The sequence below is a fragment of the Serratia sp. J2 genome, from assembly GCF_046269175.1.
GTDB classification, from domain to species: domain Bacteria; phylum Pseudomonadota; class Gammaproteobacteria; order Enterobacterales; family Enterobacteriaceae; genus Chania; species Chania fonticola_C.
The window spans coordinates 115,344-170,959 of sequence record NZ_JBKABN010000007.1 but is presented as its reverse complement, the minus strand read 5'-3'; the positions used below and the strand labels follow the sequence as shown (position 1 = coordinate 170,959).

Annotated in this window: 61 protein-coding genes and 2 tRNA genes (2 of these 63 cut by a window edge); 38 read left to right on the top strand and 25 right to left on the bottom strand. The window is 53.8% G+C overall.

Features of this window, described 5'->3' with window-relative positions; translation table 11 throughout:
* The 5 genes from ACKWMY_RS10080 to rsxC form a co-directional block, all read left to right on the top strand.
* On the top strand, positions 1 to 43 hold the 3' portion of the coding sequence (locus ACKWMY_RS10080; RefSeq protein ID WP_024529934.1) for a glycoside hydrolase family 1 protein. It extends 1,370 nt beyond the left edge of the window; the window shows 43 of its 1,413 coding nt (coding positions 1,371-1,413); its start codon lies off the left edge, out of view; its stop codon occupies positions 41 to 43.
* 190 nt (positions 44 to 233) lie between these two features.
* Complete coding sequence (locus ACKWMY_RS10075; RefSeq protein WP_024529933.1) at positions 234 to 674, top strand: DUF2569 domain-containing protein; 441 nt, start codon at positions 234 to 236, stop codon at positions 672 to 674.
* 144 nt (positions 675 to 818) lie between these two features.
* Positions 819 to 1,400: an electron transport complex subunit RsxA gene (gene rsxA / locus ACKWMY_RS10070; RefSeq protein WP_021178056.1), complete on the top strand. Its 582-nt coding sequence runs from the start codon at positions 819 to 821 to the stop codon at positions 1,398 to 1,400.
* Positions 1,400 to 1,975: an electron transport complex subunit RsxB gene (rsxB, locus tag ACKWMY_RS10065; protein WP_021804523.1), complete on the top strand. Its 576-nt coding sequence runs from the start codon at positions 1,400 to 1,402 to the stop codon at positions 1,973 to 1,975. The genes rsxA and rsxB overlap by 1 nt, the downstream gene beginning before the upstream one ends.
* Positions 1,968 to 4,187, top strand: coding sequence for an electron transport complex subunit RsxC (rsxC, locus tag ACKWMY_RS10060; RefSeq protein WP_409486248.1), 2,220 nt, complete (start codon positions 1,968 to 1,970; stop codon positions 4,185 to 4,187). Before rsxB ends, rsxC begins: the two co-directional genes overlap by 8 nt.
* Before the next feature lie 34 nt (positions 4,188 to 4,221).
* Here rsxC and ACKWMY_RS10055 read toward each other — a convergent pair whose 3' ends face one another.
* Positions 4,222 to 5,115, bottom strand: coding sequence for a helix-turn-helix domain-containing protein (locus ACKWMY_RS10055; protein ID WP_024529929.1), 894 nt, complete (start codon positions 5,113 to 5,115; stop codon positions 4,222 to 4,224).
* Between the two features lie 295 nt (positions 5,116 to 5,410).
* On the opposite strand from ACKWMY_RS10055, the gene rsxD reads away from it, so the two are divergent.
* From rsxD to dtpA, 5 genes are all read left to right on the top strand, one after another.
* Entirely contained in the window at positions 5,411 to 6,496 is a 1,086-nt protein-coding gene (rsxD, locus tag ACKWMY_RS10050) for an electron transport complex subunit RsxD (RefSeq protein WP_024529928.1), read from the top strand.
* Positions 6,497 to 6,505: 9 nt separating this feature from the next.
* A complete protein-coding gene (rsxG, locus tag ACKWMY_RS10045) occupies positions 6,506 to 7,135 on the top strand; it encodes an electron transport complex subunit RsxG (protein WP_065686131.1) in 630 nt (209 codons plus the stop codon).
* Positions 7,132 to 7,833, top strand: a complete 702-nt coding sequence (locus ACKWMY_RS10040; RefSeq protein WP_024529926.1) for an electron transport complex subunit E — start codon at positions 7,132 to 7,134, stop codon at positions 7,831 to 7,833. Before rsxG ends, ACKWMY_RS10040 begins: the two co-directional genes overlap by 4 nt.
* Positions 7,830 to 8,471, top strand: a complete 642-nt coding sequence (gene nth, locus ACKWMY_RS10035; RefSeq protein ID WP_024529925.1) for an endonuclease III — start codon at positions 7,830 to 7,832, stop codon at positions 8,469 to 8,471. Before ACKWMY_RS10040 ends, nth begins: the two co-directional genes overlap by 4 nt.
* A gap of 594 nt (positions 8,472 to 9,065) precedes the next feature.
* On the top strand, positions 9,066 to 10,574 hold the full coding sequence (gene dtpA / locus ACKWMY_RS10030; protein ID WP_024486618.1) for a dipeptide/tripeptide permease DtpA: 1,509 nt from the start codon (positions 9,066 to 9,068) through the stop codon (positions 10,572 to 10,574).
* A 133-nt stretch (positions 10,575 to 10,707) separates the two neighbouring features.
* Here dtpA and ACKWMY_RS10025 read toward each other — a convergent pair whose 3' ends face one another.
* Positions 10,708 to 11,271 carry a helix-turn-helix domain-containing protein gene (locus ACKWMY_RS10025; RefSeq protein ID WP_024529924.1) on the bottom strand — a complete coding sequence of 188 codons (564 nt, stop codon included), beginning with the start codon at positions 11,269 to 11,271 and terminating at the stop codon, positions 10,708 to 10,710.
* 110 nt (positions 11,272 to 11,381) lie between these two features.
* Between ACKWMY_RS10025 and ACKWMY_RS10020 the strand changes: the two genes are divergently transcribed.
* A complete protein-coding gene (locus ACKWMY_RS10020; protein ID WP_024529923.1) occupies positions 11,382 to 12,566 on the top strand; it encodes a benzoate/H(+) symporter BenE family transporter in 1,185 nt (394 codons plus the stop codon).
* A 6-nt stretch (positions 12,567 to 12,572) separates the two neighbouring features.
* Here ACKWMY_RS10020 and ACKWMY_RS10015 read toward each other — a convergent pair whose 3' ends face one another.
* Positions 12,573 to 13,427: an aminoglycoside phosphotransferase family protein gene (locus ACKWMY_RS10015; protein ID WP_261160497.1), complete on the bottom strand. Its 855-nt coding sequence runs from the start codon at positions 13,425 to 13,427 to the stop codon at positions 12,573 to 12,575.
* Positions 13,428 to 13,553: 126 nt separating this feature from the next.
* Here ACKWMY_RS10015 and ACKWMY_RS10010 point away from each other — a divergent pair, with 126 nt between their 5' ends.
* On the top strand, positions 13,554 to 13,931 hold the full coding sequence (locus ACKWMY_RS10010) for a RidA family protein (RefSeq protein WP_409486247.1): 378 nt from the start codon (positions 13,554 to 13,556) through the stop codon (positions 13,929 to 13,931).
* Positions 13,932 to 13,941: 10 nt separating this feature from the next.
* On the opposite strand, the gene ACKWMY_RS10005 is transcribed toward ACKWMY_RS10010, so the two are convergent.
* On the bottom strand, positions 13,942 to 14,322 hold the full coding sequence (locus ACKWMY_RS10005) for a nuclear transport factor 2 family protein (protein ID WP_024529920.1): 381 nt from the start codon (positions 14,320 to 14,322) through the stop codon (positions 13,942 to 13,944).
* A 30-nt stretch (positions 14,323 to 14,352) separates the two neighbouring features.
* Entirely contained in the window at positions 14,353 to 14,664 is a 312-nt protein-coding gene (locus ACKWMY_RS10000) for a hypothetical protein (protein WP_071683635.1), read from the bottom strand.
* A 187-nt stretch (positions 14,665 to 14,851) separates the two neighbouring features.
* Here ACKWMY_RS10000 and ACKWMY_RS09995 point away from each other — a divergent pair, with 187 nt between their 5' ends.
* From ACKWMY_RS09995 to gstA, 5 genes are all read left to right on the top strand, one after another.
* On the top strand, positions 14,852 to 15,121 hold the full coding sequence (locus tag ACKWMY_RS09995; RefSeq protein WP_024529918.1) for a hypothetical protein: 270 nt from the start codon (positions 14,852 to 14,854) through the stop codon (positions 15,119 to 15,121).
* A 38-nt stretch (positions 15,122 to 15,159) separates the two neighbouring features.
* Complete coding sequence (locus ACKWMY_RS09990; RefSeq protein ID WP_409486246.1) at positions 15,160 to 15,825, top strand: HD domain-containing protein; 666 nt, start codon at positions 15,160 to 15,162, stop codon at positions 15,823 to 15,825.
* 83 nt (positions 15,826 to 15,908) lie between these two features.
* Positions 15,909 to 16,172 (top strand): DUF3811 domain-containing protein, encoded by a 264-nt coding sequence (locus ACKWMY_RS09985; RefSeq protein ID WP_024486509.1) that lies wholly within the window; start codon positions 15,909 to 15,911, stop codon positions 16,170 to 16,172.
* Between the two features lie 357 nt (positions 16,173 to 16,529).
* Positions 16,530 to 17,411 carry a 4-hydroxy-tetrahydrodipicolinate synthase gene (dapA, locus tag ACKWMY_RS09980; RefSeq protein ID WP_409486245.1) on the top strand — a complete coding sequence of 294 codons (882 nt, stop codon included), beginning with the start codon at positions 16,530 to 16,532 and terminating at the stop codon, positions 17,409 to 17,411.
* Positions 17,412 to 17,508: 97 nt separating this feature from the next.
* The gene (gstA, locus tag ACKWMY_RS09975) at positions 17,509 to 18,111 is read left to right on the top strand and encodes a glutathione transferase GstA (protein ID WP_021178076.1); all 603 of its coding nucleotides are present in this window, start codon (positions 17,509 to 17,511) and stop codon (positions 18,109 to 18,111) included.
* A 54-nt stretch (positions 18,112 to 18,165) separates the two neighbouring features.
* Here gstA and tyrS read toward each other — a convergent pair whose 3' ends face one another.
* The 4 genes from tyrS to anmK form a co-directional block, all read right to left on the bottom strand.
* Complete coding sequence (gene tyrS / locus ACKWMY_RS09970; RefSeq protein ID WP_024529915.1) at positions 18,166 to 19,440, bottom strand: tyrosine--tRNA ligase; 1,275 nt, start codon at positions 19,438 to 19,440, stop codon at positions 18,166 to 18,168.
* 141 nt (positions 19,441 to 19,581) lie between these two features.
* Positions 19,582 to 20,235, bottom strand: coding sequence for a pyridoxamine 5'-phosphate oxidase (gene pdxH / locus ACKWMY_RS09965; protein WP_024529914.1), 654 nt, complete (start codon positions 20,233 to 20,235; stop codon positions 19,582 to 19,584).
* 233 nt (positions 20,236 to 20,468) lie between these two features.
* On the bottom strand, positions 20,469 to 20,786 hold the full coding sequence (locus ACKWMY_RS09960; protein WP_409486244.1) for an MliC family protein: 318 nt from the start codon (positions 20,784 to 20,786) through the stop codon (positions 20,469 to 20,471).
* Between the two features lie 44 nt (positions 20,787 to 20,830).
* The gene (gene anmK / locus ACKWMY_RS09955) at positions 20,831 to 21,952 is read right to left on the bottom strand and encodes an anhydro-N-acetylmuramic acid kinase (protein WP_261160439.1); all 1,122 of its coding nucleotides are present in this window, start codon (positions 21,950 to 21,952) and stop codon (positions 20,831 to 20,833) included.
* Positions 21,953 to 22,318: 366 nt separating this feature from the next.
* On the opposite strand from anmK, the gene ACKWMY_RS09950 reads away from it, so the two are divergent.
* Positions 22,319 to 22,783, top strand: coding sequence for a glycine zipper 2TM domain-containing protein (locus ACKWMY_RS09950; RefSeq protein WP_021178081.1), 465 nt, complete (start codon positions 22,319 to 22,321; stop codon positions 22,781 to 22,783).
* A gap of 89 nt (positions 22,784 to 22,872) precedes the next feature.
* On the opposite strand, the gene slyA is transcribed toward ACKWMY_RS09950, so the two are convergent.
* On the bottom strand, positions 22,873 to 23,307 hold the full coding sequence (gene slyA / locus ACKWMY_RS09945; RefSeq protein WP_021178082.1) for a transcriptional regulator SlyA: 435 nt from the start codon (positions 23,305 to 23,307) through the stop codon (positions 22,873 to 22,875).
* Positions 23,308 to 23,486: 179 nt separating this feature from the next.
* Here slyA and ACKWMY_RS09940 point away from each other — a divergent pair, with 179 nt between their 5' ends.
* The 3 genes from ACKWMY_RS09940 to ACKWMY_RS09930 are packed head-to-tail and all read left to right on the top strand — an operon-like array spanning position 23,487 to position 26,621.
* Positions 23,487 to 23,723: a DUF1656 domain-containing protein gene (locus ACKWMY_RS09940; RefSeq protein WP_024486868.1), complete on the top strand. Its 237-nt coding sequence runs from the start codon at positions 23,487 to 23,489 to the stop codon at positions 23,721 to 23,723.
* 3 nt (positions 23,724 to 23,726) lie between these two features.
* Complete coding sequence (locus tag ACKWMY_RS09935; RefSeq protein ID WP_024529911.1) at positions 23,727 to 24,590, top strand: HlyD family secretion protein; 864 nt, start codon at positions 23,727 to 23,729, stop codon at positions 24,588 to 24,590.
* A gap of 3 nt (positions 24,591 to 24,593) precedes the next feature.
* The gene (locus ACKWMY_RS09930; RefSeq protein WP_024529910.1) at positions 24,594 to 26,621 is read left to right on the top strand and encodes an FUSC family protein; all 2,028 of its coding nucleotides are present in this window, start codon (positions 24,594 to 24,596) and stop codon (positions 26,619 to 26,621) included.
* 14 nt (positions 26,622 to 26,635) lie between these two features.
* Here the strand turns inward: ACKWMY_RS09930 and sodC are convergent, their stop codons facing one another.
* The 4 genes from sodC to ACKWMY_RS09910 form a co-directional block, all read right to left on the bottom strand.
* A complete protein-coding gene (sodC, locus tag ACKWMY_RS09925) occupies positions 26,636 to 27,160 on the bottom strand; it encodes a superoxide dismutase [Cu-Zn] SodC (protein ID WP_309046392.1) in 525 nt (174 codons plus the stop codon).
* 515 nt (positions 27,161 to 27,675) lie between these two features.
* The gene (locus ACKWMY_RS09920) at positions 27,676 to 28,572 is read right to left on the bottom strand and encodes an aldo/keto reductase family oxidoreductase (protein ID WP_024529907.1); all 897 of its coding nucleotides are present in this window, start codon (positions 28,570 to 28,572) and stop codon (positions 27,676 to 27,678) included.
* A gap of 108 nt (positions 28,573 to 28,680) precedes the next feature.
* Positions 28,681 to 28,920 (bottom strand): DUF1289 domain-containing protein, encoded by a 240-nt coding sequence (locus ACKWMY_RS09915; RefSeq protein WP_021804547.1) that lies wholly within the window; start codon positions 28,918 to 28,920, stop codon positions 28,681 to 28,683.
* Positions 28,921 to 28,941: 21 nt separating this feature from the next.
* Positions 28,942 to 29,871: a LysR substrate-binding domain-containing protein gene (locus ACKWMY_RS09910; protein WP_199062316.1), complete on the bottom strand. Its 930-nt coding sequence runs from the start codon at positions 29,869 to 29,871 to the stop codon at positions 28,942 to 28,944.
* Between the two features lie 138 nt (positions 29,872 to 30,009).
* On the opposite strand from ACKWMY_RS09910, the gene ACKWMY_RS09905 reads away from it, so the two are divergent.
* From ACKWMY_RS09905 to rnt, 6 genes are all read left to right on the top strand, one after another.
* Entirely contained in the window at positions 30,010 to 30,651 is a 642-nt protein-coding gene (locus ACKWMY_RS09905) for an NAD(P)-dependent oxidoreductase (RefSeq protein ID WP_409486243.1), read from the top strand.
* Between the two features lie 111 nt (positions 30,652 to 30,762).
* The gene (eptA, locus tag ACKWMY_RS09900; protein ID WP_409486242.1) at positions 30,763 to 32,397 is read left to right on the top strand and encodes a phosphoethanolamine transferase EptA; all 1,635 of its coding nucleotides are present in this window, start codon (positions 30,763 to 30,765) and stop codon (positions 32,395 to 32,397) included.
* Between the two features lie 227 nt (positions 32,398 to 32,624).
* Positions 32,625 to 33,230 carry a TetR/AcrR family transcriptional regulator gene (locus ACKWMY_RS09895; RefSeq protein WP_029711408.1) on the top strand — a complete coding sequence of 202 codons (606 nt, stop codon included), beginning with the start codon at positions 32,625 to 32,627 and terminating at the stop codon, positions 33,228 to 33,230.
* 81 nt (positions 33,231 to 33,311) lie between these two features.
* On the top strand, positions 33,312 to 34,409 hold the full coding sequence (locus tag ACKWMY_RS09890; protein WP_261160435.1) for an alkene reductase: 1,098 nt from the start codon (positions 33,312 to 33,314) through the stop codon (positions 34,407 to 34,409).
* Positions 34,410 to 34,738: 329 nt separating this feature from the next.
* On the top strand, positions 34,739 to 35,146 hold the full coding sequence (gene gloA / locus ACKWMY_RS09885) for a lactoylglutathione lyase (protein WP_024529901.1): 408 nt from the start codon (positions 34,739 to 34,741) through the stop codon (positions 35,144 to 35,146).
* Between the two features lie 69 nt (positions 35,147 to 35,215).
* Positions 35,216 to 35,896 carry a ribonuclease T gene (rnt, locus tag ACKWMY_RS09880; protein ID WP_021178094.1) on the top strand — a complete coding sequence of 227 codons (681 nt, stop codon included), beginning with the start codon at positions 35,216 to 35,218 and terminating at the stop codon, positions 35,894 to 35,896.
* Positions 35,897 to 35,981: 85 nt separating this feature from the next.
* Here rnt and ACKWMY_RS09875 read toward each other — a convergent pair whose 3' ends face one another.
* The gene (locus tag ACKWMY_RS09875) at positions 35,982 to 36,329 is read right to left on the bottom strand and encodes a Grx4 family monothiol glutaredoxin (RefSeq protein ID WP_172413932.1); all 348 of its coding nucleotides are present in this window, start codon (positions 36,327 to 36,329) and stop codon (positions 35,982 to 35,984) included.
* 409 nt (positions 36,330 to 36,738) lie between these two features.
* On the opposite strand from ACKWMY_RS09875, the gene ACKWMY_RS09870 reads away from it, so the two are divergent.
* On the top strand, positions 36,739 to 37,554 hold the full coding sequence (locus ACKWMY_RS09870; RefSeq protein ID WP_024529900.1) for a C40 family peptidase: 816 nt from the start codon (positions 36,739 to 36,741) through the stop codon (positions 37,552 to 37,554).
* Positions 37,555 to 37,783: 229 nt separating this feature from the next.
* On the top strand, positions 37,784 to 38,362 hold the full coding sequence (gene sodB, locus ACKWMY_RS09865; protein WP_021178097.1) for a superoxide dismutase [Fe]: 579 nt from the start codon (positions 37,784 to 37,786) through the stop codon (positions 38,360 to 38,362).
* Positions 38,363 to 38,427: 65 nt separating this feature from the next.
* On the opposite strand, the gene ACKWMY_RS09860 is transcribed toward sodB, so the two are convergent.
* Positions 38,428 to 38,517, bottom strand: a complete 90-nt coding sequence (locus ACKWMY_RS09860) for a YnhF family membrane protein (protein WP_158006235.1) — start codon at positions 38,515 to 38,517, stop codon at positions 38,428 to 38,430.
* Between the two features lie 324 nt (positions 38,518 to 38,841).
* Between ACKWMY_RS09860 and purR the strand changes: the two genes are divergently transcribed.
* Entirely contained in the window at positions 38,842 to 39,867 is a 1,026-nt protein-coding gene (purR, locus tag ACKWMY_RS09855) for an HTH-type transcriptional repressor PurR (protein WP_024529899.1), read from the top strand.
* Here the strand turns inward: purR and punR are convergent.
* A complete protein-coding gene (gene punR / locus ACKWMY_RS09850) occupies positions 39,864 to 40,808 on the bottom strand; it encodes a DNA-binding transcriptional activator PunR (RefSeq protein ID WP_024529898.1) in 945 nt (314 codons plus the stop codon). The genes purR and punR overlap by 4 nt on opposite strands.
* Before the next feature lie 125 nt (positions 40,809 to 40,933).
* On the opposite strand from punR, the gene punC reads away from it, so the two are divergent.
* Entirely contained in the window at positions 40,934 to 42,139 is a 1,206-nt protein-coding gene (gene punC, locus ACKWMY_RS09845) for a purine nucleoside transporter PunC (protein WP_409486241.1), read from the top strand.
* 339 nt (positions 42,140 to 42,478) lie between these two features.
* Positions 42,479 to 43,630, top strand: a complete 1,152-nt coding sequence (gene cfa, locus ACKWMY_RS09840; protein WP_024529896.1) for a cyclopropane fatty acyl phospholipid synthase — start codon at positions 42,479 to 42,481, stop codon at positions 43,628 to 43,630.
* Positions 43,631 to 43,670: 40 nt separating this feature from the next.
* Here the strand turns inward: cfa and ACKWMY_RS09835 are convergent, their stop codons facing one another.
* Together ACKWMY_RS09835 and ACKWMY_RS09830 are read right to left on the bottom strand one after the other, a co-directional pair.
* A complete protein-coding gene (locus tag ACKWMY_RS09835; RefSeq protein WP_024529895.1) occupies positions 43,671 to 43,964 on the bottom strand; it encodes an I78 family peptidase inhibitor in 294 nt (97 codons plus the stop codon).
* Positions 43,965 to 44,000: 36 nt separating this feature from the next.
* On the bottom strand, positions 44,001 to 44,651 hold the full coding sequence (locus ACKWMY_RS09830) for a riboflavin synthase (protein WP_024529894.1): 651 nt from the start codon (positions 44,649 to 44,651) through the stop codon (positions 44,001 to 44,003).
* A gap of 279 nt (positions 44,652 to 44,930) precedes the next feature.
* On the opposite strand from ACKWMY_RS09830, the gene ACKWMY_RS09825 reads away from it, so the two are divergent.
* From ACKWMY_RS09825 to ACKWMY_RS09800, 6 genes are all read left to right on the top strand, one after another.
* Positions 44,931 to 46,307, top strand: coding sequence for an MATE family efflux transporter (locus ACKWMY_RS09825; RefSeq protein WP_024486164.1), 1,377 nt, complete (start codon positions 44,931 to 44,933; stop codon positions 46,305 to 46,307).
* A gap of 192 nt (positions 46,308 to 46,499) precedes the next feature.
* Positions 46,500 to 46,576, top strand: a tRNA-Val gene (locus ACKWMY_RS09820).
* A 21-nt stretch (positions 46,577 to 46,597) separates the two neighbouring features.
* Positions 46,598 to 46,674 (top strand) — tRNA-Val (locus tag ACKWMY_RS09815).
* Between the two features lie 122 nt (positions 46,675 to 46,796).
* On the top strand, positions 46,797 to 47,102 hold the full coding sequence (locus ACKWMY_RS09810) for a hypothetical protein (protein ID WP_024529893.1): 306 nt from the start codon (positions 46,797 to 46,799) through the stop codon (positions 47,100 to 47,102).
* 427 nt (positions 47,103 to 47,529) lie between these two features.
* Positions 47,530 to 48,942 carry a pyruvate kinase PykF gene (gene pykF / locus ACKWMY_RS09805; RefSeq protein WP_024529892.1) on the top strand — a complete coding sequence of 471 codons (1,413 nt, stop codon included), beginning with the start codon at positions 47,530 to 47,532 and terminating at the stop codon, positions 48,940 to 48,942.
* 307 nt (positions 48,943 to 49,249) lie between these two features.
* Positions 49,250 to 49,486, top strand: a complete 237-nt coding sequence (locus ACKWMY_RS09800; protein ID WP_005165631.1) for a major outer membrane lipoprotein — start codon at positions 49,250 to 49,252, stop codon at positions 49,484 to 49,486.
* A 153-nt stretch (positions 49,487 to 49,639) separates the two neighbouring features.
* Here ACKWMY_RS09800 and ACKWMY_RS09795 read toward each other — a convergent pair whose 3' ends face one another.
* From ACKWMY_RS09795 to sufB, 6 genes are all read right to left on the bottom strand, one after another.
* The gene (locus ACKWMY_RS09795; protein ID WP_261160764.1) at positions 49,640 to 50,659 is read right to left on the bottom strand and encodes a L,D-transpeptidase family protein; all 1,020 of its coding nucleotides are present in this window, start codon (positions 50,657 to 50,659) and stop codon (positions 49,640 to 49,642) included.
* Between the two features lie 280 nt (positions 50,660 to 50,939).
* Positions 50,940 to 51,356, bottom strand: a complete 417-nt coding sequence (gene sufE, locus ACKWMY_RS09790; protein ID WP_199062312.1) for a cysteine desulfuration protein SufE — start codon at positions 51,354 to 51,356, stop codon at positions 50,940 to 50,942.
* Positions 51,357 to 51,373: 17 nt separating this feature from the next.
* Complete coding sequence (gene sufS / locus ACKWMY_RS09785; protein WP_409486240.1) at positions 51,374 to 52,594, bottom strand: cysteine desulfurase SufS; 1,221 nt, start codon at positions 52,592 to 52,594, stop codon at positions 51,374 to 51,376.
* The gene (gene sufD / locus ACKWMY_RS09780; RefSeq protein ID WP_024529888.1) at positions 52,591 to 53,877 is read right to left on the bottom strand and encodes a Fe-S cluster assembly protein SufD; all 1,287 of its coding nucleotides are present in this window, start codon (positions 53,875 to 53,877) and stop codon (positions 52,591 to 52,593) included. Before sufD ends, sufS begins: the two co-directional genes overlap by 4 nt.
* Positions 53,852 to 54,598, bottom strand: coding sequence for a Fe-S cluster assembly ATPase SufC (sufC, locus tag ACKWMY_RS09775; RefSeq protein WP_021804565.1), 747 nt, complete (start codon positions 54,596 to 54,598; stop codon positions 53,852 to 53,854). The genes sufD and sufC overlap by 26 nt, the downstream gene beginning before the upstream one ends.
* Before the next feature lie 43 nt (positions 54,599 to 54,641).
* Positions 54,642 to 55,616 carry the 3' portion of a Fe-S cluster assembly protein SufB gene (sufB, locus tag ACKWMY_RS09770; protein WP_024529887.1) on the bottom strand. It continues 525 nt past the right edge of the window, so only the last 975 of its 1,500 coding nucleotides appear in the window; its start codon lies off the right edge, out of view — the gene reads right to left on this strand; it ends in the stop codon at positions 54,642 to 54,644.

The window sequence follows — 55,616 nt, the reverse complement described above, 5'->3', positions numbered from 1 at the left end:
CTGGTACCAGAAACTGATCGCCAGCAACGGTGCGGAACGTTAACTGCCGCTAAGTGCGGCGCAGCATGCAGCGCCCCGACAATGAGAACCGGCTGAGGTTTGTAAGCCATGTCATGCCAGTCAGCGCAATCTGACTGGCATTTTGTCGTTGGTGCCGCCTTCTCCTCGCGCATTAGCACATATTTGAGTAAGCTATGCGGCTTACTTCGTTGGAATACCACTCAGGATCTCGTATGACCCAAGCTGAATATTCGCGCATTGGCGGTTGGCTGCTAGCCCCGATGGCCTATCTGATCGTTACCCTGCTCAGCGCCAGCCTGATGTTGGCCCTGTACGGTATGGCCATTTTTATGCCGGAATCACGCGAGTATCTGAGCACCAATGCTCAGGCCTTCTCCACGCAGTGGTATCTATCGGTGATCACTACGCTGGTAATGTGGTGCTTTACGCTGTACCTGCTGTGGCTGTTCTGCCAACGTTCACAACGTTTTCCAAAGCTGTTTCTGGTCTGGCTGCTGATCACCGTGCTATTGGCGATCAAGGCGTTCGCCTTTGCCCCCGTGCCCGATGAACTGGCCGTGCGTAGCCTGCTATGGCCGTTGGTGATGGCCGCCCTGCTGGTGCCCTATTTTAAGCGTTCCCAGCGCGTGAAAGGCACCTTCACCGAGAAGTAACCACGGCAAGGCACGATTTGATCGCCCTGCTGTGTAAATTTTCAACAAAACGAGCAAAAAAGCGCAATACCCTTGCGATTAGTATGTTGTCGTTACGCCGCCGATTACCGATAATAGGCGGCTTTTATTTTTTTAGGCATTGCAATGACCGAATACCTGCTCTTGTTTGTTGGCACCGTACTGGTGAACAACTTTGTCCTGGTGAAATTCCTGGGCCTGTGCCCCTTTATGGGCGTTTCCAAGAAACTGGAAAGTGCCATCGGCATGGGCATGGCCACCACATTCGTGATGACGCTGGCCTCGGTCTGCGCCTGGCTAATCAACAGCTTTATCCTGATCCCGTTAGATCTGGTTTATCTGCGCACCCTGTCCTTTATTCTGGTGATCGCCGTCGTAGTGCAATTCACCGAAATGGTGGTGCGTAAAACCAGCCCGGCGCTCTATCGCCTGCTGGGGATTTTCCTCCCGCTGATCACCACCAACTGCGCAGTGTTAGGCGTGGCGTTGCTCAACGTCAACCTTGGCTACAACTTCCTGCAGTCTGCGGTTTATGGCTTTAGCGCCGCCGCAGGCTTCTCATTGGTGATGGTACTGTTTGCTGCCATCCGTGAGCGCCTGGCGGTAGCCGATGTGCCCGCGCCGTTTCGCGGTTCCTCCATCGCCTTGATCACCGCTGGCCTGATGTCTCTGGCCTTTATGGGCTTTACCGGGCTGGTGAGATTCTAATGACTGCGTTGTGGATTGCGGTGGCGGCATTAAGCGCTCTGGGGCTGCTGTTTGGCCTGGTGCTGGGCTTTGCCGCGCGCCGCTTTGAAGTGGAAGAAGATCCGGTTGCCGAACAGATCGACGAAATTTTGCCGCAGAGCCAATGTGGCCAATGCGGTTATCCTGGCTGTCGCCCCTATGCCGAAGCGGTTGCCAATGGCGAGATGATCAACAAATGCGCCCCGGGTGGCGAGCAGGTGATGCTCAAGCTGGCCGAATTACTGAACGTTGAGCCACAACCGCTAGACGGCGGTGCTGCCGTGGCCGAACCGGTACGTAAGGTCGCCTTTATTGACGAAGCCAACTGCATCGGCTGCACCAAGTGCATTCAGGCCTGCCCGGTGGATGCCATCGTGGGCGCCACCCGCGCCATGCACACGGTCATTACCGATCTCTGTACCGGCTGTGATCTGTGCGTTGCACCCTGTCCAACCGACTGTATTGAAATGAAACCGGTCGCCACTACGACCGCCAGCTGGAAATGGGATATGCAAACCATTCCAGTGCAAGTGATCCCCGTGGAGCAACATGTTTAATCTGTTCGCCGCTTTGAAAAAAGATCGGATTTGGGATTTTGACGGTGGCATTCATCCACCTGAAATGAAGACCCAGTCCAGCGGTGTGCCACTGCGCGTGGCTCCCCTGCCAGACATTTTTATCGTCCCCTTGCAACAGCATCTGGGGCCAGAAGGCGAGCTGTGTGTCAAAGCCGGTGACCGCGTACTGAAAGGCCAACCGCTGACCTTTGGCCGTGGCCGCACCTTGCCGGTACATGCGCCAACCTCCGGCACCATCCGCGCCATTGAGCCTCACGTTACCGCCCACCCTTCAGGGCTGGCGGAACTGTGCGTGATTATCGATCCAGACGGTGAAGATCGCTGGTGCGAACTGACGCCGGTCGCCGATTACCGCCAACTGGATGCGGTAGAGCTGATCCAACGTATTCATCAGGCCGGGATTGCCGGTCTGGGGGGCGCAGGTTTCCCAACGGCCAGTAAGCTGCAAGGCGGCCGCGAAGAGGTGGAAACCCTGATCCTCAACGCTGCGGAATGCGAACCCTACATCACCGCCGACGATCGGCTGATGCAGGAACAGGCCGCTCAGATTATCGAAGGCACCCAGATCCTGCGCCACCTGCTACAACCCAAGGTGACGCTGATCGGTATCGAAGATAACAAGCCGGAAGCCATCGCCGCTCTGAAAGCCGCTTTACGCGGGCAGGATGGGATCGCCCTGCGGGTGATCCCCACCAAATACCCTTCCGGCGGTGCCAAGCAGTTAACCAAAATTCTGACGGGCAAAGAAGTGCCTCACGGCAAGCGTTCGTCCACCATCGGCGTGCTGATGCAGAACGTGGGCACCGCCTTTGCCATCAAGCGGGCGATTGTCGATGGCGAACCGTTGATTGAGCGCGTCGTCACCTTAACCGGTGAGGCCATGAGCCGACCTGGCAACGTCTGGGCGCGCCTCGGCACGCCAGTGCAACACCTGCTGGCCTTTGGCGGCTATCGTCCGCAATCCCAGCAGATGGTGGTGATGGGCGGCCCGCTGATGGGCTTTACGCTGCCAACGTTAGACGTGCCGATCGTCAAAATCAGCAACTGCTTGCTGGCCCCAACGGTTGACGAAATGGCCGTACAAGAACCAGAGCAGTCCTGTATCCGCTGTGGGTTATGCGTTGATGCCTGCCCTGCCGGGCTGTTGCCGCAGCAGCTTTACTGGTTCAGCCGTGGCGAAGAACACGAGAAGGCGCGTAAGCACAACCTGTTCGACTGTATCGAATGTGGTGCCTGTGCCTACGTTTGCCCCAGCAATATTCCGCTGGTGCAATATTATCGCCAAGAAAAAGCTGAAATTAACGCGTTGGATCAGGAAGCGGCACGTACCGCCGAGGCCAAAGCACGTTATGAAGCTAAGCTGGCCCGCTTGGAGCGTGAGAAACTGGCGCGCGAAGAGCGTCATAAAAAGGCCGCGGTGAAACTGACCGACAGCGATCAGGATGCCGTTCAGGCGGCGCTGGCTCGCGTGCGCAGTAAAAACAGTGAGGCTGCTGGCATTGCTATCACCGGCCAGGAGCCGGATAACAGCGCTGCCATTGCTGCACGCGAAGCACGTAAGGCCCAGGCCAGAGAACGTAAGCTCGAGCAAGCAAGCGAAATGCCTGCAGCAGCGGTACAAGACGACGATCCACGTAAAGCGGCCGTGGCTGCGGCGTTGGCACGAGTCAAAGCCAAGAAAGCGGCGCAGGCGCAAGACGCAGAGAGCGTGGCGGAAACGGTAACTTCAGAGGATCCGCGTAAGGCTGCGGTAGCGGCAGCATTAGCCCGCGTGAAGGCGAAAAAGGCGGCACAGCAGGCCGAGCTTTCACAACCGCAAGTGGACGAAGAACCCATCTCTACGGCTGAACCGGAGGATCCGCGCAAGGCTGCTGTTGCCGCCGCGCTGGCCCGAGTCAAAGCCAAAAAGGCAGCGCAGCAGGCCGAGCTTTCACAACCGCAAGTGGACGAGGAGCCTATCCCTACGGCTGAACCGGAGGATCCGCGCAAGGCTGCCGTTGCCGCCGCGCTAGCCCGAGTCAAGGCCAAAAAGGCGGCGCAGCAGGCCGAGCTTTCACAACCGCAAGTGGACGAGGAGCCTATCCCTACGGCTGAACCGGAGGATCCGCGCAAGGCTGCCGTTGCCGCCGCGCTGGCCCGAGTCAAGGCCAAAAAAGCCGCACAGCAGCTAGCGATGGTAGATAAAGAGTAAACGCCATGGGGTCCTGCCGAACACAAGGCCCCACTTAATCAATAGAAATCAGGTAGGTGTAATTGACATCGATCTGCCGCAGTTTGGCATCCTGGTTCCACGCCTTAGCTTCGATCACCTCCATCTCTACGCTTCCGCGTACTTCATTACGCAGCCCCGGCATCACATGCGAGATCAGGTAAGAGATAAATTTCACGCACTCTTTGGCCGTCCCCTGATGGGTAATCGCGATGTACTCACGCGCTGGCAAGCGAATATCTTCAATCTTGTGACCAGAAAGGATGTCCTTCTTGAATTCCGGCTCCACCGCCATGGTATGCGTGACCGAACACTCGCCTTCGCCGCGCTCATTGTCAGAATGGATGCTGTAAACCTTGTGGCACTCCATATTCAGCCCTTTGAAGAAGTCATTAAAGATTTCCCCCTTCATGGCGATACAGGACGAAATTGCCATCTCTTGGGCTGTATCAAATTCCATCTCACGCGTAAAACCGACCAGGTGCGTATCCGGCAACGTCAGCCGTTGTATCTCAGGATAAAAACCTGCCTCATACACGGCTTCGAAGTCGAAGCGCGGCATCAGGCTCTTCACGTCCCATTTCTCCATGGTACGGTAGCGGTTTGGCGTAATGCCAAAACGTTGCTTAAACATCCGGGTAAAGGTCTGCTGTGAATCAAAGCCCAATTCATCGGAGATATCGATAATCGTACGGTTGCTAATGCGCAGCGCGACCGCCGCACGGGTAAGAATGCGTGAGCGAATATAGGTGGCGAGCTGGATACCGGTGATACGCTTGAACTTACGCTGCAGGTGCCACTTGGAGTAACCGGAGATACGCGCAACTTCGTCCAGATTTGGCCGAGTCTCCAGATGAATTTCGACCCATTCAATCAGCTCTTCAATAAATAAAATATCTTCATTAGTCATTATTAGTTGTTCGCTACTTCAAAAATGCTCAGGATAGTAACCTACGTTAATTATATGAAAGTTGTTATTCCGTGCGCAAAGCAGTCCAAAAATAGCAGCTCGATCATCAGTATGACAACTCATACTGCACGTTTTACATCCAGCCTGGCTTTTCCTTACCGCAAAAGCTGAATATCCTTATGATTAGCACGTATTACCCAGCATATGATTGAGGTAGAATGCAGCGCTGTAATTTCCCCCGGTGCCCGCACCGTGAATGCACTGATTAACATGGCAAAGAAATGGTAGTTATTCTATGAAGTTCAGGCCGGTACAACAGGCAGCCCCCAAGGGCTTACACATCGCCAGCTCTCCGTTTACCCATAACCAGCAAAGCACCAGCCGCATCATGCTTTGGGTTATGCTGGCCTGCATTCCTGGCATGGCCGCACAGGTGTGGTTCTTTGGCTATGGCAACCTTATTCAGACCGCGCTGGCCATGGTGACCGCCCTCGGGGCCGAGGCCGCCATTCTTGCGCTACGTAAACAGCCAGTCAAGGCACGGCTGGCAGATAATTCCGCCCTGCTCACTGCGCTGTTGCTGGGCATTAGCCTGCCACCGCTGGCTCCCTGGTGGATGATCGTTATCGGCACCTTTTTTGCCATTGTGATCGCTAAACAGCTATACGGTGGACTGGGGCAAAACCCTTTCAACCCGGCCATGGTGGGTTACGTGGTGCTGTTAATCTCCTTCCCGGTACAGATGACCAGTTGGCTCCCCCCGGAAGAACTGCGTGCTACCGCCCTGACCCTGCCCGATACCTTGCTGGCTATTTTCAGCGGCCACACCGCCCAGGGAGCCACTCTGCACGAATTGCAGATGGGCGTTGATGGCATCAGCCAGGCCACGCCATTAGACGGCTTTAAAACCGGCCTACGCAGCGGCCACTCGGTGGAACAGGTACTCCAGCAACCACTGTTCGGCGGCACCCTGGCCGGCATCGGCTGGCAGTGGATTAACCTGGGCTTCCTGCTCGGCGGCCTGTTTATGCTGGGCCGTAAGCTGATCCACTGGCAAATCCCGTTCAGCATGTTGGCCGTCATTGCCCTGTGCTCAGGAGTAGCCTGGACGTTAGATCCCGCCCATCAGGCTTCCCCGCTGATCCACCTGTTTTCCGGGGCCACTATGCTCGGGGCTTTCTTTATTGCCACCGACCCGGTCAGTGCCTCTACCACGCCCAAAGGGCGGCTGATATACGGCGGCCTGGTTGGCTTGCTGGTCTGGCTGATCCGCGTATATGGCGGTTATCCCGACGGGGTAGCCTTTGCCGTACTGCTAGCCAACATTACCGTACCGTTGATCGATCACTACACGCAGCCACGCGTGTATGGCCACCGTTGAGGAGTCAATATGCTTAATTCCATGAGAAAGCATGGCACCACACTGGCCGTGTTTGCCGCGGTCACCACAGGCCTGACCGCCGTGGTGTACCAGTTAACCAAAACGACCATTGCCCACCAGGCCGCGTTGCAACAAAAAGCGCTGCTGGACCAGGTCGTCCCGCCGGAACATTATGACAACGATATGCAGAGCGAATGCCTGCTGGTCAGCGATCCGGCGTTAGGCAACGGCGCGCCGCACCCTCTGTATCTGGCCCGCAAGAATGGTCAACTGGTGGCAGCCGCGTTGGAAACGACCGCGCCAGACGGTTATTCTGGGGCGATCCAACTGCTGGTCGGGGCCGATTTTAACGGCACGGTATTGGGAACCCGCGTGATAGAACATCACGAAACGCCCGGGCTAGGCGACAAAATCGAATTACGTATTACCGACTGGATCACCTTCTTCAGCGGTAAAAAGATCGACGGCCCGGATGACAAACGTTGGGCAGTGAAGAAAGACGGCGGGATGTTTGATCAGTTCACTGGGGCCACCATTACCCCGCGAGCCGTGGTCAACGCCGTGCGTCGTACAGCGTTGTTTATGGAGACGCTGCCGCCTAAACTGGATACCTTGCCTGCCTGCGGAGCCAGCGAATGAGTGAAGCCAAAGAGTTAATCGTACAGGGGTTGTGGAAAAACAACTCTGCGTTAGTCCAATTATTGGGGCTGTGTCCGCTGCTGGCGGTAACGTCAACTGCCACCAACGCCTTGGGGCTTGGGCTAGCCACCACGCTGGTGCTGACCATTACCAACGGTTCCATTTCCGCCCTGCGCCGTTGGATCCCGAGCGAGGTCCGCATTCCCATTTATGTGATGATCATTGCTGCCGCGGTGAGTATCGTGCAAATGCTGATCAACGCCTACGCTTTTGGCCTGTATCAATCGTTGGGGATATTTATCCCGCTGATCGTCACCAACTGCATCGTGGTGGGCCGGGCTGAAGCAGTAGCGGCGCGAAAACCGGTAGGACTGGCCTTGATCGACGGTATGGCCATCGGCCTTGGTGCCACCAGCGCCATGTTTGTGCTGGGCTCACTACGCGAGCTGATTGGTAACGGTACGCTATTTGATGGCGCTGACCTGCTGCTGGGCAGTTGGGCCAAGGTGCTGCGCATTGAGATTGTCCATTTCGACACCCCTTTCCTGCTGGCCATGCTGCCACCGGGTGCCTTTATCGGTCTGGGGTTGATGCTGGCAACCAAATATCTGATTGACGAAAAAATGAAGGCGCGTAAAGCCAAGGCTTTGACAGTTGAACCTAACATGGAACAGGGACACGTAGAGAAAGCGCTATGAATAAAGAGAAACGCCTGGAGATCCTGACCCGCTTGCGGGATAACGACCCGCATCCGACCACCGAGCTGGTGTATACCACCCCTTTTGAGCTGTTGATTTCCGTGCTGCTCTCCGCTCAGGCAACCGACGTTAGCGTTAACAAGGCCACGGCCAAGCTCTATCCGGTTGCCAACACGCCAGCGGCCATGCTGGCGTTAGGGGTAGACGGCGTCAAAGAGTACATCAAAACCATCGGCCTGTTTAACAGCAAAGCCGAGAACGTGATTAAAACCTGCCGTATCCTGCTGGAAAAGCATGACGGTGAAGTACCGGAAGATCGCGCGGCACTCGAAGCCCTGCCCGGCGTGGGGCGCAAAACGGCCAATGTGGTGTTGAACACGGCCTTCGGTTGGCCAACCATTGCTGTTGATACCCATATCTTCCGCGTCTGTAACCGCACCCACTTCGCCCCAGGGAAAAACGTGGAGCAGGTAGAGGAAAAGCTGCTGAAAGTGGTTCCCGCCGAGTTTAAAGTCGACTGCCATCACTGGTTTATCCTGCATGGTCGCTATACCTGTATCGCCCGTAAACCGCGCTGTGGTTCATGCATTATCGAAGACCTGTGCGAGTTTAAAGAGAAGGTCTATCCGCTAAACTGAGCCTGCCGGGCACGGCGCTCCGTGTCCGCGACTCTTCCCTCCGGTTTTTTATCAAAAATGTGACTTCAAGCAGCATTAACCTTGGTGGAACCCGAGATTACCCTACAAACTCGCTGTTTCAGATAATTTCAACCGTAAAATTAGTCAAAAATTGTGGTTAACCTCACGTCTTGACGATCACATCTCATTTACAAACCTCACTACCGATCCGTTCATTTTCAGATATTTTGCATAACCCAATTTATGCACAACAAACCAAGGCCTAATGAATCATGTGCATTGGTATGGACTGGATATGGATTAAATAGCAGAAGATATAACTAAATTAATACAGGATAGCTTTTAATCAAAACAAAAACTCGGCAAATTTAATAATCGCAAACGTTAATACTGCATAACATTTGCAACATAGTTGCATAGCGTTGTCTATGTTATATGTAACAGAACATGTCAAAAAGCTTGCCACGTTGACAAAGATAGTGAACATTAACCGCCGGCATTCATCCTATAACAATGCAGAAGTGTGCAGCCCTGCATCACATTCTGCTATTTCCCGTCCTGACAATACGGGTAGTGAAAAAACCAGAGGTACCAGTGTCAACTGCAAACAACAATTCTTCGGAAAACATTAGCCTTAACGCGTTTAAGCAACCTAAGGCCTTCTACCTGATCTTCTCGATTGAACTCTGGGAACGTTTCGGCTACTACGGTCTGCAAGGCATCATGGCGGTCTATCTGGTCAAGATGCTTGGCCTGAGTGAAGCCGACTCGATTACGCTGTTCTCCTCATTCAGCGCGCTGGTGTACGGTTTCGTGGCCATTGGTGGCTGGTTGGGTGATAAAGTTCTTGGCTCCAAGCGGGTGATCGTCTTGGGGGCCATCGTGCTGGCCGCCGGTTACGCCATGGTGGCCTATTCTGGTCATGATATCTTCTGGGTTTACCTGGGGATGGCCACCATCGCCGTGGGTAGCGGTCTGTTTAAAGCCAACCCTTCTTCCCTGCTGTCTACCTGCTATGAGAAAGACGATCCGCGTTTGGACGGTGCATTTACCATGTACTATATGTCCGTCAACATCGGCTCATTCTTCTCTATGCTGGCAACCCCATGGCTAGCGGCCAAATATGGCTGGAGCGTCGCCTTCTCACTGAGCGTGGTGGGGATGCTGATCACCCTGGTCAACTTTATGATGTGCCACGGCTGGGTTAAGCAATACGGTTCAAAACCTGACTTTAAGCCCCTGCAGGTCAAAAAACTGCTGATGGTGATCGTTGGTGTAGTGGCGTTGATCGCCATTTCCAGCTGGTTGCTGCACAACCAGATTATCGCGCGCTGGGCACTGGCTATCATCTCTGTGGGTATCGTCATCGTGTTCGCCAAGGAAACCTTCGCCTTACACGGCGCCGCACGTCGTAAAATGATCGTGGCCTTCCTGCTGATGCTCGAAGCAGTAGTGTTCTTCGTGTTGTACAGCCAAATGCCAACCTCACTGAACTTCTTTGCTATCCACAACGTTGAGCACAATATTCTAGGGATCGCTTTTGAGCCAGAGCAGTATCAGGCACTGAACCCGTTCTGGATCATGATGGCCAGCCCTATTCTCGCCGCGCTGTATAACAAGATGGGCGATCGTCTGCCAATGCCGCACAAGTTTGCCTTCGGCATGATCCTGTGTTCCGGGGCGTTCCTGGTGCTGCCGTGGGGCGCAAGCTTCGCCAACGACCAGGGCATCGTGTCCGTTAACTGGCTAATCTTGAGCTATGCGCTGCAGAGTATCGGTGAGTTGATGATCTCTGGTCTGGGCTTGGCCATGGTCGCCCAGTTGGTACCACAGCGCCTGATGGGCTTTATCATGGGTTCCTGGTTCCTAACCACCGCCGCCGCCGCGCTGATCGCCGGTAAGGTCGCGGGTCTGACCGCCGTCCCAAGCGACATCAACGATGCGCATGCTTCTTTGGCTATCTATAGCCACGTGTTTATGCAGATTGGTATCGCTACGGCGGTGATCGCCGTACTGATGATGCTGACCGCACCGAAGCTGTACCGCATGACGCTGGATACCGCAGAAGATACGGCAGCAAAAGCGAAAGCTGCTGCACTGTAATCTCTGCTGTAACCTGATCTCAAAAACGCCGGAGCCTAGCTTCGGCGTTTTTTTATGATGTGACCCGTCCTGAATAGCGTTGACACGTTTTCGACTTAGCACGTCAAAATTCACTGCTGCGATTAAATCCGGTTTAAACCAGTGGGTAATGGATCAAGTCGTGAATACGTACCGGCTCCGCGCTGGCATTATGATACGCATGTGGGCAATCCGCCCGGAAACGCATGGCTTCGCCGCTGGCAAGGCTATGCCACTCGCCGTTAATCGCCAGTTCAAGTTGGCCACTGATGACAATGACATGTTCAATCACGCCCGGCTCATGAGCCGAGGATTCACTGAGCGCGCCAGGAGCCAAGTCGATCACAAACATATCAAAACCCAGTTGGCGGTCGAATGGGAAAAGCGGCACCACACGCAGATCGGCATTGTCTTGATGGAAGATGGGCAACTCACCATGTCGATGCAGCATAGCCGCCGGCTGCAGCGGCGCCGTTTCCAGAAAGGCAGAGAAAGCCACGTTAAACCCGGTAGCAATTTTCCATAAGGTCGCCACCGTTGGGCTGGATTCACCCCGTTCGATCTGCCCCAGCATCGCCTTGCTGACGCCCGTATTTTCGGCAGCCTGATTAAGGCTCCAACCGCGTTGCGTACGTAATGACTTCAGCGTTTGCGCCAAATGGCTGGCAAGATCCTGCATAACTATTCTCCTGAAAAACCTGCGGTGATTATAGCCCCTTGTGCGCTATAACGCACGATGCTATGCTCCGTCAATTCGACCGTTATAACGCACACTACTCGGGAGCGGTTATGCGTCTAGCACTCTCATTACGTGATATCTCCTTTTCTGCCATCGTTGCCGGTTTTGTCGCCGTGCTGGTAGGCTACACCAGTTCTGCAGCGATTATCTTTCAGGCCGCTGCAGCTGCGGGTGCCAGCCCGATACAAATTGGCGGCTGGCTGAGCATGCTTGGTCTAGGTATGGGTATCACTTCGTTGGGGCTCTCGCTCTATTACCGTACGCCAATCCTCACCGCCTGGTCGACGCCCGGTGCCGCGTTGCTGGTCACCAGTTTGCCTGGAACCCCGCTCAATGAGGCCATCGGGGTATTTATTTTTGCCAGCGGGCTGATCCTGCTGTGTGGTGTCACCGGCCTGTTTGCCAGGTTGATGAACCATATCCCGCAGGCCATATCGGCAGCGATGCTGGCCGGAATATTGCTCCGCTTCGGGTTGGATGCCTTTGCTTCCTTGCAGATCAATTTTTCACTCAGCGCCGGTATGTGCCTGGTGTATCTGTTCACCCGCCGCTATCTGCCGCGTTACGGGATCGTTCTAACGTTGCTTGCTGGGCTGATCATCGCAGCGTTACAGGGTAACATCCATTTCACCCAACAAACGCTGTCCTTCGCCAAGCCGGAATTTATCGCTCCGCACTTCACGCTGTCGACATTGCTGGGCATAGGTATTCCTTTCTTTGTCGTGACGATGGCCTCGCAGAACGCGCCTGGCATCGCCACTCTCAAGGCTGGCGGGTATGACGTCCCCACTTCACCATTAATCAGTTGGACCGCCCTGACGGCTCTGGTGCTGGCGCCCTTCGGCGGCTTCACGGTGTGTATTGCGGCCATTACCGCCGCCATCTGTATGGGGCCGGACGTTCATCCCGATCCCAAGCGCCGTTATATGGCTGCCGTGGCCGCCGGTGGCTTTTATCTGTTAGCGGGGGTGTTCGGCGGTACCATCGGCATGCTGTTCAGCGCGCTGCCGGTAACCTTGATCCATACCATCGCAGGGCTGGCGTTATTAGGCACCATTGCCGGTAGTTTGCAACGCGCACTCCAGGATGATAAACAGCGGGATGCTGCGGTGATCACCTTTCTGATCACCGCTTCCGGGCTGACGTTGTTAAACGTGGGGGCTGCGTTCTGGGGGCTGATTGGCGGCGTGCTGGCTTACGCTATTTTCTCATTACCACGGCGCAAAATGCCTTGAATCTCGCTATTGGCTCTCGACGGTTGGCAGGATAAATCCGTTATCGCCCTGCGGCAGCGCGATACCCAGGGCACGCGCCGCCAGTTCTGCCACGCGGAAATCGATATCCGCTTGCTCACCATCCTCCAAAAACCAGGCTGCGGAAAGCCCCGCCCAGGCGAGGATCCACTGCAGCAGGCGGCAACGTTCCAATCCAGCCAGCGAGCAAACCTGTTCAACACGACGATGGAAGATATCGGGGTCGGTGGCGACACCGTAATTGGGATTGCAGAAGATATTGGCGTAATCAAATCCACGCTCGCCATACAGACGCTTGGGATCGATCACTAACCAGCCGCGTTCGGCAAAATCCAGCACGTTGTCATGGTGAATATCTCCATGTAACACTCCCTGATCCCGTGGGCTGGTCAGCAGTTCTGCTGCCGCGGTGGCACTCAAGCGCAGCATGCCTCCATGGGCCTGCGCTGCAGGCCATAAGGCATTAAACCACTGATGCAAGGGGATCAATTCGGGGTAAGGTTCATCTCGTGGTGCATGCAATCGGGCAATGACCTGACACAGAATAGCGGTTGCCCGTTGGTCTTCACCGTTGCGTACCAGCTGTGACAATGACAACGGCCCCATGGCCCTTTCCAGCAAAATGCCGTCATCATGCCAGGCCAATACCCGCGCAGCACCTTCCCCACGCCACCAGCACATCAGCAACCCGCCAAATTTTTCTTCCTGTTCGCGGGCAATTTTCAGCATTGCGGGCATCATTTGATAGCGTACCGGCATCAACAGGCTGCTGTGGGTTTCAAACGCTGGACCGTCTGGCTCAAGTTGCCAACGTTGCAGATAAGGAATAAATGCCTGGTTGATCACCCTTATGCACCCTTATTGCGGAAATGACTGCCTGAGATGATAGTATTACCAGGCAGCATCCTGCAAAAATTTCGGCTGCACGCGCTGATGAGTGCGTGCTCTTGGTCATCTCCTGGGGTCATCATGTCATTACTCAAACGTACCAACTATACAAAATTACCTAAGCCGGGTGGGCCCTATGTGCACGCGGTACGCCACGCCGATACGCTGTACGTCTCTGGCCTGACCGCCTTTGCCACCGAAGCCCAAGGGCAAACGGTACAAGACCAGGCTCGCGCCATACTGGAACAGCTTGCGGCCGTTGCTGCCAGCGAGGGCACCAATCTTAAATCACTGATCAAGATCACCGTTTTTCTGACCGATATAACCGACCTGGCGGCCATCCGTGACGTTCTGTTCGACTATCTGGACGGTGCGCTTCCTGCCAGTTCTCTGGTTGCCGTCAGCTCCCTGTTTTCGCCAGATCTCAACGTCGAGATCGAAGCCATTTTGGCACTGTAAATCAGGGGCGCTATAATGCGCCCTCATCCAGTTCACAAGGCCCAATCTTAAACCAGGCCTTGGCGATCTTACCCTGCTCAATCTCATAGATGGCAATGACGTCCATCTTCCCGCGTCCCTGTGGAAAATTGCGCGTGACCACCTCTTGATCGATCACCAAATTCTCTACCACCATACGTTTGATACGCTCACCGTAAAGGCTAGGCTCTTGGAAGCGGGCAATATGACGCTCACGAATTTCTCCTTTACCACGGGCAAGCAACGTATCCGGATGCTGATAATACAGCGCATCGTCGGCCCAGCAGGCCATAAAAGCGTCGATATCACGGGCATTGTAGGCATCAAGCTGCTGTTGCACGATCTCTTCTGGGCGTACTGTTTTGCTGTTCATCATAATCCCCTGCATAACGTTGAATCGAGGTTAAAGCTCGACGATTTCATCCACCTGATGGTGAAACACGTAAGGATCGGAGATCAGCGCGAAGGCTTCATCATCCGGATAAGTTACCGCTACCTGATAGGCTTCACCGGCGAAACACTTGATGGCCTCCAGTGAGGTCCAATAGGTTGCCAGAAAGAAATGTGCATAGTCTCCCTGCACCTCTTGCCTGACAAAAGCCCCACGGTTGCCCGCAATCTCTTTAGCATGCTTGACGCCTGTGACATGCAAATGATCGGCAAATCCTTGCCGATGTTGTAGCGGCACGCAGCCGTGCCAGGTTCTGACAATCATCGCCACCCACTGAATATAAAACCGGAAATAGTGAATAAATAACCTATCATGTTTTTGGCCGATTTCAATCCGTCAGCGCATGATTTTTAAACCGATGCAGAAAGTGACATAACAGCCCTTATCCGCTATGACGCTGTCGGGAATAATCTGCTAATTTAGCAACTGGACTGATTGATGATGAGTGACTATGCAGCAAAAGCCGGTTTTGCATGAAGCCAGACAGTTGAAACGCCTTAACGCCGAAACGCGGCGGCAGTCGCACATGTATAAGTGGATTGCTTTGGTGGCGGCACTGGATGCAGTGTTGGTGTTTTATTATGACCGGGATATGCGTAATGTTTCATTTTCCACCCTGGTGGCACTGGTTTGCGGCTATCTATGGATCCGCGATCGCAATAAGGCGCGCGGCTATCGGCGCGAGTACGACAACAAATACGGCAACTCTCGCAACGAGTAATCTCTCTTCACTTCCAGCCTATTGATAAGGATCGATTTGTGCATTCTTCAACCGTCTCCCCAGAGCTGTTACACCCCTTCTCCCCATTTCAGGCATTAGCCCAAGCGTTACTGCCGCTGACGCTAGAGGGGGATGATGGTTCGCATGATGTGGCCCACCTGCACCGCGTTTGGAAAAATATTTGCCAAATCAGTCAGGATGAAGGAGGAGACCAGCAAATTCTGTGTGCCGCCGTATTGCTGCATGACTGCGTTGCGGTAGAGAAAAACTCCCCTCAGCGTCATCTGGCCTCCCGCATGGCGGCAGAAAAAGCCAGCATCGCGCTGGCAACCCTTGGTTGGTCTAATGAGGATATCAACAAGGCTGCGCACGCGATCGAGGCACACAGTTTTTCAGCCGCTATTCCCCCACAAACGCTGGAGGCCAAAATCCTGCAGGATGCCGACAGGCTGGATGCGATTGGCATGATCGGCGTTGCCCGCTGCTTCTACATCGGTGGCCGCATGCGTAGCGCCCTCTATGATGCCGCCGACCCGCTGGCGCAACAGCGCCAGTATGATGACAAGCGATTCACTCTGGATCACTTCGAAACCAAGCTGTTCAAACTACAGGAAGGGTTTCAGACTGCGGCAGGCCGAAGGATGGCGGCATTACGCACCGAACGCATGCGCCGCTTTCTCAGCGAGCTGCTGGAAGAAGTTTGATCAGCACATTGATAACTACAGAGCAATATCTTTGCCATAAATGCTGTACACTGAAAGTCAACTTCACAACACAGGTTGCCAAAATGAAGAGACTAACGCTGAAAGAGATGACAGAAAGCGAACAACGTGAAGTAAAGACCGATCTGGACAGAGCAAGCAAAAACCTCGAGCGCCAGTTGACCAACTCCGAACATAATAGAATTAAAGACGAAGCCATCGATCGCATTATGGCCGCACGTGAAAAGATTGCCAAAGCGACCCGCGCAGAACGCAAAGCCAACCGGGCACAGCCAACAGGTGCTACCTTCAGTTGGACTGCCTCCATCAGCACGCGCCCACATCGTTGATCACAGACCCCGCTTTAGCGGGGTCTCTGTTTGATAAGCCAGATTCATCTGCACCCAACTATTATTAATATCCCTATTATCATCTGGTTATCCATTGACAGCCAACCGTGACCTGTCCACTATCGGGTGACATTCACAGGTTATGAGATCGCCATGTCCCCTTTCATCCAACAGGCCACACCGCAGCAAACCGCGTTGACCGTGGGTGAAGCTTCGGCGCTTACTTCGAAGAAACAGCCGCTCATTTGACCGGGGCGCGCTGTCCCGTCAGATGAGCTGACTGGATGGTGTGCAACGCGATACTCCTTTCTGGTTTTTTCATCTGACTCCTTGTCGGTCACGTAGCAGGAGTTTTACATGGCTTCATTTTCCGGTATTTGGGTAGCACTGGTTACCCCATTCAATCATGACGACGTTGATTTCCCAGCAGTCAAAAAGCTGGCTCAGTATCTGATCGCCAAAGGCGTCGCTGGCGTGGTGGTCTGCGGTTCGACCGGCGAAGCCGCGGCCCTGAGCAAAGAAGAACAGTTGGCGGTGCTGGATGCCGTGCTCGAGGTGGTGCCAGCCCACCAGGTGGTCATGGGCCTTTCCGGGAATAACATGGCTAGCACCTTGCAGATGCAGCAGGCCATCAACCTGCGCGATATCGCCGGTGTGCTGATCCCCGCCCCATATTATATTCGCCCTTCGCAGACGGGCCTGGTGGAGTATTTTACCCGCCTTGCCGATGCCTCTCGCGTGCCAGTGATTTTATATAACGTGCCTTATCGCACCGGAGCAACTTTTGAGTTGGCAACGCTGAGGCAACTCGCCCGCCACCCGCAAATCAAGGCGATCAAAGATTGTGGCGGCTGCCCCGAGGCCACCATGGCGCTGATCCATGACGGCGAGATCGACGTGCTGACCGGCGAAGACAATCTGATCCTGACCACGCTGTGCCTGGGTGGCAGTGGCGCAATTTCCGCTGCGGCACACCTGCACCCGGAACGCTTTGTTGCTCTGGTGGAACAAGTCGCGCAAGGCGATCTGGCTGCCGCACGCAGCAATTTCTATACCCTGCTGCCAATGATCCAACAGATGTTCAGCTACCCGAACCCGGGCCCGGTTAAAGCGGCGCTATCTCAGTTGGGACTGATAAAAAACGAGCTTCGCTCCCCAATGCAAACCGCGCCACAGGCATTGCAGCAGCAGATCGCCGATTTACTGGCGCAGTTGCAACCACTCACTCTGGCGGAGTAATAAAATATTGTTGGCAAAACCGCTGTAATTTTTCCGGCCTAGGACTAGGATGGGAAGTTAAACCTGCCTGTCCTTCATCACCATCAAGGAGTTTTCGATGAAATTGTTCTATAAAGCTGGCGCCTGTTCCCTGTCCCCTCACATCGTATTACGTGAGGCCGGGCTGGATTTCACCGCAGAGAAAGTCGATTTAGCACACAAGAAAACCGAAAGTGGTGCCGACTATCTGGCGATCAACCCAAAGGGGCAAGTCCCGGCGTTGGTACTTGACGATGGCAGCCTGCTGACCGAAGGCGTGGCGATTGTGCAATACCTGGCAGATCGCGTACCGGATCGTAACCTGATCCCGGCCGCTGGCACGCTTTCTCGCTATCATGCGATCGAATGGCTGAACTATGTGGCCACCGAGTTGCACAAAGGCTTCAGCCCGCTGTTTAACCCGAAGACGCCGGACGAATACAAAGCGATTGCCCGCGATAAGCTGGCTAGCCAGTTCAGCTACCTGGACTCTGTGCTGGAAAAACAGCATTACCTGTTGGGCCAGCGTTTCAGCGTGGCGGATGCGTATCTGTTCACCGTGTTGCGTTGGGCGAAGGCGTTACAGTTTGATCTCACTAAGCACGCGCACCTGACGGCTTATTTCGATCGCGTAGCGGCTCGCCCAGCGGTGGCAGCGACGTTGAGTGCCGAAGGTCTTTAAAGCCTGAATAAAAGAAAGGGGCCACATTGGGCCCCTTGTCAGTATCAAAACAGATTATTTCCAGTCAACCAGGCAGTAATGCTTTTTGCCGCGACGCAGCAGCGTGTAACGGCCAAACAGGCGATCGCTGTCGGTAAACAGATATTCCGGGTTGGATTGCTTCTCACCGTTGATGGTCACCGCATTGGAACCGATCATGGTGCGAGCCTGCCCGCGAGAAGGGACCAGTTCTGCATTTACCAGCGCCTGTTGCAGATCTGCATCGTTCTCCAGCTTGATGGTTGGCATGCCATCCTGAGCCAACTGCGCAAAGTCCGCCTCGGTCATTTCGTGCAGTGCGCCAGAGAACAGGCTCTGGGTGATACGTTTCGCCGCGGCCAAACCCTCAGCACCATGCACCATACCGGTCACTTCTTCTGCCAGCACATACTGAGCGCGCGGCGCTTTACCGCTGTTCTTGTCTTCTTCTTCCAGCGCATTAATCTCTTCAATGCTCAGGAAGGTGAAGAACTTCAGGAAGCGATAAACGTCCGCATCCGCGGTGTTGATCCAGAACTGGTAGAATTTGTACGGGCTGGTTTTTTCCGGAGCCAGCCATACCGCGCCACCTTCGGTTTTACCAAACTTGGTACCGTCTGACTTGGTGATCAACGGCACCGTCAGGCCGAACACCTGTTTCTGGTGCATGCGGCGAGTCAGGTCGATACCCGAGGTGATGTTGCCCCACTGGTCGGAGCCACCGATCTGCAACTCCACCTGATGGCGGTTATACAGCTCGGAGAAGTCGAACCCTTGCAGCAGGTTGTAGGAAAACTCGGTGAAGGAGATCCCGGAATCATCACGGTTCAGGCGCTGCTTGACCGCTTCCTTATTGATCATCTGGTTAACCGAGAAGTGTTTACCGATGTCACGCAGGAAGGTCAGCACGTTCATGCCGCCAAACCAATCGTAGTTGTTGGCCGCAATGGCGCTATTGCTGCCACAGTCGAAATCGAGGAACGGAGAAACCTGCTTGCGGATTTTCTCGACCCATTCGTTGACCGTTTCCGTGGTGTTGAGTTTGCGTTCGGCGGCTTTAAAGCTTGGGTCGCCGATCATACCGGTCGCGCCACCTACCAACGCTACCGGCGTATGGCCGGCCAGTTGGAAACGCTTCAGGCACAGCAGAGGCACCAGATGGCCCAAATGCAAGCTGTCAGCGGTCGGATCGAAGCCGCAATACAGTGCAATTGGCCCTTGCGCCAGTCGCTCTGCTAACGCTTCCTCGTCCGTCACTTGAGCCACCAGGCCCCGCTCTTGCAGTTGTTGAATCAGGTTGATGCTAGCCATCAATTTCTCCATGTATAAACGAATGCACCTTTGCCGGTACACGGCCTTCGCCCATTGGCGAAAATCACAAAATTCGGGGTAGCGCATAGAATAAAGCGCCAGCGGCATCAGTGCCAGCGCTTAAGGGGGATTTTCCGTCTATCAAGGTGCCAGTCGGTCAATTTTCCAGTCATTTCCCTCGCGTTGATACAGGAAACGGTCGTGCAACCGGTGTGCGCCCCCTTGCCAGAACTCAACGGAGTCAAATTTCACGCGGAAACCACCCCAAAAACTGGGCAATGGCACCTCGCCTTGCTGGAATTTTTGCTTCAGTTCGAGGAATTTGCTTTCCAGGATGCCACGAGCGGAGATGCGCGTTGACTGCTGCGACACCCAAGCGCCGATCTGGCTGTCTTTGGGCCGACTGTTGAAATACTTCATCACTTCCAGCGTCGATAGCCGCTCGGCCTGGCCGAGGAAGATCACCTGGCGATCCAGCATATGCCACGGGAACAGCAGGCTGATATGCGGGTTTTGCGCCAGCTGTTGCGCTTTGCGGCTGCCCAGGTTGGTATAAAACACCAGGCCCTGATCATCGAAGTGCTTTAGCAGCACGATGCGTTGGAAAGGCTGCCCCTGCTCGTCCACGGTAGCGACACACATGGCGGTAGGATCGGCCAGACGCGCCTCACAAGCCTGTTTGAGCCAGCGTTCGAACAAATCCAGGGGGTTGGCGGTCAGATCGTTACGGCGTAGCCCGCCACGGGTATATTCACGGCGCAGATCCGCCACATCAAACTCATTATTATCAGTCATCTGGATTAGCAACCAAGCGGTAAATTCGTTGTCATATTCTGCGCCTGTAGCAGCAGGATCTCAATCATTCTGCTAGCAAATTGCTGCGCCCCGATAGTGCAACAAGTGAGAGTCGTGCAGAACACCGACACGCCGTCAACCCATACATGGGGGGTTCGTATCGCGCATCTCTGCGCTCGACGGTCGGTTAACCTGCACAACTCCCACCTGCCTCAGGCTTCAATGGCGCGGTATTAAGCGTGGTTAGCGTCTTGAACCAGCACGCAGTCGCTCATGATCACTTTATCATTGCGCTCGACAAAGGCGTTTGGCCCTTTCGACCAGAAGGTGTATTTACCGTCGCTGTATTTGGCACCGGACGCCGCCAGCACCTGTTTCAGCTTCAGTTGTTCGCCGTCCATCAGGAAGCTGACCGTGCTCTCTTCACCATTGAGTTCCACGGTAAGCGGCGTCGTTCCACATTGATAGTGCAACGTTTCGCTTTTTTGTGGGACCACGTAGCTGCAACCCGCCAACACGAGAACTCCGGCAACCATCGCTATTTTTTTCATCAGGTGCTCCTTAAGATATGTACCCTTTCCTTATCCTAACAGAGCTAGCGGCGGCCCAACGGCAAAACCGGATAAATCCCACCTAGCAGCGTTTCACAACTGGCACCGGTAACTGAAGGCAGATTTCCCGGCAGACCGGAAATGGTCCGGAATGCTAGCCAGGCAAAAGCCAACGCCTCCATGTCATCTCCACTGACGCCAAAGTGATCGGTGGTTGCCACCTCGGTACCCGGCAGCAAGGCGGACATTCTCGCCATCAACAGTGGATTACGGGCACCACCACCGCAGACCAGCAGCCGCTCACAGCCCCCAGCCAGCATCACCTGCTCGCTAATGGTGGTGGCGGTCAGTTCCACCAGCGTGCTCATCACATCCACCGGCGTTAACCCCGGCAACGTCGCCAGCTGTTTTTCCAGCCAACTGATATTGAAATATTCTCGGCCGGTACTTTTCGGTGCCGGTAAGGCGAAATAAGGGTCGGCCAACATCTGCTGCAATAGCGGTAAGCAAACGCGCCCTTCCATCGCCCAAAGGCCATCTTTATCGAAAGGTTTCGAGCGATGGCGCCATACCCACGCATCCAGCAGCATATTCCCCGGCCCGGTATCAAAACCGCGCACCGGTGCGCCGGGCAGTAACAATGACAGGTTGGCGATGCCGCCAATATTCAGCACCATACGGCGCTCGGTCGGGTGAGCCAACAAAGCCTGATGAAACGCGGGAACCAAAGGCGCCCCTTGGCCACCATAGGCCATATCACGGCGGCGAAAATCCCCCACGGTAGTGATATTGGTCAATGCCGCCACCCGGTTATTGTCCCCAAGCTGCATCGAAAAACGTGTCTCGCCCTCCGGCTCATGCCATACCGTTTGGCCATGACAGCCAATGGCGGTGATTTCATGGGCCGGAATACCGGTCTGCTTTAACAGCCCCTGCACCGCTTCACCGAACAGCGTGCCCAACTGCGCATCCAACCGTCCTACGGCAGAAAGCGTGGTCTGCTGCCCTTGGCACATCCCCAGAATATCTTTTTTCAGTTGGATCGGCATTGGGTGGCTATAGCTTGCCTGTTGCGCCACCATACGTTCATCGATCGCGGCAAGCACCACGTCGATCCCATCCAGACTGGTGCCAGACATAACACCAATATAGCGGCCTGACTTCATCAGCACTATCCTTTACCCTTTCCAGGTTGCAACCGTTTTCACCCTTTAAATAGACCAGAATTGTGCGATTAACGCCATGAATTATGATGTCTTTTTTACGGCCTGTGAGCGAAGTTGTTTATTTTATGTCGAGAATTGGTTATATATTCAACAATCCGCGGGGTTAAAGCGCCGATTATTTGTTTTCAGTTCTGTCATAAAGCTAAACCACCGTTTATTATTGGTTGAACAGAGGAAAGCTAAGCTGTATTACAGAGGCAGCTCATGGATGATTTCAAACCGATTCAACCATAATTGCTGTAATATTTATAGAACTTGGTTTGGGCCTATCTCCCAGATCTGGATTACCAACTGCAGGAGCTTTATATGATCAAGCGTCTTCTTGTTGTCGCTCTCGCCTCAGTCACACTGGCGGGCTGTGCAAACCAAACCGCGTCCGGTGATGTCTATTCCGCCTCTCAGGCCAAACAGGTACAAACCGTGACCTTTGGGACCTTGGTGTCCGTACGCCCGGTGCAAATTCAGGGCGGTGAAGGCTCAAGCATGCTTGGCACCATCGGCGGCGCAGTCCTGGGTGGATTCCTGGGGAATACCATTGGTGGCGGCACTGGCCGTAGCCTGGCAACCGCAGCGGGCGCCGTAGCCGGTGGTGTGGTAGGCGACAGCGTCGGTAGCGCAGCTAGCCGTAGCAACGCCTGGGAGCTGGAAATCAAAACCGATAATAAAGAAAATATCGTGGTGGTACAGAAAGCCGGGTCGACTAAATTCAGCCCAGGCCAGCGCGTTCGTATGGCGCAAAATGGCAGTACCGTTACCGTTTCTCCACTGTAACGTCCTTGCCTGAATGCAAAACCGGAGGCCCCTGGGCCTCCGGTTTCTGTTTGTTGCTGTGACTAAGCATAATAAAAAAGGCGCTGGATTTATTGTTTTTCTTGCAGTTCGATGATGTTCTGTTCCAGCTTGCTAATCAGACCAACTAAAAGTCTTACTTCTTCTGCCGAGATACCGCTGAGAATTTCGCCTCTGGTTGACGTGATCACACTATCCACTTCACGAATAATCGGCTCTGCCGCCTCGGTCAATTTGATGCGCTTGGCACGTCGATCGTTAGCGCAGGTGTGACGGGTGATCAACCCTTTTTCTTCCAGTTGATCCAAGGTACGGACCAATGAAGGTTGCTCAATACCGATCGCTTTTGCCAATTGGATTTGCGACTGTTCAGGCGGTAATCGGTTGATATTGTGCAATGTCACCCAATGCGTTTGTGTAAGCTCCAACGGCTTTAGCCGATGATCGATCAGCGCACGCCAAACACGAACTAATCGTGCTAAATCTGAACCTAACGTTGATTCCACTTCCCCCTCCTTATAGTTAGCATGCTAACATTACTCCCCAAAGTGTAGCCCATTTTGGTTAATTAACATTAAAAACACAAATGTATATAATCCAAATCGCAAAAATAGACACATTTTTATCGGTAATTGGTTATCCTCTATGCAAACATCCTTCATATTCACTCATCGGGATTGCTAACGTGAATACGACTTGGCTCCATACTGCGTCACCACTGCCCGATCTGGTGCTAGGTGCATCGCTTTATTTCCCACCTCTATTTAAAGCTTTCTTACTGGGTTTAGTCTTCTGGTTGCTGGTGCATCACTTGCTACGCGACTGGATGTACTCCGGTGATATTTGGCACCCAATGCTGATGGATCTGTCCATCTTCGTCATTACCGTCAGCGGTTCCCTGTGGCTCCTAGCGAGTTGGTAACTCATGAAGCATAAGACATTAAAGTATTTTTCGACGGTTATTGTTTTCGCCATCGCGATCTGTGCTGGCTGGTGGTTATGGAATTACTACATGCAATCCCCTTGGACACGCGACGGTAAGGTTCGAGCTGAACTCGTCAATATTACCCCGGAAGTCTCTGGCAGATTAGAGAAGATACTCGTTCATGATAATCAGTTCGTTACTGCGGGAAGCCTGATTTTCAGCATTGATCCCGTGCCTTACCAAATTGCGTTGGACAATGCCGAGGCGGCGCTGGCCAAAGCGCAGGCAGATATGGCCAAGGCCGATCATGAAGCAGCCCGCCGCCGCAGCCTGCCCCGTAACGTCATCTCCTCGGAAGATCTGGATGAGTCCAACCTGGCCGCCGCCTCCATGAAAGCCTCGTATAAGGCGGCGCAGGCCAATCTGGAACAGGCCAAATGGAACCTCAGCAAAACGCGGATCTATGCCCCTACCGACGGTTACATCACCAACTTACAGGCCCGCGTCGGCAACTACGCCACCGCAGGAACGCCGTTGGTGGCGCTGGTAGACACCCATTCGTTCTATGTGCTCGGTTATTTCGAAGAGACCAAGCTCAGACATATCAGAGAGGGACGCAAGGCGGATATCGTGTTGTATAACGGCAATATTCGGCTGCAAGGGGTGGTCGAAAGCATTGGCCGGGCCATTTACGACCAAAGCGCCGACAGCAGCAGTGATTTGCTGATGGATGTGAAACCCAACGTGCCTTGGGTACGCCTGGCACAACGGGTGCCGGTACGCATCAAGCTGATCGATATTCCAGCCGACCTGACTCTGGTAGCCGGTACCACCTGCACCATTTCAATTCATCAGCAGGATTAATGTGTGAACCTGCCCTTTCTTGAATGGAAGCGCTCGCCCTGGGGTAAAGCCACCGCAGGGCAATGGCGCTATGCGCTACGCAACACCCTGGCTATGTGCCTGGCGTTGTGGGTCGCCTTCGTTTTACAGCTGGACGAGCCCTATTGGGCACTGACCTCCGCCGCCGTCGTCAGTTTTCCGACGGTTGGCGGCGTGATCAGCAAGAGCATTGGCCGCATTTTTGGCAGTCTGCTTGGTGCCATGGCTTCACTGCTGATTGCCGGTTGCCTGAACGATCCCTGGTTGTTCACCTTGTCGATTGCCAGTTGGTTGGGGCTATGCACCTACATTTCCAACCACTACCAGAACAATGTCTCCTACGCCTTTGCCCTGGCGGGCTATACCGCCGCGATCATCGTGTTTGGCACGGTGAATATTACCGACACCCAGCAAATTTTTGATATCACCCAGGCACGCGTATGTGAGGTGATCACCGGTATCCTGTGCGGTGGCCTGATGATGATGATCCTGCCAAGCACTTCGGATGGTGAGACTTTGCTGGTATCGCTACGCCGCATGCACTTACGCCTGCTGGAACACGCCGCCATGCTGTGGCAACCGGAAATCAGCCTGCGGATGCGTACCTCCCACGAGGGCGTTATCGGCCAGATCCTGACCATGAACCTGCTGAGAATTCAGGCCTTCTGGAGCCATTACCGGCTGCGCCGACAAAACAATATCCTCAACTACATGCTGCATCAGCAATTGCGCATCACCAGCGTCATCTCCAGCCTGCGCCGCATGTTGTTAAACTGGCCAGATTGCCCGGAGAATCTGGCGGCAGTGTTGGAGCAATTGTTGAATGAATTACGCGACCCCACCACGGATAAATACCGGCTGGCTCATATTCTGGTCGCCATCGCCCCTCAGGATCCGGCCGATTATCGCCATCGGGCCTTCTTCCTGCGCCTGCGCCACTTTTGCTGGCTCTATCTGCGCTGTTCCCGTTGGCTGCAACGGCTGGAAAGCGCTACCCAGGTCAGCGATATCGAACCACCGCGAGTTACCTCACTAGCGCGCCATACCGACAGTGTTGAGGCCGCTTACAACGGGCTACGCACTTTCTTATGCATCCTGATCGGTTGCGCTTATTGGATCACTACCCAGTGGGACTCCGGTAGCTCTGCGCTGACGCTGATCGCCATCAGTTGCGTGCTCTATTCTTCTACGCCTTCGCCGATCAAATCCATCACCACCTTACTGAAGGCTGTTTCCCTGCTGTTTGCCTTCTGCTTTGTGATGAAGTTTGGCCTGATGATCCAGATTGACGATTTCTGGGTGTTCTGCGCCTTCCTGTTCCCGACCCTGGTCACGATGCAGATGATGAAACTGCAAAATCCACCCTACGCCCCACTATGGGGTCAGTTGATCGTGTTTATGGGATCGTTTCTCGCCGTGACCAACCCACCGAGCTACGATTATCAGGGCTATATCAATGACAGTCTCGCCAAGATTGCCGGCGTGCTGTTGGCCGGATTGGCGTTCCAAATCCTACGGCCCAGTTCGGACAAACTCAAAAGCCGACGGATTATCCGCGCGTTACGCCGTGATTTTATCGATCAATTGAGTAAGAAACCGCAGCAAAGCGAAAGTCAGTTTGAGTCGCGTATTTATCACCGCATCAGTCAACTGAATCAAAGCCGGGATCAGGAGGCTCGCACTTGGCTATTGCGCTGGGGAGTAGTACTACTGAACTGCAGCCACGTGGTTTGGCAACTGCGTGATTGGCAAACCCGTTCAGACCCGCTGGCCGCCGTGCGCGACGTCTGTATTCATTGTTTGAAGGGAGTCATGACTGAGAAAGGGGTGCAGCATGCGTCGTTGGACGCCACCTTGCAGGAGTTGCAGCGTATGAGTAACGCGCTTGCCCAGCATCCAGAACAGGCTGCGCGTGATTTGGCGGGCTTGATTTGGCGACTGTACTGCTCACTGCAGCAGTTACAGCAGGCGATCATTCCACCGGAAGCGGTAACAGCGCCCACGCCAGGCTGACGCGGGCGGCTGATTTATTTGATTACGCCACAGGCGAAGCGATCGCCACCACCACCCAGAGGTTTGGGTTGATCGGAGTGGTTATCCCCCCCGGCGTGTACCATCAGCGCCTTGCCTTCGATTTCGCTGATTTTCTTCAAGCGCGGAGCCAGGACCTGGGTGTCGGCCATACCGTCCGCCGTGACATAGATTGCTGGCAAATCGCCTAAATGCCCGTTGGCATCATAAGGCCCGAGATGCTTGCCAGTTTTTGCAGGATCAAAGTGGCCACCCGCAGCCAATGCGGCAACCGCCTTGCCTTCTTTCATACCCGGCTCACAGCTGCCTTTCTCATGAACGTGAAAACCGTGCACACCAGCAGGCAAAGCTTTCAACTGCGGGGTGAACAACAGGCCGTAAGGCGTTTCGCTAATTGTGATTTTACCAATGTCCTGACCAATTCCCTGGCCGGTCACCAGATTCATTTCGACATCAACCGTTGCCGCCTGGGCAACGCCGCAGGCCATCAACCCCAATGCCGCACACCAATAACGTTTCATCACTCAATCTCCATGCGATAGTTATAGTCCTTAGGGAGTATATACCGAATTGATTTTGTCACAGTTGCAATTAGCCATTAATCAGAACCACCAGTGAGCTGGTTATAATATTTTGTGACCTTCCTCCCGTTACAGCAATTACACCGCACACTACAATCCACCCGATTTATCGCGGCTTATAGCAGCGAGTTGGGGCGAGGAACCTGTTCTCGGCCAATAACCTGATCCGCTTTGTTGCTCCAGATGAAGGCGAAAATGGCGAAATCGCCGCCTATCGTTTGGATAAGTTCTTGTCCGCTATCGGTCAAAAATATGAATTTAGCCAGGGCAAAGTGTTCGTCTTCACCCACCCTTTAATACTGAATGCATTCTTTAACAAACGGTTGCCAGATTCCTCATGGCAGCCAAACCAAGGGATGCAAGTTGTCGCCTTAGCGTATAAAAACGAAACCTTCGGCGTTATGCAGATGAAGTAGTGGCAAAGGCTGGCACAATGCCAGCCTTACCAACTCAACTTATGGTACGTCGTAACCCAGTGCCGCTTTACGAATGCGGAACCACTGCTGGCGGCTCAAGGTCAGCTCTTGCGCCTTCAGGGCCGAACGTACGCGCTCGATCTTGCCGGAGCCGATGATTGGCAGCGGTGCCGAAGGCAGACGCATAACCCAGGCATACACCACCTGCTCAATGGTTTCGGCACCAATTTCTTGTGCCACCGTTTGCAGTTCATCACGTAGCGGCTGGAACTCAGCGTCGCTGAATAGCCGCCCGCCTCCCAGACAAGACCAGGCCATCGGTTTGATACGCAGTTGCTGGCATTGGTCCAAGGTGCCGTCGAGGATCGCTGGCTGATAGATCGGGGAAATTTCGATCTGGTTGGTCACCAGAGAGAACGGCAGACGTGATTGCAATAAGGAAAACTGTGCTGGCGTAAAGTTCGAAACGCCGAAATGGCGCACCTTACCGCTTTTATGCAGCGCCACAAAGGCCTCTGCTACCTCGTCGGCTTCCATCAACGGATCGGGACGATGGATCAACAATAAATCCAGGTAGTCCGTATGCAGGTGCGATAATGACTGCTCTGCGCTGTGCACAATATGTTCGCGATCGGTGATGTAATGCCCAATTGGGTTACCCGGCTTGGCGGTGGTGGCGATGCCGCACTTCGACACCAGTTCCATCCCCTGACGCACCGAAGGCTGTAGCTTGATAGCCTCGCCAAAAGCCTGCTCGCAGGCATAACCACCATAAATATCCGCGTGGTCCGCCGTGGTCACCCCCAACTCAACGTGTTGCTTGATAAACGTCAGCAACTGCTGCGGTGACATGCCCCACTCCATCAAACGCCAGTAGCCGCAAATCATGCGTGAGAACTCGGGCCCAAGTGGTGCCAGCTTAATACGATTCAGCATTGTTAAACCTCATGACAATAGTTAACGCCAGCATACACAAGCGCCCAAGCCGTAGGAAACGCAAAAGTGGCCTTAACGTGCGGCGGATCGAAAAAATGAGCAATAAAGTTAAAACAGCGAGGGCTGCTCTGGCGGGATCTCTTCTGGCTGCTTGCCGGTTCGCAGTGAGCGCAGGTAACGCTGGCGACACAGGCGCAGAACGTCCTTTTTCTGGACATCGTTCATTTGCATCCAGCCAAAGCGCTCCTCGCGGCTGCGCAGGCAACCACGACAATAGCCGCGCTCATCGGCCTGGCAAATACCACGGCACGGGCTTGGGATGTCAAAGAACTCGAGTTGCTGCGCCACACGTCCTCCTGCGTTGTCATGCTAATTGAAGACGTCATCGGGGCCATTGGCAAGTGGCTTTTCCCCATGACGGCGAAAATATTCTCGCAAATAGTGCAGCGCCTGGCGCGTTTTCTCCGGCAGAACCCGCTCCAGAGTCAACGCATGCAGCCGATATGGCGCTGGCCGCCACTGCGGTAACAGGGCGATTAATTCCCCCCGGCGCAGTTCATCACCAATTTCATACAGCGGTTGGCCGGAAATCCCCAAGCCATTGCGGGTAAAGGCCCGGATCACGTTCATGCTACCGCTGACAACCTGCCCCGCCGCCAGGCGTAGTTTGAATGTTTCGCCCGTATGGTGATGCAAATCGAGATGTAACCCGTGACCACTGCCGGTGATCCAGCGGTGTTGCACCAGCTCCTGAGGCGTTTCTGGTACGCCATGCTGGCTAAGATAGCGCGGCGCGGCACAGAGCACCATGGGCCAGGCGGTCAGCGGGTGAGCAATCAGGTTGGTATCTGCCAGTTGCAGATTTACGCGCAGCGAGATATCTACCCGCTGCTCGATCATATCCACCACCTGGTCATCGGCCAGAATACGCAGCGTCAGCTTTGGGTGTGCCAGCAGCAAGGGAGCCAAGGCCTCCGCCAAGGGGCCGCTACCGATCCCGACGGTGGTGGCAATGCGTAGTTCGCCCACCAGCGTATCCCGCAGCTCCGCCAACCGCTGCTCCGCGCGCTGTGCTTCCTGCAACATGGCTTCGCAACCTGGGTAGAAGGCTTCCCCCGCATCGGTTAGTGCCAGCCGGCGAGTGGAGCGATGCAATAACGCCACGCCCAACGACTTTTCTAACGACCTCATATGCTGGCTGACCGCAGAGGGCGTCATCTCTAGTCGACGGGCCGCCGCAACAAAAGACCCCTCGGCCACCACGGTGGCGAATACCGCCATTCGATTCAGTTTATCCATGATTATGAAGTTTTACTTAATCAAGAAAGCATAAATATGGCACTAATCAGCCGCATTGTTAAGGCTTATAGTATTTCTACTGCGCCGCCACTGAGTGGTACGGCAACCCGCTAAAAAACATTTCACAGGAGAGACCTCATGAAAGTCGCCATTATTGGAGCAACCGGTTTTGTTGGCCGTCGCGTAGTGGATGAAGCTTTGGCCCGCGGCCTGCAAGTAACCGCCATCGCCCGTCAGAAAAAAGATCTGCCGGATAATGCCAATCTCACCGTCGCCCTGGGTGACGTGGCCGATGGCCCGTGGTTGGCACAACAGTTAGCTGGACATGATGTCGTGATCAGCGCCTACAACCCTGGTTGGGCTGAGGCGGATCTGTATGAGAAAACCGCTAAAGGTGCCCAACAAATCCTGGCAGCGGTAAAACAATCCGCGGTTAAATGCCTGCTGTACGTTGGCGGTGCCGGTAGCCTGGAAGTGGCTCCGGGAGTTGAGCTGGTTGATACCCCGCAGTTCCCGGAAAATATTCGTCCAGGGGCCCAAGCGGTACGGGATTTACGTAATGCGTTGAAAAAAGAAACCCAGCTGGATTGGACCTACCTTTCCCCTGCCGCGTTGCTGGAACCCGGCAAGCGTACCGGCCAGTTCCGTTTGGGCACGACGCAATTGCTGATGAAGGGTGAAGCTCCGGCCAATATTTCGGTAGAAGACCTCGCGGTTGCCATTATCGATGAGGTTGAAAAACCGCAGTTCATCAAGGCACAGTTTACCGCGGCCTATTAATTATCCGCCAGCGGCTGTAATCGTTGCAGCCGCTCACTACGTCTAAGGTTATCTTAAGTTTCCTCTGGTAAATTTCAGCGCATTACCTAATAGCAGGATCCAGATTTGGCAATGCGCTTACGTCAATCATTACAATGCAACAGCTTGGGTTTTATCCTGGCTTGCGCCCTATTTTTCACAGTTTTCCAGAACCTGCTATTTATTCACCAGGCCTGGTCATATATCAATTTTGATAGCGTACATAGCGTCATTTTTGCGGCGACTATGCCGGTGGTTATTTTCTGTGCCCTGAATATTATCTTCAGCGTATTAACCATTCCGTTCCTGCGTAAACCCCTGGTTATTCTGTTGCTGCTCGGCAGCGCGGCGGCCAACTATTTTATGTTCAGCTATGGTGTGGTGATTGACGGCAATATGATGCAGAACGCCTTCGAGACCAACGCGCAGGAAGCAACGGCGTTGCTCACCCCTCGTATGGGGTTATGGCTGCTATTGCTGGGCATCTTGCCTGCCGTTTTCGTGTGCTTGGTGCGCATCAATAAAACCCGCCCTTGGTGGTACATGATTGGCCTGCGCGCGGCCAACGTGATGCTTTCCGTGGTGGTGATCCTGTTGGTTGCGGCGTTATTCTACAAAGATTACGCCTCGCTGATCCGCAACAATAAAAGCGTGGTGAAAATGCTCACCCCAAGCAATTTTGTGGCTGGCACCATCAAGTACGCTCAACACCGCTATTTCCACCAAAATCTGCCGTTGGTCAAGATTGGTGAAGATGCCCATTTAGGCCCGGTGATCAACAGCCAGGCCAAAAAGACCCTGGTGATCCTGGTGGTCGGCGAAACCGCGCGGGCAGAGAATTTTTCGCTAGGTGGTTACGCACGCGAGACCAATCCCCGCTTGAAGCAGGACGATGTGGTTTATTTCAAAAATGCCAGTTCCTGCGGTACCGAAACGGCTATCTCCGTGCCCTGCATGTTCTCGAACATGCGACGCAGCGATTACGACGCCACCTTGGCCGCTCATCAGGAAGGCATGCTGGACGTGATGGCACATGCCGGAGTCAACCTGCTGTGGCGCGAAAATGACGGCGGTTGTAAGGGGGCCTGCGATCGCATCCCACATATCGACATGACCAGGCTGAAACTTTCACAGTATTGCGATGGCGATGTCTGCATGGATAACGTGCTGCTGCACAAGCTGGACGATTATATCAACGGCCTGAAAGGGGACGGAGTGATCGTACTGCATCAGATGGGGAGCCACGGCCCGGCCTACTATCGCCGCAGTACGCCAGAATTACGTCAGTTCTCACCGACCTGTGACAGCAACCAAATCCAGGACTGTACCCACGAGCAACTGGTGAATACCTACGACAATTCACTACTGTACACCGACGCCATGCTGGACAGCACCATCAAGCTGTTGCAGCAATACAGCAGCAAATTCAATACGGCAATGGTCTATCTTTCCGATCACGGTGAATCGCTCGGGGAGAATGGCATGTACCTGCACGGTACGCCTTATATGTTCGCGCCTTCTCAGCAGACCCAGGTGCCTTTCCTGATGTGGATGTCGGCCGATTATGAACGCAATTTCGGCATCAACCGTCAATGTCTGCAATCTCTGGCGGATACCGAAAAAGTTTCACAGGATAATCTGTTCCACACCCTGTTGGGGATGGTAAACGTGCAGACACGGCAGTATCAGCCTGACCTGGATATTCTGCAGCGCTGTCGCAAGGCTTAACCTTAGCCGCTCCCTCTGGCACAATAGTTATAAACGGACACCGCATGCAGCTAGACGAGCGCTTTTCGGGCGCAGCATGCGGCGCCCCTTAGGTGTGATGGCGTGAGCAGGTCCGCTACAGAGGGCTAAGCAGGCTGCAATGTTTGCCGTATGGGCCGAAATTTTTATCCGTTTTTTTTATCTGCGACTTGACCTAGACCAATCGGTCTATTATTCTCATTTCCATTATGACAAAACAGACGAATTGCAACGGGGATACCCGAGAACATCTGCTCGCTACCGGCGAAACGCTCAGCCTGCGCCTTGGTTTTACCGGCATGGGCCTCAGTGAGTTGCTCGCTACCGCTGGCGTGCCCAAAGGATCGTTCTATCACTATTTTCGCTCGAAGGAAGCTTTTGGCGAAGCGATGTTGCAACGCTATTTTGCCCATTATGACGCTCAAATGCAGGCGCTGTTTGCCGACTCCCGTAGCGATGCGCGTAATCAGTTATTAAGTTATTACGCCCAGGCCATCAGCTTCCACTGCCGTAGTGAGTGCCATAATGCTTGCCTGGCAGTGAAACTCTCCGCAGAGGTCAGCGATCTTTCTGAACCTATGCGCCATGCGTTGGAAGCGGGCACCAGCCGCGTGATCGGTCATCTGCAAGACGCGATCGAACGCGGCATCCGTGAAGGTTCACTGTCTATCACCATGAGCCCGGCGGCCACGGCGGAAACGCTGTACTCGCTGTGGTTGGGCGCATCGTTGCGGGCTAAAATCCGCCACTCGGTCGCCCCACTGACCTGTGCGCTGGAAAGTATCGAATTACTGTTGCGTCCAGCGCAACCATAACCCCCATTTTTTACCCGAAAAACATGTTAGCGAAATTGTTCACCATCACTAGTCGACTGGTCTAATACTATAGGATGCACTATGAAGATTGAAAAATTGTTCTCTCCGCTCAAAGTTGGCCACACCACCCTGCCCAACCGTGTGTTCATGGCTCCGCTGACTCGTCTGCGCAGCATCGAGCCAGGTGACATCCCAACGCCGTTGATGGCGGAATATTATGCGCAGCGTGCCAGCGCTGGCCTGCTGATCACCGAAGCCACCCAGATTTCTTTCCAGGCGAAAGGTTATGCCGGAGCACCCGGTCTGCATACCCCAGAACAAATCGCCGCGTGGAAAAAAATCACCCAGGCAGTACATGACAAACAGGGTCATATCGCTGTGCAGCTTTGGCACGTAGGGCGTATCTCACACTCCAGCTTGCAGCCGGGCCAGCAGGCTCCCGTCGCGCCTTCAGCGATCAATGCCGAAACCCGCACCACGGTACGTGATGAAACCGGTGCCTGGGTTCGTGTGCCAACCTCTACCCCGCGCGCGTTGGAAACCAACGAAATTCCGGGGATCGTCAGCGATTTCCGTCAGGCAGCGGCCAACTCGCGTGAAGCCGGTTTTGACTATATTGAACTGCACGCCGCACATGGTTACCTGCTGCACCAGTTTATGTCTCCGGCATCCAACCAGCGTACCGACCAATACGGTGGCAGCATTGAAAACCGTACCCGTCTGACGCTGGAAGTGGTCGATGCCAGCATTGCCGAAATCGGTGCCGATCGCGTTGGTATCCGTATCTCGCCGTTAGGCCCGTTCAATGGCTTGGACAACGGCGAAGATCAGGAAGACGCGGCGTTGTATCTGATCGAAGAGTTGAACAAGCGCGGTATCGCCTACCTGCATATTTCCGAGCCGGATTGGGCCGGTGGCAAGCCTTACTCAACCGCGTTCCGCGATGCAGTAAGAGCACACTTCCAAGGCGTGATTATTGGCGCGGGTGCCTATACGGCGGAGAAAGCGGAAGAGCTGATCGCCCAAGGCTTTATTGATGCCGTCGCCTTTGGCCGCAGCTATATCGCCAACCCAGATCTGGTGGAGCGCTTTAAACAACAGGCTCCGCTCAACGAGCAGCGTGCCGATTTCTTCTACGGCGGTGGTGCCGAGGGTTATACCGACTACCCGACCCTGTAAGTGAATTAAATTGACTTTGCACTCAGCTAATTAGGTGCGCTAAATACCGCGACACCTCAGGTTGAGGTGGGTGGGAGCCATACAGGTTAGCCGACCGTTGAGCGCATGGACGCGCGATACGAGCCTCCATGGATGGATCCACGGCGTGTCGGCGTTCTGTCTGGCCCCCGCCTGCCGTACTATTATCCGCAGCCATATTTATTTGTGACAACGTCACCTATACCATCACCTACCACATGCGTTGAATTGCCTTATGCGACAAGGCTATACTGTCTGACGCTGTTCAAGTCACCTGCCGTCAGCCGCGGCATATCCAATCAGAGGAAATTATGCGCTTACTCCATACCATGCTCCGTGTCGGCGATCTGCAACGCTCCATCGACTTCTATACCAAGGTATTAGGCATGCGCTTACTGCGTACCAGCGAAAACACCGAGTACAAATACTCGCTGGCCTTCGTGGGTTATAGCGATGAAAGCGAAGGCTCGGTCATCGAACTGACCTATAACTGGGGCGTCGACAGCTACGAGATGGGCTCCGCTTTTGGTCATCTGGCGCTGGGCGTCGATGATGTAGCCGCTACCTGCGACAACATCCGTCAGGCCGGTGGCAAAGTCACCCGCGAAGCCGGCCCAGTCAAGGGCGGTACCACCGTGATTGCCTTCGTCGAAGATCCGGACGGCTACAAGATCGAACTGATCGAGAACAAGCACGCAGGTCACGGCCTCGGTAACTGAGGTTTCTCCAGGGCGCTCCATGCGCCCTGCTTTCTATCTCCGCTGCACCAAGACAAGAAATTTGTCATAATGCGCGCTGAATTCGCTAAAGATAAGAAACTGATGGCCGAAAAAAGTGATCTTAACGCCCTGAGTGGCCGTTTCCGTGGGTTTTATCCCGTTGTTATTGATGTGGAAACCGCCGGGTTTCATGCTCAGACCGATGCGCTGCTAGAGATTGCCGCCGTCACGCTGAAAATGGATGAAAATGGCTGGTTACAGCAAGATGAAACGCTGCATTTTCATGTAGAGCCGTTTGAAGGGGCAAACCTGCAACCGGAAGCGCTGGCCTTCAACGGTATCGATCCACATAATCCACTGCGTGGCGCAGTGAGTGAATATGATGCGCTGCATGCGATTTTCAAAGCCGTGCGTAAAGGCATTAAGGATCAGGGCTGTAACCGGGCAATCATCGTGGCGCATAATGCCAACTTTGATCACAGTTTCCTGATGGCCGCCGCCGAGCGTGCCAGCCTGAAGCGCAACCCGTTCCACCCGTTCGCCACCTTTGATACCGCAGCGCTTAGCGGGCTGGTATTGGGGCAGACGGTGCTGGCTAAAGCCTGTATTGCCGCCGGCATGCCGTTTGATAGCAGCCAGGCGCACTCAGCACTTTATGATACTCAGCAAACCGCCCAGCTATTCTGTGAACTGGTCAATCGCTGGAAACGTCTCGGTGGCTGGCCGATTGCCAACGTTGAATCGCAATAGCTTGCTGGCAAACTGACAGACATAAAAAAATCGGGCGGCACTGATAAAGGTGCCGCCCGATTTTATCTGGTAAACCCCTAGGCCATTAAGGCTGTTGGTCTTCCTGATCTTTATATTTCTCGGCCGTTTCTTTGATCAACGGCTGCAGTTCACCACGCTGGTACATCTCGATGATGATATCGCAGCCGCCAACCAGTTCACCATCGACCCACAGCTGTGGGAAGGTTGGCCAGTTGGCGTATTTTGGCAGCTCGGCGCGAATATCCGGGTTTTGCAGAATATCAACATAGGCAAAGCGTTCGCCACAGGCAGAAAGCGCCTGCACGGCCTGAGCAGAGAAACCGCAGCTTGGCAATTTCGGTGAGCCCTTCATATACAGCAGGATCGGGTTAGCAGAAATTTGCTGCTGAATTTTTTCAATCGTCGTCATTATTGCTTCCTCAAGCCACATCATGGCTACAACATGCATCACATTGTCTATTGTAGCGGCAGGACCGGTGCCAAGAAAACGCCATCTTTTGCAGGGACATTCTCTGATTGCCTCAGCAAACGCTGCGGTCACACCGAGCTGGTTAAAACATGGCCCCAGAATAACATTTTTAACCCGGACGTTTCACTATTATATTTGTGCAGCCCAATGCCGCGAGCAATAAGCCAACCGCATGATCCATGTCGCTTTTTTAGCCACTAGACGCTTGATTTTGCAACAATAAAAATGCCATTAACGTTTTCTCACAATATGAATTAGTATTTATGAGATCCACGCTGTTTTATAGGGTGAATTTCGGGAATACTGTGACTCATTCGATTTCTGTTTCGGAGCCAAGGTTGGTAACGTCGATATGCGGTTAATTATTACACTTTTTGTGCTGCTATTTACGCAGCTCTTCTTCAATTTGGCGCACGCTGCGCCACAGGCACGTGTTTCTGCCGAGCAGCGCAAGAGTCACGTTAATGAAGCCCGGCCAGACGACCGCAAAAAAAAGAAAGCGGAGAAAGCCAATAAAAAAGTGAAGGCAGCCACCCCTCCGAAAACGCTAAAAAACAAACAAGCAACCTTAAAGAACGCAAAAAAAACCACCAGCGTTAAAACCAAAAACCAGGTAACCAAAACGGCCAAGGTCAAAGTCACCCCGCCTAAGAAAGGCTATAAAAAAGGTTATGGTCGCCATCGTGAGGAAGGCAAGGCCACAGCAAAATTGGCTGGCCACGAAAAGCCTCTGAAACTTTCTGCCGCCCACAAAAAACGCTATCAGCACGCCAAGCAGACCGCAATGGCCAAGCTGATGGGGCAAATGGGTAAACCCTACCGTTGGGGTGGATCTTCACCCGGTACGGGCTTCGACTGTAGTGGGCTGATTTATTACGCGTACAAAGACGTTGTCAAAATCAAAATGCCGCGTACCGCCAACGAAATGTACCACCTCCGAGATGCTGCGCCGATCAAGCGCAATGAGCTTGAGATGGGCGATCTGGTGTTCTTCCGTATCAATAACCGTGGCACAGCCGATCACGTTGGTGTCTATCTTGGTAACGGCAAGTTCATCCAGTCACCGCGTACCGGTGAAGAAATTCGTATCAGTCAGTTGGATAATGACTATTGGCAGAACCATTATATTGGCGCCCGCCGCGTAGTGACCCCAACCACCATTCGTTGACTTGGCACGGCTGAGCCTAATGCTCAGCCGCGCACTCCTCTCCCAAAAAAACAAAAAGCCGCTGCGACTTCAATCAATCAGTCACTTGGCACACTTTGGATGTTCTTTTCGCTCGGAAAGTTGTTAAGATTAATAACCATAACAAAAGTGGTGCAATCGCGTTTTTTCGCCCTCGGCCACCAAGGCCCACAGTGTCGGAGAGACGTATTGTCTATAAAAGGAGAAAGCAATGTCGTTTGAATTACCTGCATTACCATATGAGAAAAACGCTCTCGAACCGCACATTTCCGCAGAAACGCTGGAATACCACTATGGCAAGCACCATAACACCTACGTGGTTAACCTGAACAACCTGGTGAAAGGCAGCGAGTTCGAAGGCAAATCCCTGGTCGAGATCGTCAAGACCTCCACCGGTGGGGTGTTCAACAACGCCGCTCAAGTCTGGAACCACACCTTCTATTGGCACTGCTTGTCACCGCAAGGTGGTGGCGAACCAACAGGCGCAGTGGCGGAGGCCATCAATAAGTCATTCGGCTCTTTCGCCGCCTTCAAAGAGCAGTTCACCGATGCCGCCGTGAAAAACTTCGGCGCTGGCTGGACCTGGCTGGTGAAAAAAGCGGACGGCAGTCTGGCAATCGTCAGCACCTCGAACGCGGCAACCCCGCTGACTGGCGCAGACGTTCCGCTATTGACCGTTGACGTGTGGGAACATGCTTACTATATCGACTACCGCAATGCGCGGCCAAAGTACCTGGAAAACTTCTGGGCGTTGGTGAACTGGGCGTTCGTGGCAGAAAACCTGGCTTAACGGCAGGTGGCTAGCTAATAAATAAGGCGCAGCATCAAGCTGCGCCTTTGTTTTTCTGCTGCGGCTCAGTTCAATGCGGCAATAAAACTGAAAGCAATAATCATTGCCAAAGCACCCACGGTGGTGAGTAATGACATCTTCAAATTGGTATCCATATACAACTCCCTCTCAGATTGGCTTTTCCAGAGCATAAGCCACACAGTTTATACGTCAAATCATTTTCCCACAGTCCGTGATTAAAATCTTGTTTTGATTTCCCCACTGATAATTACCGATTAGCTCTTCCACTTTTCTTCAATATGCGACAAAATCCGCAGTTCACAACTGCGTACCGATAAACTGCCCCTCCCTGTTCAAGCGATTTACGACTTCAGCACTAAAAACTCAGTTTTCGCTTATCTGGGGAAGGATCTACGCAGGCAAACGATTAACATCATACTTACATGCTGTAACATGTGGGTTTAGGAGTCATTTTTTACATGGCAACGATTAAAGATGTGGCCAAACGCGCTGGCGTTTCTACCACTACCGTTTCGCACGTTATCAATAAAACGCGTTTCGTCGCCGAAGATACCAAAACGGCCGTTTGGGCCGCTATCAAAGAGCTGCACTATTCACCCAGCGCCGTGGCCCGCAGCCTCAAGGTCAACCATACTAAATCGATCGGTTTGCTCGCCACCTCGAGCGAGGCCCCCTATTTTGCCGAAGTGATCGAAGCGGTAGAAAACAGCTGCTACAGCAAAGGCTATACCCTGATCTTGTGTAACTCGCACAATAATCTGGATAAACAGCAAGCCTATCTGGCGATGTTGGCGCAAAAACGTGTCGATGGCCTGCTGGTGATGTGCTCAGAGTATCCAGATCAGCTACTGGGCATGCTGGAAGATTACCGTAATATTCCCATGGTGGTGATGGATTGGGGTACCGCGCGCGGAGACTTCACCGATACCATTATCGACAATGCCTTCGAGGGCGGCTACCTGGCAGGCCGCTACCTGATCGAGCGTGGCCACCGGGACATCGGTGCCATTCCGGGTCAACTGGCACGTAATACTGGTGGGGGTCGCCATCAGGGCTTTCTGAAGGCCATGAAGGAAGCCAACATCGAAGTGCGCGAAGAATGGGTCGTGCAGGGGGATTTCGAGCCCGAATCTGGCTACAAAGCCATGCATCAGATCCTGTCGCAAAAGCATCGCCCCACCGCCGTTTTCTGTGGCGGTGATATTATGGCCATGGGGGCGATCTGCGCCGCCGATGAGCTGGGGTTGCGTGTACCACAGGATATCTCAGTCATTGGCTACGACAACGTGCGTAATGCCCGCTACTTCACCCCAGCGCTGACCACCATTCACCAGCCGAAAGAGCGCCTGGGTGAGATGGCCTTTACCATGCTGTTGGATCGCATCATCAGCAAGCGTGAAGAGTCGCAGGTGATTGAAGTACATCCAAAACTTATCGAGCGCCGCTCAGTTGCCGATGGTCCTTTTGTCGATTACCGCCGTTAACTCATGTTGGGGCGCATGTGAACTGCCCCCGGATCCTCTTCACTGAGCCATTCCTGATTGAGCGTTTCGCTATCGCCCAGATAATCCAACAGCCAGGCCATGGCCGGCGACTGGGCGTTTTGCTGCCAGGTCAGGCAGCAGGCGCTGGGTGGGAAAGGCTCATGCAGTGGCAACACCACCAGTTCGCCACTTTGTACCAACGGCAATACCCGATGCGCGGGCACCATGCCCACACACAGCCCGGCACGCAAACAATCTACCGCCGAAACCCAGTCCGGCACGGTCAGCCGCCGCTGGTTGTCCAGCGACCAGGTCACCCGCTTGGGTAAATTGCGCGAAGTATCCTCCAACAGCAACGAGGGATAAGGCCGTAGCTGATCGTCGCGCAGTTTTCCTTGCATGGCAGCCAGCGGATGCTTGGCATGGACTACGCAGAGCCAATTCATAAAGCCCATATCGCGAAAGGCAAAACCACCGCCCACTGGCACCGCCCGCGTTGCGCCGATGGCCATCTCAGCGCGACCATCGACCAGCGCATCCCATACGCCGTTAAATACTTCAGGCTGCACCATCAGTTCCACATCGGGGAAATGGCGATAAAAATCCAGCACCAATTGGCGGCTGCGCTGGGGTTTGACGATCAGATCGACCGCAATCCGCAATTGCCCGCGCCAACCGTTGGCCACTTGCTGACACTGTCGTCGGGTATCAAGCATTTTTTTGATAACAACCCGCGCTTCTTTAATAAACAGCGCCCCCGCAGGCGTCAGTTCCACATCCCGGTGACGGCGTTCAAACAGTGGCACCGCCAGCCATTGCTCCAATTGGCGCACCGTATAGCTCACCGCAGAAGGAACACGGTGCAGCTCCTGTGCCGCCGCGCTGAAACTGCCGGTCCGTGCTACCGCATCTACCACATCGAGTGAATATTCAGACCACATAAGCTTGCCTTCAAATTTTTTAACAGCACCTTGCAAATATTACCGTTTCACAAGCAGAGATCCAGCCGTATACACTTGCCGGCGCTTCAAAACCTGCGACAGCATAATTTTAACGAGAAATAGCAATGCGAAATTTTGGATTTATGTTCTACCTGGCTGGCCTGAGTATGTTGGGCTATCTGGCTACCGATATGTACCTGCCCGCCTTTGGGGCAATGCAGCAGGATCTGCAAATCTCCGCTGGGGCGATCAGCGCCAGCCTGAGCATCTTCCTGGCGGGCTTTGCCTTCGCCCAGTTGCTGTGGGGGCCGCTGTCTGACCGTATTGGCCGTAAGCCCGTGTTATTGATTGGCCTTGCGCTGTTCGCCTTCGGCTGTCTCGGTATGCTGTGGGTCGAGAACGTGGCACAACTGTGGTCACTGCGCTTTATTCAAGCCATTGGCGTGTGTTCCGCCGCCGTCACCTGGCAGGCGATCGTGGTCGATCGCTACCGCGATGGCAAAGCCAACCGCGTTTTCGCTTCCATTATGCCACTGGTCGCCCTCTCTCCAGCGTTGGCCCCGCTGCTGGGTGCCTGGTTGCTCAACCATATGGGCTGGCGGGCCATCTTCGCCGTGCTGCTGGGGATTACCGCCCTGCTGCTGATCCCCACTTTACTGCTGAAAGACCGCAGCAGACTGGTACCTTCCGCCGATAAGAAGCCAAGACTTGGCTTTATGCAGATTTTGAAATCCCCGGCATTCAGCGGCAACGTGATGGTTTTTGCCGCCTGTTCTGCCGGCTTCTTCGCCTGGCTGACGGGTTCACCCTTTATCCTCGGCGATATGGGGTATAGCCCAAACGATATTGGTTTGAGCTATGTGCCGCAAACACTGGCTTTCTTATTAGGGGGTTACAGCTGCCGTAGCGCGTTAAATCGCATTTCTGGCAAAACCTTGCTGCCGTGGTTGCTGTTAGCTTATGGCGTTAGCATGGTGGCGTTGTATCTGATTGCCACGTTGAGCGAACCAACGTTGACCACGCTGTTGATACCGTTCTGCTTTATGGCGTTAGTAAACGGTGCCAGCTATCCTATTCTAGTGGCCAATGCATTGATGCCCTTCCCCAACAACAGTGGCAAAGCCGCTGCGCTGCAAAATACGTTGCAGTTGGGGTTATGCTTTATCGCCAGCCTGTTGGTTTCGGCATTTATCGCCCAACCGCTGTTAGCCACGGCTAGCGTAATGGTTGCTACCGTATTTTTAGCAGCCTTGGGCTATCTGATCCAACGTGGGAAAGGAACGGATGATACGCAGGTAACACGGCAGGAGCATGCCGACTCCGTCTCATAATTCTCCTTGTAAATAGTCACTTAATGAAAATTCTTGCCGAGCGCGATTTGCAGTTGAGTCTACGCCTCGGCAAGCCTATACTCAAAACGACCTTTTAGAATAACAGTTATACTAAGCTCTTATTGCAGCAACTGCTGCGTACGTGGATGGCATCACACTTTATTTAAGGTAGCATTTACCCGCGTTCTTTGACGCAGGGAGTCTCTTAAATTTCCTCTGTTCCAGTCGGATATCAGACACCACGGTGAAATTTTACCGTAGGTATACGTATGCCCCTGTAGAAATTGTCTACGCTAAATTCTGCAGGATCATAAGTCAGAAGAAGGTGATGGAGAAGCTATGAGTTCATCGTGTATAGAAGATCTGAGCATCCAGGATAACCATTGGTATCGTATCGCTCATGAAATGCTTAGCATGGCCGGTATTGAAATCAATGGTTCACGCCCTTTCGATATTCAGATCAATAATCCCAATTTCTTTAAACGCGTACTGCAAGACGGCTCCCTGGGGCTGGGTGAAAGCTATATGGACGGTTGGTGGGAGTGCGAACGGCTGGACATATTTTTTCAGCGGGTTGTCGCAGCTGGCCTGGAAAAGAAACTGCCACACCACCTGAAGGATATCTTGCGTATTGCCGCCGCTCGCCTGACCAATTTGCAATCCCAAAAACGTGCCTGGATCGTTGGTAAAGAGCATTACGATCTGGGTAACGATTTGTTTACCCAGATGCTGGATCCCTACATGCAATATTCCTGTGGCTATTGGCAACAGGCCACTACGTTGGAAGAAGCACAAGAAGCCAAACTTCGGTTGATTTGCGAAAAACTGCACCTGCAGCCCGGCATGCGGGTATTGGACATCGGTTGTGGTTGGGGCGGCCTGTCTGCTTATGCGGCCAGGCACTACGGCGTTTCCATGGTGGGGGTCACCATCTCCGCCGAACAGCAGAAAATGGCGCAAGAACGCTGTGCCGGGCTGGACGTAGAAATTCTGCTGCAGGATTACCGCGATCTCTACCAGCAGTTTGACCGCATCGTCTCGGTTGGCATGTTCGAACACGTTGGGCCGAAGAACTACCGCACCTATTTCGAGGTGGTGGAACGTAATTTAAAACCCGATGGCATTTTCCTGTTGCATACCATTGGCTCTAACGAAACCGATATGAACGTTGATCCGTGGATCAATAAATATATCTTCCCCAACGGTTGCCTGCCGTCAGTGAAGCATATTGCCCAGGCCAGCGAAGGCCGTTTCGTCATGGAAGATTGGCATAATATCGGCGCAGATTACGATCGTACTCTGATGGCCTGGTATGAACGCTTCAAACAGAGCTGGCCACAGCTGGCATCGCGCTATTCCGAACGTTTCGAAAGGATGTTCAGTTATTACCTTAATGCCTGTGCCGGGGCGTTCCGCGCTCGCGATATTCAACTTTGGCAGGTGGTATTCAGCCCTAAAGGCGTCGAAGGTGGCCTGCGAGTTCCCCGCTAAAATCCTTTACCCCAACCCACAGGGTTGGGGTAAAGGATAATCAACCGCAATAAACGCGAATGATTTTGTCTTCACTGTCACCCAGGAAGTTCAAGCGCTTTAGATTGAAGTCCATGGTTACCATAGAGTTATAAGGAATAGTCCGTACCTGCTGAGGAATATTGACCCCATCCAACGCAGACAGCGGTTTACCCACATAATTCTGATACTGCGCCGCACCACAGGTATCGTCTTCAGCCTCGGCAGACTGTGAGTTCGCCTGTTCCGGGGAGCTTGAACAGGCGGTCAGCGCCAACAGCGCCGCTAACATCATCGTTTTTCTATAAAACTTCACGTTTGGCTCCTATATAGGGTTATCGGTACAGGGTTCTCAGGCTTTGGGTACTGGCGGCTTGGTAACAGCTAACGCAGCCTCACGATTAGCCAACACGCGCTCGACGGTATCCACCACCGCCTGAGTTTGCGGATCGATTTCTATATTGACCTTATCGCCCAGGCGCTTTTTACCTAGCGTGGTGCGCTCAAGGGTTTCCGGGATCAAATGCACACAGAAACGGTTATTGACCACCTCACCTATGGTCAGGCTAATGCCGTCGATGCCGATAAAACCCTTATGCAGCACATATTTCATCAAATCGATATTCGGCATACGCAGCCAGATCTGGCGATTATTTTCCGAGGTATAGATCTTGGTGACTTCCGCAGTACAGATAATATGCCCGGACATCAGGTGCCCGCCGATTTCATCGTTAAACTTGGCTGCTCTTTCCAGATTGACTACATCACCCAGTTTAAGATCGCCAAGATTGGTCAACCGCAGGGTCTCTTTGATCAGGTCAAAGCTGACGCGATTGCCTGCAATCTCCGTGACGGTCAGGCAGCAGCCGTTGTGGGCTACCGAGGCCCCCAGCTCCAGCCCTGGTAACAACTCATCAGGCATTTCAACAACGTGGGTACGGAAGTTGGGTTTTTCATCAACGGCAACCAGCGGGGCGGTGCCTTGTACGATACCGGTAAACATGTTGGCCTCTTCTTTATGACTATGTTCAACGCGCTGTAAGCAGTTTGCCCCAGTTACGGCAGAAAACCAAACGCACAACGGCAAAAAAGCGGTGCCTGCCTAGTTTATGCCCTGGGGGTTAACAGCACTTTAGTTACAAGACGACGAGTATAACTATTTCTTTACAACCTTTGCTTAACCCCGACTAGCAGGTACAATCTTTTCGGCATATTCCGCAGTTTTTAGTTGTTGCTGATGCAGCAACACCCCTTCCCCATAAATAATTAGAAAGGTGTATACGTGCAGAAGTACTTTATTGAGGCGCGTAGTTTATTGGCCCTCGCAATTCCGGTCATCATCGCGCAAATATCCCAAACCGCAATGGGCGTGGTCGATACCATCATGGCTGGCTCTTATAGCGCCACGGATATGGCCGCCGTTGCCGTCGGGACCTCTATCTGGCTGCCGACCATCCTGTTCGGCCACGGTTTACTGTTGGCCTTGACCCCGGTAATCGCCCAGCTCAACGGCGCGGGCCGCCGCGATCGTATCGCGTATCAGGTGCGCCAGGGCTTTTGGCTGGCATCTGGGGTTTCACTACTGATTATCGCCGTGATTTATAACAGCCAGTTGGTGATCGACATGATGCACAACATCGATCCGCTGCTGGCTGAAAAAGCCGTTGGTTTCCTCCATGCCATTATGTGGGGAGCACCCGGCTATTTGTTCTTCCAGGTCGTCCGTGGCCAATGTGAAGGCCTATCCAAAACCAAGCCCGGCATGGTAATCGGCTTTTTGGGTCTGTTGATCAACATCCCGATCAACTACATATTGATTTTCGGCAAGTTTGGCATGCCGGAAATGGGCGGCGTCGGTTGTGGTGTCGCTACCGCCAGCGTGTATTGGATGATGTTCCTGATGATGCGCTGGTATGCCAAACGTGCGTCCTCGCTGCGGGATATCAAGCTGGAGGAAGGTGCACATCGTGGTCCGGACTGGCAGGCGTTAAAACGCCTGATCGGCATTGGCCTACCAGTTGCCCTGGCCTTGTTCTTTGAAGTGACGCTGTTTGCCGTGGTGGCATTACTGGTTTCACCGCTGGGTATCGTCGCGGTTGCCGGACACCAGATTGCCCTGAACTTCAGTTCACTGATGTTTGTACTGCCGCTATCGCTCGGCGTTGGGGCCACCATTCGCGTGGGACACCGTCTGGGCGAAGGATCGGTAGAGGGCGCTCGGATTGCCGCCTATGCGGCGATTGCCGTCGGCATCGCCATGGCCAGCTGCTCGGCGTTGTTCACCGCCGCGTTCCGCGAGTCTATCGCCCTGCTGTATAATGATAACCCTGCGGTCGTGACCATGGCCTCCCATCTGATGCTGCTGGCGGCGATTTACCAGATATCCGACTCCATCCAGGTTATCGGTAGCGGTATTCTGCGGGGCTATAAAGATACCAGGGCGATCTTCTACATCACCTTTGTGGCCTATTGGGTTCTCGGATTGCCAAGCGGCTACCTGCTGGCGCTGACGGACTACATCGTGCCGGCAATGGGGCCAAGCGGATTCTGGTTCGGCTTTATTATCGGTCTGACCTTTGCCGCCATCATGATGGTATTGCGGATGCGTTGGTTACAGCGCCAGCCTCCGGCGTTGATTTTGCAGCGTTCCACTCGTTAATAGCGTTCGCCGGTTTGTCTCAGGCAAACCGGCGAGTTCCTCGCCAGCCATTGCAGAAAAAACCACCTTACTGCACATAAGCTCAGCAATCGCGTGAAATACCAAATAAAATTGCGTTTTTCCCCTTGCCAGCGGCCGGGTTGCTCGTTAATATTCGTCCCCGCTGTCAGCCATGACAGAGAGGAAAAAGATGCGTCTGTAGCTCAGTTGGTTAGAGCACCACCTTGACATGGTGGGGGTCGATGGTTCGAGTCCATTCAGACGCACCAAATTCCTGAAAGTAGCCCAGTGCGTCCGTAGCTCAGTTGGTTAGAGCACCACCTTGACATGGTGGGGGTCGATGGTTCGAGTCCATTCGGACGCACCACTTCTTGTTTCGCTTCCCAGTATTATCTCTCGCCTAACGGTAACCCAATTTAACAGTAATACCGGACAGAGCGTCGGCCCGTCGCGTATCATCAGCGCAGTATCCTGATGGAGGTAATTTTGATGTCGGTTTTTAAATCACAGCTGCCGTTCGAACAACTCGACAATGGCCTCGCCCGCCGCCAAGGGCTAATGAGCGATGGGAGCACCGCCTGGGAAGTCAAATTTGCCGCAGGCACCTTCGACCAACTGCAAAAACGCCCCTATCCCCAGCAAATCCGCATCCTTTCTGGGATCTTCGAGTTCACCGTCGGCAGCGATGTGCATACTCTGATAGCCCAGGAAACGTTGGCGATCCCTGCCGCTACCGTATTTGGCTGTTTCTGTCTGGATGACGGAGTCCTGCTGGAAATCCAGCAAAACGTTTGAAAATGTGAAGTCCGTCACTTTATTTTTCGAAAACATAATCCGTTACAGTAATGCTATTTGCGCAACAAACCCGCTGGCAGGCGGCTTATTTGCGCCACATTTGCTAGCTTTATGTACAAAACTGCCCGCAACTGCGGTTTTTTGTTTTGTTTCCAGCCGCATAGCCTTATAATGCGCAACGTCTTTCAGTTGAATGGTTTCAGCCCTTGATCTGCGAAAACGCAATTACAACCAATTCTCATCCTCGCTTTTTGCGCAGCCTACCCACACCTGGGCATCGGCCGAATTTTTCCACCCCATTTCGACCAAGGTCACCTATCCTTAACTATGTTTTGCATTGCCAGGCACAACCCAAATCCCTTACCGATGGCCTAGCCGCCGGTACCGTTAGTTTTATTATCCATCACAACTTGCAGAAAAAATCGTCATGAAAAAGACCAAAATTGTTTGTACTATCGGCCCGAAAACCGAGTCGGAAGAAATGCTGACCAGCCTGCTGAACGCGGGCATGAACGTAATGCGCCTTAACTTCTCCCACGGCGATTATGAAGAACACGGTAACCGCATCAAGAACATGCGTGCGGTCATTGCCAAAACCGGTATAAACGCCGGTATCCTGCTCGATACCAAAGGCCCGGAAATCCGTACCATGAAGCTGGAAGGCGGCGTTGATGCAGCCCTGGTTGCAGGCCAGACCTTCACCTTCACCACCGACCAGAGCGTTATCGGTAACAAAGAGCGCGTTGCGGTGACCTACCCTGGCTTTGCTGCCGACCTGAAAATTGGCAACACCGTACTGGTGGATGATGGCCTGATCGGTATGGAAGTGACTGCGGTTACCGAAAGCGAAGTGATCTGTAAGGTACTGAACAGCGGCGATCTGGGCGAAAACAAAGGCGTTAACCTGCCAGGTGTTTCCATTCAGCTGCCAGCGCTGGCCGAAAAAGACAAACGTGACCTGATCTTCGGTTGTGAGCAAGGCGTAGACTTCGTTGCGGCTTCCTTTATCCGTAAGCGTTCCGACGTGCTGGAAATCCGTGAGCACCTGAAGGCTCATGGCGGCGAAAACATTCAGATCATCTCCAAGATCGAAAACCAGGAAGGCCTGAACAACTTCGACGAGATCCTCGAAGCATCTGACGGCATCATGGTTGCCCGTGGCGATCTGGGTGTTGAAATCCCGGTAGAAGAAGTGATCTTCGCGCAGAAGATGATGATCGAGAAGTGTAACCGCGCACGCAAAGTGGTTATCACCGCTACCCAGATGCTGGATTCTATGATCAAGAACCCGCGCCCTACCCGTGCAGAAGCTGGTGACGTTGCCAACGCCATCCTGGACGGTACCGATGCGGTGATGCTGTCTGGTGAAAGCGCCAAGGGTAAATACCCGCTGGAAGCCGTCACCATCATGGCAACCATCTGCGAACGTACCGACCGCGTGATGCCTAGCCGTATCGACACCCTGAACGACAACCGTAAACTGCGTATTACTGAAGCGGTGTGCCGCGGTGCGGTAGAAACTGCCGAAAAACTGGACGCACCACTGATCGTGGTGGCTACCAGCGGCGGCAAGTCGGCCAAATCCGTGCGTAAGTACTTCCCTAACGCCGTGATCCTGGCGCTGACGACTAACGAAGTCACTGCTCGTCAGTTGATCCTGAGCAAAGGTATCACCACTCAGATGGTCAAAGAAATCGCTTCTACCGACGACTTCTACCGCATTGGTAAAGAAGTTGCTTTGGCGAGCGGCCTGGCACAGAAAGGCGACGTCGTGGTGATGGTTTCTGGTGCTCTGGTACCAAGCGGCACCACCAATACTGCCTCGGTTCACGTGCTGTAATAATAAACGTGACAACAAATCTGTGACCCAAACGCCGCTAAGCGGCGTTTTTTTTATCTGCAATACCGCACTTTCAGAAAAACGCAACCATTAAAGCGGTTTATTTCGCCAATTTCATTTGAGAGTTGTCCCATAGAATCAGGCTGTTTTCCTTCGATTTTTTAACTATTTTGCAAAACAAGATGCAAGTTTGAGCGAACGATCAAAATAAAGGGCCTTAATACAAAAAATTTATTCTCTTTCGAAAAAAGTTTGTGTAATACTTGTAACGCTACATGGAGATTAACTCAATCTAGAGGGTGTTATAATGAATCGTACTAAACTGGTACTGGGCGCGGTAATCCTGGCTTCTACTATGCTGGCTGGCTGCTCAAGCAACGCTAAAATCGATCAACTGTCTTCTGACGTTCAGACTCTGAACGCTAAAGTTGATCAGCTGAGCAACGACGTGAACGCAATCCGTTCTGACGTTCAAGCAGCTAAAGACGACGCAGCGCGCGCTAACCAGCGTCTGGACAACCAAGCACACGCTTACAAAAAGTAAGTTAGCTTCGGTTATTGAAAACGGTGCACATTGTGCACCGTTTTTTTTTGCCTCTCATTAGCCCCCCTTACAGGCAAAAAAAAGCCCGGCTCAACGCCAGGCTTCAGATTGGTGACGCAAGGGGTATACCACGCCCTTACACAATGCAGGAACTCAGTTCACCGAGCTAATCGGTGCACCAGACTCGCCAGAGGTGTCAGCTCCCTCACCAGGAAGCGCTGTAGGCGGCGTAGCGACCTCAGAAGGCTCTTGCCCTACACTGACCAGCACCGGCATACCTGAACGCCGTACGATGGCGCTGTCGAGCATTGCCTTATCGGTTTGTGGATCGGCAGCAAAGGCTTTCTGATTTTTAGAAAGCGTGATAGGCATGGTCTGGGGATCGTCACTGGCCACTCTAGACAATGGCTGATGTACTTCTACATAGCGTTTGCCGTCTGGCTCCACGGAGACCTTCACCGGTTCATTGACGATTTGCACTCTGGTGCCTTGTGGCACCTGGTTGAACAACGCCTCGATATCGTCCGGGCGCAGGCGGATACAGCCCGAGCTCACGCGCATCCCGATACCAAAGTTGGCATTGGTGCCGTGGATCAGGTATTCACCGTGCCCCATGGCCAGACGCATGGCAAACAGCCCCATCGGATTCTCTGGCCCAGCCGGTATTACCGCAGGCAGAGTCACACCCTGTGACTGGTAGCGCTTGCGGATGTTGGCGGTGGGTGTCCAGGTTGGATTCGGGATCTTCTGGCTGACCGAGGTCACCTTCAACGGTGTATTCATACCGGTCTGGCCAATACCGATCGGATAGACAATCACCTTATCTTCCCCTTTCGGGTAATAGTACAAGCGCAGTTCTGCCAGGTTGACCACAATTCCTTCACGTGGGGTATCCGGCAGCAGCATCTGTGTCGGGATCGTCAGCGCCGACCCCGGTTTAGGCAGATAGGGATCGGTCCCCGGGTTAGCTTCCAGCATGCCCAACAGCCCAATCTTGTAGTCAGCCGCAATGGCTTCCAGCGAACGGCCATCGTTTGGCACGTTGTAAATCGTATTCTCACCAATCAGACGGCTGCCTGGCGGCGGCAATGGGTATTCGTTCGCACTGGCGACCTGGGTGCCGGTCAGTACGGTGGCGAATAACACGCCCATTAGAGTCAACGCACGTTTCATTCTTATCCCTATTGATTTTACGGTTCATTGCAAGGCTAGCGGTCGCTGGCCAGCAGGTAAATAAGATAAATGCTCGTTCGATATTAGCAAGAACCGAGTCAAAGGCAATAAATTGTAAAAAATCAACATGTTATAACGTAATCAAACACAGGAATTGTCAATGCATCGTCAACGAGTAACTGACTGAAATAGCTATGATTTGCGGAAAACAGGCGGAGCTTGGCAGGAATTGTAAAGGCTCATTGACATAACCTGTCATCAATAAGCCTTGGGTGCACGGTCAGGCGAGCTGGGCCGCTTTACTGCGAATAGCGCGGATCATCGCTTCCAAACCTTGAGAACGGGAAGGCGTCAGATGTTGGCTCAAGGCCAGTTCGCCGAAGAATGGACGTACATCCAGATCGAGAATTTGCTGCGGCGTAAGCTGGTGATAAACAATAAACACCACCGCCAGCAACCCCTTGACGATGGCGGCATCGCTATCACCATGAAACTCAACACGCCCTTGCGCATTGTTGCTCATCACGATCCAGACCTGGCTTTGACAGCCAGAAATCAGGTTGGCCGCCTGCCGCTCGCGTTCATCCAGCGCTGGCAACTGGCTTCCCAGCTCGATTACGTACAGGTACTTCTCTTCCCAGTTCAGGCAGCGGGAAAAATTACGCACTAATTTATCTTTGTCCGGCAAATGCGCCATATTGCTCCCTTTAATGATTAGCCTAACAAGCTATGGATGCGCTGCAAACCGGCAACCAGGCGATCCACTTCCTGGCGGGTATTGTACAACGCCAGTGAGGCACGGCACATACTTGGCACCCGGTAGAACTCCATCAGCGGCATGGCGCAGTGGTGCCCAGTGCGGATCGCAATGCCATATTGATCCAGGAAACTGCCCACGTCGTAGGCATGATGTTCACCCAGGTTAAAGGCAATCACTCCGGCACGCTGTGCGGGGCCATAGATCTTCAGCGTTGGCACTTGCTGCAATCCATCCAATGCGTAGCGCATTAAAGACTGCTCGTAATCGTGGATGTTTTCCAGCCCCAGAGCCTCGACGTAGTCGATGGCCGCCCCTAGCCCCATCATGCCCGCAGTATTGGGCGAACCAGCCTCAAAACGCCAGGGAGGCGTTGCAAAGGTCGTGCCCTCCGACAAGCTGACCCGTTGGATCATTGCACCGCCGCCTTCCCACGGTGGCATCTGTTCCAATAACGCTTGCTTGCCATACAGAATACCGATACCGCTTGGCCCATATAGCTTGTGGCCGGAGAACACATAGAAATCGCAGTCAAGCACCTGGACATCGATACGCTGGTGCATCACCGCCTGAGCGCCATCCACCAGCACCTTCAGCCCAGCCGCTTTGGCCACGGGAACGATCTCATGCAGTGGGTTGACGGTTCCGAGCACGTTCGATACCTGGGTGATCGCCAACAGCTTGGTGGAAGCGTCGATCAGGCCCGGCAGTTGTGCCAGATCCAAGGTGCCGTCTGGCTGCAATGGCCAAACACGCAGCGTGATGCCTCGCTCCTGTGCCAGCATTTGCCACGGCACAATGTTGGCGTGGTGCTCCATCTCGGTGATGATGATGCTATCGCCCGCCGTCAGCGAATGGCGGCCAAAGCTGTTAGCTACCAGATTAATGCCTTCGGTGGTACCTTTGACGAACACGATTTCTTCTGCAGAACCCGCGTTGATAAAGCGCGCCACTTGCTCACGCACGCCCTCCATCTGCTGGGTAGCTTCGGCGCTCAGCGTATGAATGCCGCGGTGAACCGCGGCATAACCGTGACGGTAGAAATCCAGTTCGCGGTCAATCACGCTCTGCGGTTTCTGCGCGCTCGCAGCACTGTCCAGATAAGCCAACGGTTGCCCATTGACCTCCCGAGCCAGCAGGGGAAAATCACTACGTATCCGTTCCAGGGGATAACTCATGCCGCCTCCTGGGGTAAACGATCGGCGATACGAGCCAGCACCAACTCCCGTATGACAGGGTCGGCAATGCCCTCCGTCAGTTCAGCGGCAAAGGCAAAGATGATCATCTGCTGCGCCGCGTGCTTATCAATACCGCGCGATTGCAGATAGAACAGTTGCTCTTCATCGATCCGGCCCACGGTGGCACCGTGGCTACATTTGACATCATCGGCGTAGATTTCCAACTGCGGTTTGGTATCTACCTCCGCCACCTTGCCCAACAACAGGTTGTGGTTGTTCATTTGTCCGTCGGTTTTGATCGCGTGTTGCGCGACCTTGATCATGCCGTTAAACACCGCTTTGGCTCGATCGCTGACCACCGTTTTGTGCAGTTGGCGGCTTTCGCAGTAGCCTTTGTTGTGTTCCAGATAGGTACGGGTATCGCATACCTCTTTACCTACGGGCAGCACCAGGCTATTGATGACCAGATTGCTCCCCTCACCGTTTAACTGCGCACTGGTGTGGTGGCGTGTCAGCCCCGCCCCGAGCAGGAAGCTGTCGCTTTTAACCCGCGCATCGCGGCCAACCAGCAGGTCGTTATGGGCAAAGTGATAACTGGCCTGGCTCTCAAACGCCAGTTTGCAATGATGCAGCTCGGCATTATCACCCACTGTCACGGTCAGGCGCGCACCGGTAAAGTGGGCCGCAGCGCTAACGCTGGTGTAGTGTTCGATGACCGAAGCTCGTGCGCCACTAGCAATCTCCAGATGATGCCGGTGATGCAACGTATTCACTTCACCGGGCTGCTCGCGACCGGTGCTGATATGCAACAGATAAAGGGGTTTAACCGGATCTGTGCCAGCCGCCAGGCTAATCACGCTGGTTTCCTGTGCCAGGCTTTCTGTCAAATGCAGGAAAATTTCAGGCTGGATCGGATCCGGCAGCGTGAGTGGCGCATCATAGGCCACCCTGGTCAAGCGGTAGTCGCCAAGATCCTCATCGCTCAGTTGTGAACATAAGCGCCCATCGACAAACACCAGGCGATACGCATCGATCTTCAACGCCAACTTGTCACGCTGCTCCGCACTGAGCACGTTGTCCACTGGCTCCAGAAACTGCTGCTCCAGCAAGCCTTCCAACGGAGTATATTTCCAGTTTTCCTGCTTGCGAGTCGGCCAGCCTTGGCGCAAAGCCTGCTGCCAATGCGCTAACGCATGCGCAGAACGCTCGCCGCCGCGAGCTTCGAACAGGCTGTACATCTGCTGTAGTGCCTGTGAACTACTGTTGGTCGGAAAGCCAGCCATAGCCCTGCTCCTCCAACTGTTTCACCAATGAGAAATCACCGGATTTCACTATGCGCCCCTGGGAAAGCACGTGAACGTAATCCGGTTTGATGTAATCGAGAATACGCTGATAGTGGGTGACAATAATAAAGGCGCGCTTGCCGTCACGCAGCGAATTGACGCCGTTGGCGACGATCTTCAGGGCATCGATATCCAACCCGGAATCCGTTTCATCCAGAATGCACAGCTCCGGCTCCAGCGCGGCCATTTGCAGGATGTCGTTGCGCTTCTTCTCGCCGCCGGAAAAACCGACGTTGACCGAACGGGTCAACAGATCCGCTGGCATATTCAGCAACTCGATCTTCTGTTCGATAAAGTCGGCGAAGTCGAAGCGATCCAGCGCCTCTTGGCCGCGGTAATTACGCACCGCATTCACCGAGGTCTGCAGGAAGAAATGGTTGCTGACGCCGGGGATCTCTACCGGATACTGGAATGCCAGGAACACGCCCTCACCGGCCCGATCCTCAGGAGCCAGCTCCAGCAGATCTTTACCTTTAAACGTCACTTCCCCAGCGGTGACCTCATACTCTTCCCGGCCAGCCAACGTGGCCGAAAGCGTGCTTTTGCCAGAGCCGTTGGGCCCCATAATGGCGTGCACTTCGCCGGGTTTGATATCCAGGCTCAGCCCCTTGAGGATCTCATTACCTTCGGCGCTGACGTGCAAATTCTTGATACTTAACATGCTGTGTCCTCTGATCGCGCTGCTGCGCTATAAATACGGGTGCTTAACCGACGCTGTGTTCCAGGCTGATAGCCAGTAACTTCTGTGCCTCCACGGCAAACTCCAGCGGCAGCTCGGAGAACACGTCCTTACAGAAACCATTGACGATCATCGAGATAGCGTTATCTTCGCTGATGCCTCGTTGCAGGCAGTAGAACAGTTGGTCGTCACCAATCTTCGAGGTGGTAGCCTCATGCTCAAGCTGGGCGCTGTTATTGCGCGTTTCCACATAAGGGAAGGTATGCGCCCCGCTGTTGGGCCCGATCAGCATCGAATCGCACTGGGTAAAGTTACGGGCGTTTTCCGCCCCAGGCAGGATTTTCACCAGCCCACGATAGGTATTTTGGCTGTGCCCGGCGGAGATCCCTTTGGCAATAATGGTCGACCTGGTGTTTTTACCAATGTGGATCATCTTGGTGCCGGTATCCGCCTGTTGGTAGCCGCTGGTCAGCGCCACCGAGAAAAACTCACCGATCGAGTTGTCGCCCTGCAAGATCACGCTTGGGTATTTCCAGGTGATGGCCGAGCCGGTTTCCGACTGTGTCCACGACATTTTGGACCCTGAGCCTTCACACAGCGCACGCTTGGTGACGAAGTTAAGAATGCCGCCCTTGCTTTCTCCGCCGCCGGAGAACCAGTTTTGCACCGTGGAATACTTCACTTCGGCGTCTTTATGCAGGATCACTTCTACCACCGCCGCGTGCAGTTGATAGCTGTCGCGTACCGGCGCTGAGCAGCCTTCGATATAGCTGACGTAGCTGCCTTCATCGGCAATCAGAATGGTGCGTTCAAACTGGCCGGTTTTCGCAGCGTTAATACGGAAATAGGTGGAAAGCTCCATTGGGCAGCGTACGCCCTTCGGCACGTAGACGAAGGTGCCGTCGGAAGCCACCGCAGCGTTTAGTGCGGCAAAGAAGTTGTCGTTATGCGGCACCACTCGGCCCAGATACTTACGTACCAAGTCTGGATGGTCGTGAAT

Excerpts from the sequence above, each read along its gene's own strand:
- sufE (WP_199062312.1), bottom strand. The coding sequence starts at position 51,356 with ATGGCGCATTTGCCGGACAAAGATAAATTAGTGCGTAATTTTTCCCGC.
- pykF (WP_024529892.1), top strand. The coding sequence starts at position 47,530 with ATGAAAAAGACCAAAATTGTTTGTACTATCGGCCCGAAAACCGAGTCG.
- sufC (WP_021804565.1), bottom strand. The coding sequence starts at position 54,598 with ATGTTAAGTATCAAGAATTTGCACGTCAGCGCCGAAGGTAATGAGATC.
- tyrS (WP_024529915.1), bottom strand. The coding sequence starts at position 19,440 with ATGGCTAGCATCAACCTGATTCAACAACTGCAAGAGCGGGGCCTGGTG.
- ACKWMY_RS09895 (WP_029711408.1), top strand. The coding sequence starts at position 32,625 with ATGACAAAACAGACGAATTGCAACGGGGATACCCGAGAACATCTGCTC.
- sodB (WP_021178097.1), top strand. The coding sequence starts at position 37,784 with ATGTCGTTTGAATTACCTGCATTACCATATGAGAAAAACGCTCTCGAA.
- pdxH (WP_024529914.1), bottom strand. The coding sequence starts at position 20,235 with ATGACTGATAATAATGAGTTTGATGTGGCGGATCTGCGCCGTGAATAT.
- ACKWMY_RS10075 (WP_024529933.1), top strand. The coding sequence starts at position 234 with ATGACCCAAGCTGAATATTCGCGCATTGGCGGTTGGCTGCTAGCCCCG.
- rsxA (WP_021178056.1), top strand. The coding sequence starts at position 819 with ATGACCGAATACCTGCTCTTGTTTGTTGGCACCGTACTGGTGAACAAC.
- ACKWMY_RS10040 (WP_024529926.1), top strand. The coding sequence starts at position 7,132 with ATGAGTGAAGCCAAAGAGTTAATCGTACAGGGGTTGTGGAAAAACAAC.
- rsxG (WP_065686131.1), top strand. The coding sequence starts at position 6,506 with ATGCTTAATTCCATGAGAAAGCATGGCACCACACTGGCCGTGTTTGCC.
- ACKWMY_RS09920 (WP_024529907.1), bottom strand. The coding sequence starts at position 28,572 with ATGCTGAATCGTATTAAGCTGGCACCACTTGGGCCCGAGTTCTCACGC.
- ACKWMY_RS10000 (WP_071683635.1), bottom strand. The coding sequence starts at position 14,664 with ATGATTGTCAGAACCTGGCACGGCTGCGTGCCGCTACAACATCGGCAA.
- sodC (WP_309046392.1), bottom strand. The coding sequence starts at position 27,160 with ATGAAACGTTATTGGTGTGCGGCATTGGGGTTGATGGCCTGCGGCGTT.
- ACKWMY_RS10020 (WP_024529923.1), top strand. The coding sequence starts at position 11,382 with ATGCGTCTAGCACTCTCATTACGTGATATCTCCTTTTCTGCCATCGTT.
- ACKWMY_RS09795 (WP_261160764.1), bottom strand. The coding sequence starts at position 50,659 with ATGAAACGTGCGTTGACTCTAATGGGCGTGTTATTCGCCACCGTACTG.
- ACKWMY_RS09810 (WP_024529893.1), top strand. The coding sequence starts at position 46,797 with ATGTCGGTTTTTAAATCACAGCTGCCGTTCGAACAACTCGACAATGGC.
- ACKWMY_RS09860 (WP_158006235.1), bottom strand. The coding sequence starts at position 38,517 with ATGGATACCAATTTGAAGATGTCATTACTCACCACCGTGGGTGCTTTG.
- punR (WP_024529898.1), bottom strand. The coding sequence starts at position 40,808 with ATGTGGTCTGAATATTCACTCGATGTGGTAGATGCGGTAGCACGGACC.
- cfa (WP_024529896.1), top strand. The coding sequence starts at position 42,479 with ATGAGTTCATCGTGTATAGAAGATCTGAGCATCCAGGATAACCATTGG.
- gstA (WP_021178076.1), top strand. The coding sequence starts at position 17,509 with ATGAAATTGTTCTATAAAGCTGGCGCCTGTTCCCTGTCCCCTCACATC.
- ACKWMY_RS09995 (WP_024529918.1), top strand. The coding sequence starts at position 14,852 with ATGCAGCAAAAGCCGGTTTTGCATGAAGCCAGACAGTTGAAACGCCTT.
- punC (WP_409486241.1), top strand. The coding sequence starts at position 40,934 with ATGCGAAATTTTGGATTTATGTTCTACCTGGCTGGCCTGAGTATGTTG.
- ACKWMY_RS10010 (WP_409486247.1), top strand. The coding sequence starts at position 13,554 with ATGTCATTACTCAAACGTACCAACTATACAAAATTACCTAAGCCGGGT.
- purR (WP_024529899.1), top strand. The coding sequence starts at position 38,842 with ATGGCAACGATTAAAGATGTGGCCAAACGCGCTGGCGTTTCTACCACT.
- ACKWMY_RS09960 (WP_409486244.1), bottom strand. The coding sequence starts at position 20,786 with ATGAAAAAAATAGCGATGGTTGCCGGAGTTCTCGTGTTGGCGGGTTGC.
- ACKWMY_RS09890 (WP_261160435.1), top strand. The coding sequence starts at position 33,312 with ATGAAGATTGAAAAATTGTTCTCTCCGCTCAAAGTTGGCCACACCACC.
- ACKWMY_RS10055 (WP_024529929.1), bottom strand. The coding sequence starts at position 5,115 with ATGACTAATGAAGATATTTTATTTATTGAAGAGCTGATTGAATGGGTC.
- ACKWMY_RS09870 (WP_024529900.1), top strand. The coding sequence starts at position 36,739 with ATGCGGTTAATTATTACACTTTTTGTGCTGCTATTTACGCAGCTCTTC.
- rsxD (WP_024529928.1), top strand. The coding sequence starts at position 5,411 with ATGAAGTTCAGGCCGGTACAACAGGCAGCCCCCAAGGGCTTACACATC.
- dapA (WP_409486245.1), top strand. The coding sequence starts at position 16,530 with ATGGCTTCATTTTCCGGTATTTGGGTAGCACTGGTTACCCCATTCAAT.
- ACKWMY_RS09905 (WP_409486243.1), top strand. The coding sequence starts at position 30,010 with ATGAAAGTCGCCATTATTGGAGCAACCGGTTTTGTTGGCCGTCGCGTA.
- eptA (WP_409486242.1), top strand. The coding sequence starts at position 30,763 with ATGCGCTTACGTCAATCATTACAATGCAACAGCTTGGGTTTTATCCTG.
- ACKWMY_RS09950 (WP_021178081.1), top strand. The coding sequence starts at position 22,319 with ATGATCAAGCGTCTTCTTGTTGTCGCTCTCGCCTCAGTCACACTGGCG.
- ACKWMY_RS09830 (WP_024529894.1), bottom strand. The coding sequence starts at position 44,651 with ATGTTTACCGGTATCGTACAAGGCACCGCCCCGCTGGTTGCCGTTGAT.
- rsxB (WP_021804523.1), top strand. The coding sequence starts at position 1,400 with ATGACTGCGTTGTGGATTGCGGTGGCGGCATTAAGCGCTCTGGGGCTG.
- gloA (WP_024529901.1), top strand. The coding sequence starts at position 34,739 with ATGCGCTTACTCCATACCATGCTCCGTGTCGGCGATCTGCAACGCTCC.
- ACKWMY_RS09985 (WP_024486509.1), top strand. The coding sequence starts at position 15,909 with ATGAAGAGACTAACGCTGAAAGAGATGACAGAAAGCGAACAACGTGAA.
- ACKWMY_RS10025 (WP_024529924.1), bottom strand. The coding sequence starts at position 11,271 with ATGCAGGATCTTGCCAGCCATTTGGCGCAAACGCTGAAGTCATTACGT.
- rsxC (WP_409486248.1), top strand. The coding sequence starts at position 1,968 with ATGTTTAATCTGTTCGCCGCTTTGAAAAAAGATCGGATTTGGGATTTT.
- ACKWMY_RS10005 (WP_024529920.1), bottom strand. The coding sequence starts at position 14,322 with ATGAACAGCAAAACAGTACGCCCAGAAGAGATCGTGCAACAGCAGCTT.
- ACKWMY_RS09935 (WP_024529911.1), top strand. The coding sequence starts at position 23,727 with ATGAAGCATAAGACATTAAAGTATTTTTCGACGGTTATTGTTTTCGCC.
- nth (WP_024529925.1), top strand. The coding sequence starts at position 7,830 with ATGAATAAAGAGAAACGCCTGGAGATCCTGACCCGCTTGCGGGATAAC.
- sufD (WP_024529888.1), bottom strand. The coding sequence starts at position 53,877 with ATGGCTGGCTTTCCGACCAACAGTAGTTCACAGGCACTACAGCAGATG.
- ACKWMY_RS09910 (WP_199062316.1), bottom strand. The coding sequence starts at position 29,871 with ATGGATAAACTGAATCGAATGGCGGTATTCGCCACCGTGGTGGCCGAG.
- rnt (WP_021178094.1), top strand. The coding sequence starts at position 35,216 with ATGCGCGCTGAATTCGCTAAAGATAAGAAACTGATGGCCGAAAAAAGT.
- ACKWMY_RS09800 (WP_005165631.1), top strand. The coding sequence starts at position 49,250 with ATGAATCGTACTAAACTGGTACTGGGCGCGGTAATCCTGGCTTCTACT.
- sufS (WP_409486240.1), bottom strand. The coding sequence starts at position 52,594 with ATGAGTTATCCCCTGGAACGGATACGTAGTGATTTTCCCCTGCTGGCT.
- anmK (WP_261160439.1), bottom strand. The coding sequence starts at position 21,952 with ATGAAGTCAGGCCGCTATATTGGTGTTATGTCTGGCACCAGTCTGGAT.